This is a genomic window from Mesobacillus sp. (assembly GCF_057785455.1).
Window position 1 is genome coordinate 115,343 of record NZ_JBYNSB010000055.1, and the last position, 40,593, is coordinate 155,935.

The 40,593-nt window shown below is 44.8% G+C and carries 43 protein-coding genes and 1 riboswitch; of the genes, 18 read left to right on the forward strand and 25 right to left on the reverse strand.

The features are described from left to right. Positions 1-479: 479 nt before the first annotated feature. The 6 genes from AC3EBE_RS20470 to AC3EBE_RS20495 all read right to left on the reverse strand — a co-directional run bounded on the left by AC3EBE_RS20470 (position 480) and on the right by AC3EBE_RS20495 (position 4,849). Positions 480-1,094 (reverse strand): exonuclease domain-containing protein, encoded by a 615-nt coding sequence (locus tag AC3EBE_RS20470; protein WP_488596869.1) that lies wholly within the window; start codon positions 1,092-1,094, stop codon positions 480-482. A gap of 136 nt (positions 1,095-1,230) precedes the next feature. Continuing rightward, the gene (thiW, locus tag AC3EBE_RS20475) at positions 1,231-1,734 is read right to left on the reverse strand and encodes an energy coupling factor transporter S component ThiW (protein WP_488596870.1); all 504 of its coding nucleotides are present in this window, start codon (positions 1,732-1,734) and stop codon (positions 1,231-1,233) included. 10 nt (positions 1,735-1,744) lie between these two features. Beyond that, positions 1,745-2,401 carry a thiamine phosphate synthase gene (thiE, locus tag AC3EBE_RS20480; protein WP_488596871.1) on the reverse strand — a complete coding sequence of 219 codons (657 nt, stop codon included), beginning with the start codon at positions 2,399-2,401 and terminating at the stop codon, positions 1,745-1,747. Beyond that, positions 2,398-3,222, reverse strand: a complete 825-nt coding sequence (gene thiD / locus AC3EBE_RS20485) for a bifunctional hydroxymethylpyrimidine kinase/phosphomethylpyrimidine kinase (RefSeq protein ID WP_488596872.1) — start codon at positions 3,220-3,222, stop codon at positions 2,398-2,400. The genes thiE and thiD overlap by 4 nt, the downstream gene beginning before the upstream one ends. Then, positions 3,209-4,033 (reverse strand): hydroxyethylthiazole kinase, encoded by an 825-nt coding sequence (gene thiM / locus AC3EBE_RS20490; RefSeq protein ID WP_488596873.1) that lies wholly within the window; start codon positions 4,031-4,033, stop codon positions 3,209-3,211. The genes thiD and thiM overlap by 14 nt, the downstream gene beginning before the upstream one ends. 54 nt (positions 4,034-4,087) lie before the next feature. After that, positions 4,088-4,849 (reverse strand): 3-oxoacyl-ACP reductase, encoded by a 762-nt coding sequence (locus tag AC3EBE_RS20495; RefSeq protein ID WP_488596874.1) that lies wholly within the window; start codon positions 4,847-4,849, stop codon positions 4,088-4,090. Positions 4,850-5,121: 272 nt separating this feature from the next. Then, positions 5,122-5,230, reverse strand: a riboswitch (TPP riboswitch). Positions 5,231-5,388: 158 nt separating this feature from the next. On the opposite strand from AC3EBE_RS20495, the gene pepT reads away from it, so the two are divergent. Both pepT and liaG read left to right on the forward strand, forming a co-directional pair. Beyond that, entirely contained in the window at positions 5,389-6,621 is a 1,233-nt protein-coding gene (gene pepT / locus AC3EBE_RS20500; protein ID WP_488596875.1) for a peptidase T, read from the forward strand. 208 nt (positions 6,622-6,829) lie between these two features. Beyond that, complete coding sequence (gene liaG, locus AC3EBE_RS20505; RefSeq protein WP_488596876.1) at positions 6,830-7,696, forward strand: LiaG family protein; 867 nt, start codon at positions 6,830-6,832, stop codon at positions 7,694-7,696. A 126-nt stretch (positions 7,697-7,822) separates the two neighbouring features. On the opposite strand, the gene AC3EBE_RS20510 is transcribed toward liaG, so the two are convergent. Next, on the reverse strand, positions 7,823-8,530 hold the full coding sequence (locus tag AC3EBE_RS20510) for a DNA alkylation repair protein (RefSeq protein ID WP_488596877.1): 708 nt from the start codon (positions 8,528-8,530) through the stop codon (positions 7,823-7,825). A 113-nt stretch (positions 8,531-8,643) separates the two neighbouring features. Here AC3EBE_RS20510 and AC3EBE_RS20515 point away from each other — a divergent pair, with 113 nt between their 5' ends. From AC3EBE_RS20515 to AC3EBE_RS20540, 6 genes are all read left to right on the forward strand, one after another. Then, a complete protein-coding gene (locus tag AC3EBE_RS20515; RefSeq protein ID WP_488596878.1) occupies positions 8,644-9,330 on the forward strand; it encodes a YetF domain-containing protein in 687 nt (228 codons plus the stop codon). A 136-nt stretch (positions 9,331-9,466) separates the two neighbouring features. Further along, positions 9,467-11,200 carry a LytS/YhcK type 5TM receptor domain-containing protein gene (locus AC3EBE_RS20520; protein ID WP_488596879.1) on the forward strand — a complete coding sequence of 578 codons (1,734 nt, stop codon included), beginning with the start codon at positions 9,467-9,469 and terminating at the stop codon, positions 11,198-11,200. Further along, positions 11,201-11,932 carry a LytR/AlgR family response regulator transcription factor gene (locus AC3EBE_RS20525; protein ID WP_488596880.1) on the forward strand — a complete coding sequence of 244 codons (732 nt, stop codon included), beginning with the start codon at positions 11,201-11,203 and terminating at the stop codon, positions 11,930-11,932. A gap of 468 nt (positions 11,933-12,400) precedes the next feature. Beyond that, complete coding sequence (locus AC3EBE_RS20530; protein WP_488596881.1) at positions 12,401-13,849, forward strand: carbon starvation CstA family protein; 1,449 nt, start codon at positions 12,401-12,403, stop codon at positions 13,847-13,849. A 2-nt stretch (positions 13,850-13,851) separates the two neighbouring features. Continuing rightward, the gene (locus tag AC3EBE_RS20535) at positions 13,852-14,007 is read left to right on the forward strand and encodes a hypothetical protein (RefSeq protein WP_488596882.1); all 156 of its coding nucleotides are present in this window, start codon (positions 13,852-13,854) and stop codon (positions 14,005-14,007) included. A 63-nt stretch (positions 14,008-14,070) separates the two neighbouring features. Next, positions 14,071-14,991, forward strand: coding sequence for a ketopantoate reductase family protein (locus AC3EBE_RS20540; RefSeq protein ID WP_488596883.1), 921 nt, complete (start codon positions 14,071-14,073; stop codon positions 14,989-14,991). 75 nt (positions 14,992-15,066) lie between these two features. On the opposite strand, the gene AC3EBE_RS20545 is transcribed toward AC3EBE_RS20540, so the two are convergent. The 6 genes from AC3EBE_RS20545 to AC3EBE_RS20570 form a co-directional block, all read right to left on the reverse strand. Then, positions 15,067-16,191 carry an NADH-dependent flavin oxidoreductase gene (locus AC3EBE_RS20545; protein ID WP_488596884.1) on the reverse strand — a complete coding sequence of 375 codons (1,125 nt, stop codon included), beginning with the start codon at positions 16,189-16,191 and terminating at the stop codon, positions 15,067-15,069. Between the two features lie 307 nt (positions 16,192-16,498). After that, a complete protein-coding gene (locus tag AC3EBE_RS20550) occupies positions 16,499-16,954 on the reverse strand; it encodes a DUF1259 domain-containing protein (RefSeq protein ID WP_488596885.1) in 456 nt (151 codons plus the stop codon). A gap of 72 nt (positions 16,955-17,026) precedes the next feature. Further along, positions 17,027-19,267 (reverse strand): EAL domain-containing protein, encoded by a 2,241-nt coding sequence (locus AC3EBE_RS20555; protein WP_488596886.1) that lies wholly within the window; start codon positions 19,265-19,267, stop codon positions 17,027-17,029. Between the two features lie 134 nt (positions 19,268-19,401). Continuing rightward, on the reverse strand, positions 19,402-20,706 hold the full coding sequence (locus tag AC3EBE_RS20560; protein WP_488596887.1) for a DUF2254 domain-containing protein: 1,305 nt from the start codon (positions 20,704-20,706) through the stop codon (positions 19,402-19,404). Between the two features lie 184 nt (positions 20,707-20,890). Then, the gene (locus AC3EBE_RS20565) at positions 20,891-21,967 is read right to left on the reverse strand and encodes a lipocalin-like domain-containing protein (RefSeq protein WP_488596888.1); all 1,077 of its coding nucleotides are present in this window, start codon (positions 21,965-21,967) and stop codon (positions 20,891-20,893) included. Between the two features lie 123 nt (positions 21,968-22,090). Further along, positions 22,091-22,525, reverse strand: a complete 435-nt coding sequence (locus tag AC3EBE_RS20570; protein ID WP_488596889.1) for an SRPBCC family protein — start codon at positions 22,523-22,525, stop codon at positions 22,091-22,093. Positions 22,526-22,663: 138 nt separating this feature from the next. Between AC3EBE_RS20570 and rluF the strand changes: the two genes are divergently transcribed. Further along, on the forward strand, positions 22,664-23,371 hold the full coding sequence (gene rluF / locus AC3EBE_RS20575; protein WP_488596915.1) for a 23S rRNA pseudouridine(2604) synthase RluF: 708 nt from the start codon (positions 22,664-22,666) through the stop codon (positions 23,369-23,371). Between the two features lie 35 nt (positions 23,372-23,406). On the opposite strand, the gene AC3EBE_RS20580 is transcribed toward rluF, so the two are convergent. After that, a complete protein-coding gene (locus tag AC3EBE_RS20580) occupies positions 23,407-24,684 on the reverse strand; it encodes an MFS transporter (protein WP_488596890.1) in 1,278 nt (425 codons plus the stop codon). After that, complete coding sequence (locus AC3EBE_RS20585) at positions 24,685-25,161, reverse strand: ArsR/SmtB family transcription factor (protein WP_488596891.1); 477 nt, start codon at positions 25,159-25,161, stop codon at positions 24,685-24,687. A 178-nt stretch (positions 25,162-25,339) separates the two neighbouring features. Between AC3EBE_RS20585 and AC3EBE_RS20590 the strand changes: the two genes are divergently transcribed. The 4 genes from AC3EBE_RS20590 (at position 25,340) to AC3EBE_RS20605 (ending at position 28,954) form a co-directional block, all read left to right on the forward strand. Continuing rightward, positions 25,340-26,248 (forward strand): ABC transporter permease subunit, encoded by a 909-nt coding sequence (locus AC3EBE_RS20590; RefSeq protein WP_488596892.1) that lies wholly within the window; start codon positions 25,340-25,342, stop codon positions 26,246-26,248. 12 nt (positions 26,249-26,260) lie between these two features. Beyond that, positions 26,261-27,157: an ABC transporter permease subunit gene (locus AC3EBE_RS20595; RefSeq protein WP_488596893.1), complete on the forward strand. Its 897-nt coding sequence runs from the start codon at positions 26,261-26,263 to the stop codon at positions 27,155-27,157. 111 nt (positions 27,158-27,268) lie between these two features. Further along, positions 27,269-27,727: a MarR family winged helix-turn-helix transcriptional regulator gene (locus AC3EBE_RS20600; RefSeq protein WP_488596894.1), complete on the forward strand. Its 459-nt coding sequence runs from the start codon at positions 27,269-27,271 to the stop codon at positions 27,725-27,727. 3 nt (positions 27,728-27,730) lie between these two features. Further along, positions 27,731-28,954 (forward strand): MFS transporter, encoded by a 1,224-nt coding sequence (locus AC3EBE_RS20605; protein WP_488596895.1) that lies wholly within the window; start codon positions 27,731-27,733, stop codon positions 28,952-28,954. Between the two features lie 585 nt (positions 28,955-29,539). Here AC3EBE_RS20605 and AC3EBE_RS20610 read toward each other — a convergent pair. The 6 genes from AC3EBE_RS20610 to AC3EBE_RS20635 form a co-directional block, all read right to left on the reverse strand. After that, positions 29,540-30,718: an SEC-C metal-binding domain-containing protein gene (locus AC3EBE_RS20610; RefSeq protein WP_488596896.1), complete on the reverse strand. Its 1,179-nt coding sequence runs from the start codon at positions 30,716-30,718 to the stop codon at positions 29,540-29,542. 209 nt (positions 30,719-30,927) lie between these two features. Then, positions 30,928-31,443, reverse strand: a complete 516-nt coding sequence (locus tag AC3EBE_RS20615) for a CBO0543 family protein (protein WP_488596897.1) — start codon at positions 31,441-31,443, stop codon at positions 30,928-30,930. A gap of 288 nt (positions 31,444-31,731) precedes the next feature. Further along, positions 31,732-32,691: a 5-oxoprolinase subunit C family protein gene (locus AC3EBE_RS20620; RefSeq protein WP_488596898.1), complete on the reverse strand. Its 960-nt coding sequence runs from the start codon at positions 32,689-32,691 to the stop codon at positions 31,732-31,734. Continuing rightward, on the reverse strand, positions 32,688-33,455 hold the full coding sequence (locus AC3EBE_RS20625; protein WP_488596899.1) for a LamB/YcsF family protein: 768 nt from the start codon (positions 33,453-33,455) through the stop codon (positions 32,688-32,690). Before AC3EBE_RS20625 ends, AC3EBE_RS20620 begins: the two co-directional genes overlap by 4 nt. Before the next feature lie 5 nt (positions 33,456-33,460). Continuing rightward, the gene (gene pxpB, locus AC3EBE_RS20630; protein ID WP_488596900.1) at positions 33,461-34,177 is read right to left on the reverse strand and encodes a 5-oxoprolinase subunit PxpB; all 717 of its coding nucleotides are present in this window, start codon (positions 34,175-34,177) and stop codon (positions 33,461-33,463) included. Beyond that, positions 34,174-34,806 (reverse strand): pyroglutamyl-peptidase I, encoded by a 633-nt coding sequence (locus tag AC3EBE_RS20635; protein WP_488596901.1) that lies wholly within the window; start codon positions 34,804-34,806, stop codon positions 34,174-34,176. The genes pxpB and AC3EBE_RS20635 overlap by 4 nt, the downstream gene beginning before the upstream one ends. Before the next feature lie 110 nt (positions 34,807-34,916). Here AC3EBE_RS20635 and AC3EBE_RS20640 point away from each other — a divergent pair, with 110 nt between their 5' ends. The 5 genes from AC3EBE_RS20640 (at position 34,917) to AC3EBE_RS20660 (ending at position 37,622) form a co-directional block, all read left to right on the forward strand. Next, complete coding sequence (locus tag AC3EBE_RS20640; RefSeq protein ID WP_488596902.1) at positions 34,917-35,363, forward strand: GNAT family N-acetyltransferase; 447 nt, start codon at positions 34,917-34,919, stop codon at positions 35,361-35,363. 162 nt (positions 35,364-35,525) lie between these two features. Next, a complete protein-coding gene (locus AC3EBE_RS20645) occupies positions 35,526-36,353 on the forward strand; it encodes a glycerophosphodiester phosphodiesterase (RefSeq protein ID WP_488596903.1) in 828 nt (275 codons plus the stop codon). A 203-nt stretch (positions 36,354-36,556) separates the two neighbouring features. Beyond that, positions 36,557-36,922 carry a DUF2089 family protein gene (locus AC3EBE_RS20650; RefSeq protein ID WP_488596904.1) on the forward strand — a complete coding sequence of 122 codons (366 nt, stop codon included), beginning with the start codon at positions 36,557-36,559 and terminating at the stop codon, positions 36,920-36,922. A gap of 14 nt (positions 36,923-36,936) precedes the next feature. Further along, on the forward strand, positions 36,937-37,323 hold the full coding sequence (locus AC3EBE_RS20655; protein WP_488596916.1) for an SHOCT-like domain-containing protein: 387 nt from the start codon (positions 36,937-36,939) through the stop codon (positions 37,321-37,323). Between the two features lie 5 nt (positions 37,324-37,328). Next, a complete protein-coding gene (locus tag AC3EBE_RS20660) occupies positions 37,329-37,622 on the forward strand; it encodes a hypothetical protein (RefSeq protein ID WP_488596905.1) in 294 nt (97 codons plus the stop codon). 171 nt (positions 37,623-37,793) lie between these two features. Here the strand turns inward: AC3EBE_RS20660 and AC3EBE_RS20665 are convergent, their stop codons facing one another. From AC3EBE_RS20665 to AC3EBE_RS20680, 4 genes are all read right to left on the reverse strand, one after another. Then, entirely contained in the window at positions 37,794-38,315 is a 522-nt protein-coding gene (locus AC3EBE_RS20665; RefSeq protein ID WP_488596906.1) for a GNAT family N-acetyltransferase, read from the reverse strand. 292 nt (positions 38,316-38,607) lie between these two features. Next, a complete protein-coding gene (locus AC3EBE_RS20670) occupies positions 38,608-39,126 on the reverse strand; it encodes a GNAT family N-acetyltransferase (RefSeq protein WP_488596907.1) in 519 nt (172 codons plus the stop codon). Between the two features lie 20 nt (positions 39,127-39,146). Beyond that, positions 39,147-39,275 carry a hypothetical protein gene (locus tag AC3EBE_RS20675; protein WP_488596908.1) on the reverse strand — a complete coding sequence of 43 codons (129 nt, stop codon included), beginning with the start codon at positions 39,273-39,275 and terminating at the stop codon, positions 39,147-39,149. A 117-nt stretch (positions 39,276-39,392) separates the two neighbouring features. After that, a complete protein-coding gene (locus AC3EBE_RS20680) occupies positions 39,393-40,016 on the reverse strand; it encodes a cell wall hydrolase (protein ID WP_488596909.1) in 624 nt (207 codons plus the stop codon). Between the last annotated feature and the right edge of the window lie 577 nt (positions 40,017-40,593).

Here is a 40,593-nt window from a genome sequence, read left to right on the forward strand (position 1 = left end):
TATTTCGGATTACAAAATTATTATGATTGCAATAACAATTATAAAGTTGGTCCTCCGCTCTCCGACATCTTGAAAATGCCAGTTACCGAGAATTGCAACCCCTTCTTGATACACCTAAACATATACAACAAAACCATATTATTTAGAAAATTATTATTCTTATAAAATTTCCTTTTGCCATTTTATCATGAAAATGCCTTAATAAAAATATGAAAATTTTCCTTTTATTTTTAGCTCTGTTAAACTAGGCTGTTGATTTTCGTTCCAGGCGCTTCGCTTTCCTCGGGGCGTGCGATGAGCCTCCTCGTCGCTTTGCTCCTGCGGGGTCTCATCTGCCCGCTTCATCCCGAAGGAGTCTGCGCGCCTTCCACTACAATCAACAGCGTTTAAAAATCAACATTCGGCATTAACAGAGCCTTAATTTAAAAAACCTTCCCAAGCCTTGATGAAGGCCGGGAAGGCGAGCTGTTATTAAGCCCTTAATAAAACATGCGTCTTCGCTGCTTGACCGCGGGCTGGTATTTTCTCATAGGACCGTAGTTCAGTACTTCTTTTAAATAATAATCGCCATTTGGATTTTGCTTCTTAAGGAGTTCGGTCAAATATGTAATGTCATCCATGGCCCGGTGTGTCTGGTACCTGGAAATATCATGTGCCTGAAGCAATGTGAGCAGCTTGCTGTTCGGGAAGCCATGGTTCTTCCATTGGACATTCTTCATCGTGCAATACCACTTCATTTCATTGACCTCAGGGTACATCCTGAATAAAAAACTGCGGTCGAATGAAGCATTATGGGCAAAAATCGCATCTGTCTGGTTGAAATAATCCATGATTTTTTCATCATGGAAGGTCTTGCCTCGGACCATGTCATAGTGAATCCCGTGGATCCGATAAGCCCTGTCATAATTGCTTTGTGCCGATTTGGAAAGCGGCTCGCGCAGATAGGAATCCTCTTCAATGATGTCTAGGATCTCGCCAGTTTCTTCGTTAAACGAAAACAGCTTCAATGCCAATTCAATGATTTCATCCGAATCCGGCCCTAATCCCGTTGTCTCGACGTCCACTACCAATCCTAGCTTGTTTTCTATACTCAAAAAAGTCACCCTTTTCAGCTGGAATATATAAATCTATCTTGAAAAATACCGGCTTTATTGCCTTCTTTTTCTATCATATAGCACGTATTCCTCAATTTCCAGCCAAAGACAATAGGATGAAATCATTTCCAAACTATTAGACCTGCCTGTTCAACTCGATTTTTCCAGCGGTATTTTTCAGGAAGATTTTTAATAGAATCAAGCCAATGGCTGCACCGGCAAATGAGCTGACCAGGAAAGCTGGAACCAATCCGAACAGGGCCGCTTCCTTGCCAAGGAATAAGGTTGCGATGGGATAGCAGGCAATCGCCCCAATGATTCCTGTGCCAATCACTTCCCCGGAAAAGGCAAAACCGATTCTATTTGTTTTCTTGAACAAATATGCAGCTAAAAAGGCACCGATTATGCTGCCCGGAAAAGCAAAAACTGAGCCGGTTCCCATCAAGTTCCGGAGCAGGGAAATACCAATCGCCTGGGCTACCGCATAATAAGGGCCCAGCAATACAGCCGATAATACATTTATGAAATGCTGGACAGGAAAAACCTTTACGATACCAAGCGGTATAAATAACAGATGGCTCGTCAGAGTGCCAATCGCAATCATCATCGCCGTTAAGGTAAGCTTTTGTGTATTCCTCATATCCACCCTCCTAAAATTGACGTTGAAAAATTTCCGTTTTCAGGGCAGCTGCTGCTTCCTTTATATTGTCAGCATGGCTGATTGCCGTGATGACAGACACTCCATCTGCCCCGGCCTGCATTACCTCGGCTGCGTTCCCGGCGTTTATCCCGCCGATACCCACTATTGGAATATTGAAATCTATCAATTTTTTTAATAAAACAGTTCCCTGGACTGCCCTCGCATCTTTTTTCGTCTCTGTCGGAAAAATCGGGCCGACGCCAAAATAGTCCGCACCAGCAAGCTTGGCGATTTCTGCCTCCCCGCGATTATGGACGGATACTCCAAGAATTTTGTTACCGATTATCTTGCGAACTGCCACGGCATCCTCATCCTCCTGACCGATATGGACCCCGTCAGCATCCAGCTCCAATGCCAGTTCGATATCATCATTCACGATGAACGGGATGCCATTCTCCTTGCATAGCCACTGCAATTTCCTGGCCATTCCAAGCTTCCCATTGCCACGCATGGCGCCGTCTCCCTTTTCCCGATATTGAAAAAGGGTAATGCCGCCCTCGATTGCCTCCTGCAAAACTTCAACAGGATCCTTCAGGCAGTTTATACTTCCAGCTATAAAATAGATCTTAAGCAGGCGCTTCATATCTCCTGAGCTGATTCTGGTCATATTGTCTGCCTGCTTTCCTGTTTCTTTTTCTGGTTAAAGGCCCAGTGATTAGTGGGACCATGCCCGCTTCCAATCGCCAACGGGTATTCAATGGCTGCCTGAATGAACTCCTTGGCAACGGATACTGCGTCGTATACCGAGGCTCCCTTTGCAAGCTCAGCGGTAATCGCTGCGGAAAAGGTACAGCCTGTTCCGTGAGTGTTTTTCGTCTTGACCCTTGGGCTGGAGAAAGAAGTAAACTCTGTCCCGTCAAAAAGAACATCAACAGACTCATTTCTGTCTTCATCATGACCGCCCTTGATCAGGACATAGCTGGCTCCCATTGCTTGAAGGATTTTTGCTGCTTCCTTTTTTTCTTCCAGGCTATTAATCTTGATGCCCGTAAGGACTTCAGCCTCTGGAATATTCGGGGTAATGACCAGTGAAACGGGGATCAGATGCTTTTTCAGCGCCGATACTGCCTCCTGCTGCAGCAAGGATGCTCCACCCTTGGCAATCATGACCGGATCGACAACAACTTTTTCCCAGCCAAAATGGTTTATTTTTTCAGTAACAGCTTCAATGATTTCTGCATTGAAAAGCATCCCTGTTTTCAATGCATCTGAGCCGATATCCTCGCCTACGGATTGAATCTGTTTTGCCACTGCCCCGGCGTCCATCGGAAAAACCCCCTGGACGCCAAGCGTGTTTTGAGCCGTGACAGCCGTCAATGCAGACATGCCATAGACACTGAGTTCCTGAAATGTCTTAAGATCAGCCTGGATTCCTGCTCCTCCGCCGCTGTCCGATCCGGCAATTGTCAGTGCTTTAAACATATTCATTCATCTCCCTTTTCGTAAAAGAACTAAGTCTCATGATATCGTCCTCATTCACTTTGCTTAACTGGTTCAGGAATTCTATCTGGAAGCTTCCCGGCCCTTGGTGCGCACTTTGATTTGCTGCTTTTTCAGCTGAGATTCCATAGGTAATGATCGCAGAAGCTGCTGACTGAAGCTGATTTTTTTCCACAGCCGAAAAGGCTCCAACGACCGAGGAAAGAAGACAGCCGGTTCCTGTTACATTTGTCAGGATTGAGTGGCCATTGTGGCCAATGATTGTTGTTACGCCATCGGTTATGATGTCATCCTTACCTGTTAAAGCAACGGTTGTTTTTAATTTTTTGGCAGCTGAAACAGCGAGCTCGGCTACATCACCAGCTGACTCACCGGCATCTACTCCGCGAATCTCCCAATTCTCACCGGCAACATTGGCGATTTCCGCCGCATTCCCTCTGATTATCGAAATCTCTAACTCTGCCATCAGTTTCCTTGCCGTTTCTGTCCTGAAAGCTGTCGCCCCTGCCCCGACTGGATCAAGAATGACCGGCACTCCATGCTTATTGGCTGATTTGCCGGCTATTAGCATCGATTCAACTACCTGCGTATTCAATGTTCCGATATTCAATACAAGGCATCCTGCGATTGCGGCCATTTCGGCAGCTTCTTCAGGTGCATACGCCATAACCGGCGAGGCACCGAGCGCAAGCAATCCATTGGCGGTAAAATTGGTGACCACGACATTCGTGATGTTATGTATCAATGGATTCTCAGTACGGACCTTTTTTAGCAAGCTGGCAATCTCTTGTTTTTGCATAGCAATTCCTCCTTCATCTTTCGTGAGTTCGTTCCAGGTGCTGGCTTTCGCCTTCTAATCCATGACCAGGCCGCCGTCCACCACAAGGTTTTGCCCTGTAACTGCCCTCGCCCATGGAGATGCAAAGAAAACAATCCCATCTGCGACTTCTGCCGGATCGGTCACTTTTCTGAGAGGGGTCGAGGATTCAATCAGCTGGAATACCTCAGCAGATGTCGCCGCGCTGGCGTCTGTTGTTTTTAGCAAACCGCCTGAAACCATATTGACGGTTATGCCGTGTTTCCCTAGATCATTTGCCATATTCCTAGTGAACCCTAACAAGGCTGCCTTGCTTGTCGTATAGTCGTGATAGGCAACGACTGGATTCTGGAACAGGTTTGTGCCTATATTGATAACCCTGCCAAACCGGGATTCTTTCATATCAGGTAGTCCAGCCTGGATTGTATTCAATGCTCCTCGGATGGCGCCCTCAAGCTGAGCCTTGTAATCCTCCCAGCCTACGGAAAACGCATCCTTGTTCGTTACAGGGTCGAACTTGAAGCTGACTAAAGCGTTATTTACCACCGTGGTAATCGGAGTCCCGAAATGTTCCTTAGCCTGTTTGAACATGCTTTGCACTTGTTCCGGATTTCTCACATCAGCCTGGATGGCGAGTGCGTTTTTGCCAATTTGCTCTTCAAGCTGCTTTGCCTTCATTTCATTTTGGAAATAATTTATGACAACCCTTGCGCCTTCCCTCGCAAAAGCCTTCACTGTTTCTGCTCCTAATCCCCGGCTGCCGCCAGTCACCAGTACAACTTGATCTTTTAGTTCCATTTTTGAAAACCTCCTTGGAATATTGCTCTGATATAACCAAAATAGATTTGATTTTTAAGATACTGTTGATTGTAGTGGAAGGCGCGTAGACTCCTGCGGGCGCAGCTGGACAGGTGAGACCCCGCAGGAGCAAAGCGACGAGGAGGCTCAGCGCCAGCCCCGCGGAAAGCGAAGCGCCTGGAACGGAAATCAACAGCCTTATTTCAGAGCAAAAAAATAAAAAAGCCAGATCCGTGAAAGGACCTGGCTTTAAAAGCAATGTAAGGGAAAAAAATCATCTCTTACTACTTTCCTACGCTGGTATTACCCAGATCAGGTCCAAAGGGTCAAAAAACTGCCGTTTTTCTCTCAGCCCGACACAGGGCACCCCTAGTAGTACAACGATATTTAATTAGTTTCATAGTAGCCTTAACATTTTTATATGTAAAGCATTTTCCGATTATTATTAAAAAATTCCCATTATTCACCTCCCCAGAAATTGTCTTCATAAAGATGTGTGATAATATGAAAATATACTCATGAATGGGAGATGAAGGGAATTGAAGAATGAAATTATTGAACGATTTACAACCTATGTAAAAGTGGATACCCAGTCGAATGAAAATAGTGAAACCTGCCCTTCAACCGAGGGACAGCTTACACTTGCGAATATGCTTGTCGAAGAATTGAATAGCATCGGGATGCAGGAAGTCACGATCGATGGAAACGGCTATGTAATGGCGACGCTTCCAGCCAATACCAATAAGGATGTACCGACAATCGGCTTCCTTGCCCACGTGGATACGGCTACTGATTTTACAGGAAAAAATGTTAAACCTCAGGTAGTTGAAAACTATGATGGTCAGCAAATTATGCTGAACAAGGAACAGAACATCATCCTCTCTCCTGCGGATTTCCCTGAGCTGCCGCAATACGAGGGACACACCTTGATCACGACAGACGGCACAACCCTTCTTGGAGCTGATAACAAGGCTGGAATCGCTGAAATCATGACGGCGATGGATTATCTGGTCAAGCATCCGGAAATCAAGCACGGGAAAATCAGGGTTGCCTTCACACCTGATGAAGAAATAGGCCGCGGGCCGCATAGGTTCGATGTCGAAGCATTCAATGCGAAATTCGCCTATACGATTGACGGCGGCCCACTAGGCGAGCTGGAATATGAAAGCTTCAATGCCGCTGGTGCCAAGGTGACCTTCAAGGGAAAAAATGTCCACCCTGGAACGGCAAAGGGGAAAATGGTCAACTCCGCGAAGATCGCGATGGAATTCAACAGCAGGCTGCCTGAAGAAGAGGCTCCGGAACATACAGCGGGATATGAAGGCTTCTTCCACCTCAGCTCCATCAATGGCGATGTGGAGGAAACAACGCTGAGTTATATCATTCGTGATTTTGACCGGGACAGCTTCCAGGCACGGAAGGATCTCATGCAGCAAATCACCAACGAACTAAGGCTGAAATATGGTGAATATCGAGTTGAGCTTGAAATCAAAGACCAATATTACAACATGAAGGATAAGATCGAGCCCGTGAAGGAAATCGTCGACATCGCATACGAAGCAATGGAAAACCTCGGCATCAAGCCGATCGTCAAGCCAATCCGCGGCGGCACCGACGGATCCCAGCTAAGCTATATGGGACTGCCGACACCGAACATCTTCACAGGAGGCGAAAACTTCCACGGCCGCTTCGAATACATCTCAGTCAACAACATGATCAAAGCAGTAGAAACCATCGTAGAAGTAGTTAAATTATACGAAGCCAAAGCATAACACTTTACCACATCACCGCGCCGGGGGTCAGACCCCCGGCGCTTTAACGCATTCCCGCACTGGGGGTCTGACCCCCAGTGCTTTAAAGTGTTGAAGCGGGGATTGAATCGGGCTCTGGTCTTAGGCGGATTTGGTTCTGAGGGGCATTGGTGTGCGCTGGTGAATGGTTTATTCTGGATATAGAGATTGATTGAGAGGGGAAATTGGGATGTTGAAGCGGGTTTTGGTTATTTTTCTGATTATTACCGGTGCTTATATTGGGATGAATTATTTGATTGGCGGGGATGGGCTCAATTTCGCAAAGGCGAAGGATTCTGCTAAGGTTACGAAAAACATCGAGAATATCTCGATCGATGTTTCAAGCATCAGCACGACCGTCGTTCCTGAAGACAGAGATGATGTCAGCGCTGAGCTCGAGGGAAAGGGAACTGTTTCTGTGCATAAGCGCGGGGATACAATCGAAGTTTCTGCAAAGCGGAAAGGATTCTTCTGGTTCAATTGGTTTGAGCTTGATGAGACCTCTTTGACGATTTACATTCCTGAGGACTATGACCAAAACATGAAGCTCGAACTTGGTTCAGGTGAAATCACCTTTAAAGGGTATTCTATACAGGAACCAATGAATCTGGATAAGCTGGCCATTGATGTTGGATCCGGCAGCCTGGTTCTTAAAAACATGAATGTAAAAACACTGGAGCATCACAGCTCATCTGGAGAGGTTGAAATTAATTCGCTAACTGCCGAATCTGGAACATTCGATGTGAGTTCAGGAAGTGTCAGTGTCCAGAACTACTCGGGTAAACTTGATGCAGATGTTTCCTCAGGCGAACTGGAAATTCAGATGGCGAAAGTAACTCATGATATCAATTTAAATGTCAGCTCCGGCGGCCTTGAGCTGGACCTCCCGGATGATGCAGACTTCACCTTGAATGGAAAAACAAGCAGCGGAGATATTTCGTGTGAGTTCAAGTTGAAAAACAAGATAGAAAACGATAACGGATTATCAGGCAAACACGGAAGCGGCAAGCATGCAATCGATGCTGATGTATCAAGCGGCAATATTGAAATCTTTTAATAGGCTCTGTTCGTTAATTTTGTTGCTTTCACACAAAAACTAAAAGTGTATGAACTCGAATGCGAAACAAGCTCTTTAATCCTAAACCTGGGCAGCTGCACTCCCGCAGATGCCCAGGTTTTTTTGTTAGCAAATGCATGTCTTCCGCTTGGTCCCAATCTTATTCCGCTCTTCCATCTTTTTAATATAGTCTGCAGCCAAAGGAACCTTGCAAGCAGTCTGGCCTACATCCACATGCACCTTGCCAATAGTACCTGCGACCTCCGATGCCTCCTTATGCAGTGCTTGCACATATCCCCCTGCACAGATGACAAAGTTGTTCATCACGTACCTTACGCGATTTCTTTCCTGATGGATCGTTGATTCCACCAGACTTAAAAGGCTCCGGACTTCCTCTAAATCTATGTCCTCGTCCGGAGTGATGGATAAATAATTGGCATAAGTGCTCCAGCCGCAGACTGCGATCATCTCATGATCAGACTCGATCCATTCCAAAGCAAGCTCATGTCCATATGGACTTTCTGCTGCAACTCCAGCGACCGTGTATTCTGCAATCATGTACCAATACGCTTTTTTCGCCCAATCCTGCAGAGTGTCTTTTGGAACCAGCTTCGGATTCACTGATAAACCAGCCAAATACATGGCATCACTATTTCCCGTATCATAGAGTGCGAGAGCAAGTTCCTGATCCTTTTTCACATGCTTGACCAGCATCTTCAAATCTCCGACTCTCACACCGAAGAAAGGCTCTCTTGCCCCATGTCGCTTTAGTGTATTCCTTGTTTGCTCGGAGCCCATTTCTTCAAGCTTGCCCATTACTTCATCCAATCTCATTCCGCCGCCCCCTAATTACAAACTTTTTTATCAGTATAAACCAAAAATGGAATAATTAGCGCACGGAAGTCAAATGTTATATTGATAGAATCCATTAAAATCAGGAGAGTCTCATGGAAACAATCTTAACTACTACGATAAGAACTTTAATTGGTTTCTCCGTTTTATTATTCCTAACGAGAATACTCGGCAAAAAACAATTAAGCCAGATGACATTCTTTACTTATATTACAGGGATTGCGCTTGGTAATATCGCTGGTGATATGGTCGTGCACAGAGATATTAAATTAATCGATGGTGTCACAGGTCTGGCACTTTGGGCAACTTTCACACTGGCAATTGAATACATCAGCCTTAAATCCGCAAAGGCCCGTATTTTGCTTGATGGTGAACCAACGATTATCATCAAGCAAGGGAAAATTAACGAAAAGGCGATGAAATCCGCTAAATTGAATATGGATGATCTTACGATGCTGCTCAGGATTCAAAATATATTTTCAATATCAGAAGTAGACTATGCGATTCTAGAGCCAAATGGACAGCTAAGCGTCCTGAAAAAGGTTGAATATGAAAATATAACCCAAAAAGCTGCAGGCCTGACTCCTTCCCCTCGGCTATATTTGCCAACCGAGCTTGTGGTTGACGGCAGGGTTGTCTTGAAAAACCTGAAAGAGCTCAATATCAGCGAGGACTGGCTGATGAATGAACTGAAAAGAACAGGCATCAGCAGAATAGCTGAGACGTTCTATGCTGAGCTGCAGAGTGATGGAACTTTATTTGCTGAAAAAAAATCCCGATGAACTGCCTGTATCTCAAACAGGCAGTTTTTTTCAATAATAACTTATTAGACCAATCTGATTTCCTCGCTTTTACTTTCCCTTCCCTTCCGATAAAATTAAAACAAGTATATAAACCCACCTCCGAAGGAGAACGGATATGTTCGAACTCTTAATTACGATGCTGGAACGGCTTGGCATTATCGTCACGATTGCTTTCATATTGACCAGATTCCGTTTTTTCACCAGCCTCATTTACCACGACAGACTGAATCGGCGGCAGCAGTATTTTGCCATCGTCTTTTTCGGTTTTTTCGGGATCATTGGTACATATTCAGGTATGAGCTTCAACACGGACACTCTGCAGTTCAACCGCTGGGCGGCTGACCTTGCATCAGATGAAGCAATTGCCAATTCCCGCGTGATTGGGATCGTCATCGCCGGCTTGCTTGGCGGCTATAAGGTAGGGATTGGCGCTGGACTGATCGCCGGCCTCCATCGTTTCACACTCGGCGGTTTTACTGCCTTTGCCTGCGGTCTCGCTGCGATTGTAGCAGGAATCATCTCAGGCCGTCTGCAGAAGAAGAAAAATATTAACCTGACCACTGCTTTCATGGTCGGGGCTATTGCAGAAACGGTCCAGATGCTGATTATCCTGCTGCTGGCAAAGCCATTTGATAAAGCGCAGACACTGGTTGAAATCATCGGTATACCAATGATCCTCGCCAACGGGCTGGGCTCAGCGCTTTTCCTGATGGTCATCAAGAACGTAGTTTCCGAAGAGGAAAAGGCAGGTGCCCTTCTCGCGCAAAAAACGCTAAGGATCGCGGACAAAACACTTGCCCACCTCCGCAAAGGGATTAATCAGGATTCAGCACAGGCGGTTTGCCGGATTTTACACAAAGAAGTGCAGACAAGTGCCGTCGCAATGACGAATACGACGGACATTCTCGCCCATATTGGGCTCGGGGATGACCATCATCGCTCCAACAGCTTAATCCAGACCCAGATTACAAGAGAGGTGCTGAAAAGCGGGGAGCTGGTCGTTGCCAATGACGAAACGATCCACTGTGATGAGCGGAAATGCCCGCTTGGTGCTGCCGTCATTGCTCCGCTTAAGCAGCGTGGAGAAACAATCGGCACATTAAAGTTTTATTTTAAGTCGGAAAAAGAAATAACGAATGTGGTCATCGAGCTAATTTCCGGGTTGAGCAATCTCCTGAGCAATCAGCTGGAAATCGCCGAAGCGGACAAGGCCTACCAGCTCGCCAAGGAAGCAGAAGTAAAGGCACTTCAGGCGCAGATCAGCCCGCATTTCCTTTTCAACACATTGAATGTCATAACTTCCCTGACCAGGATCGATCCTGCCAAAGCGCGGATGCTGCTCGTTTCTCTTTCACACTTTTTGCGGCAAAACCTGACAGCAACAACAGTCACAATGACCAGCCTAGAACAGGAGCTGCGGCATGTGAAGGCCTACCTTGCCATTGAAGAGGCCCGATTCGTGGAAAAATTAAGGATCACATATGAGATTGATGATGCTGCACTTCTTGTGAAAATTCCTCCGCTTACACTGCAGCCGATTGTAGAGAATGCTGTGAAGCACGGAATAAAGAATATGGAACAGGATTCCCACATCCAAATCGTCATCCAAAAGACTGGCGGCGGTACAATCGTCCTTGTTGCGGATAATGGGCAGGGCATGACCGAAGAGCGGATTGACCAGCTGGGCAAACAGATCATCAGTTCCGAAAAAGGCAGCGGCATCGCTCTCTACAATGTGAATAGGAGGCTTGTGATGATGTTCGGAGAAAAGGCCTCTCTCCAGATTGAAAGTGAACCAGAAAACGGTACAAGAATCTCTTTTTTGATTCCTAATGCGGAGGAAATTTAGATGGAGCAGAAAATAAGGATATTGATTGCAGATGATGAATTATACAGCAGGGATGAATTGAAGCATTTATTGAGCTCCTTTCCTGCCATTGAGGTCGTCGGAGAGGCCGAAACTGGAGAAGCTGCCGTCATGAAGGCCCTTCAGCTGCAGCCTGATGTTGTTTTCCTGGACGTTGAAATGCCGAAAATGAACGGGATGGAAGCAGCAAAAGCCCTTCTCGAGTTAAAAAAAGTCCCGCTCATCGTGTTTGCCACGGCATACCCGCAATTTGCAGCAGAGGCCTTCAGATATGAAGCAGTGGATTATTTACTGAAGCCCTATGACGAGGACCAGCTAGGCGAAACAGTACAGAGAATTGAGAAGCACTTCCTCTCCGCAAATGAACCAGAATCCGCAAGGCATAACGGCAAGCTTGCAGTTGAAGGAGATGGTGAAATCCTCTATCTCGACCCTAAGGATATCCTTTATATTTCAAGGGAAGAGAAATTTTCGAAAATCATCACGCGGACAAATGAATACGAAAGCAAGACGCCATTGAAGGACCTCGAAAGCCGTTTGCTGCCATATTCCTTTTTCCGCATCCATAAAAGCTATCTCGTCAACCTGGATTATGTTACCCGCCTGACACCGTGGTTCAACGGAGCGTACCAGCTTCAGATCGAGGGCCGGGAAGAAATGCTTTCCGTCAGCCGTAATTATGTAAAAGCATTAAGGAACAAACTGGAATTATAAACAAACATGATCTAAAAAGGTCCTTCGCTCTTTGGGTGAAGGACCTTTTCCGGTTCTTTACAGCATCGGAGGTTGGGTCCCTTCCTTTATAGTGGATACTTTGCCTAAATATATTTGCATCTTAATAGCTTTTTCATGCGTTTCAAACACTGTTTCCTGCATTTCAATCTTGCTTTCCTGCATCTTGTTCACAAAATGTCCATAAATTCTATTAATCTTCTATAATGAATGTAAACGATTACAAAACGAAAAGCGTAAGCGCCTCGTTCAGCCCCGACAAGCGTTGGCCGACTAAAATCGCCACGTCCTGTGGCAACGTCGGCACTAGAACATCGTATCCGTCGAAGGGCCGACCAGTGAAGTCGTTCTTTGACTTCATTGGGCGGACCGAAGCAACTCGAGGGGCTAGGTGCTGAAGCTGGACATTACTCAAGCAGAAACTATATTTTAATCCAGAGGAGGTTTCACATGTATACTTTTCTTGGCGGTATCGCACTTTTAATTATTGGTTATTTTACGTACGGCAAATTTGTTGAGAAGGTCTTTGGCGTAAACGAAGGCCGTTCAACTCCAGCTTACACACATAAAGATGACGTTGACTATGTGCCAATGTCAACAGCAAAAAACTCATTGATCCAGCTGCTTAATATTGCTGGGGTCGGACCTATTTTCGGCCCGATCATGGGTGCACTTTATGGTCCGGTTGCATTCATTTGGATTGTTCTGGGAGCGATTTTTGCTGGAGCAGTCCACGATTATCTTACTGGAATGATTTCGATCCGAAATCGCGGCGCCCATCTTCCTGAGCTTGCCGGCAAATTCCTCGGCAAATTCATGAAACATGTTGTAAACGCATTCGCGATTCTTCTTTTACTATTGGTTGGAACCGTTTTCGTCACAGCACCTGCTGGCTTGCTTCACACATTGATGGACGGAAAGGTCGCAATGAGCATTATTGTCGCTGCAATCTTTGTTTACTATATTTTAGCAACACTTCTTCCTGTTGATAAAATCATCGGCCGCTTCTACCCTATCTTCGGTGCACTCCTTTTAATCAGTGCTGTTGGGGTTGGCGGAATGCTCGTATTCACTGGTGCACCTATTCCGGAAATTTCATTATCTAATTTCCATCCTGATAACGCACCTATTTTCCCATTATTGTTCCTGACAATTTCCTGTGGTGCACTTTCAGGTTTCCATGCTACACAAACACCGATCATTTCTCGTACAACGCAAAGTGAAAAACAAGGACGCAAGATTTTTTACGGCATGATGATTGCTGAGGGTGTCATTGCAATGATCTGGGCAGCTGCAGCAATGAGCTTGTTCGACGGTTATAATGGCCTGAATGACCTGCTTGCCAGCGGCGGACCTGCTGCAATCGTAAGTGAAGCTTCAACCTTGATGCTTGGTGCTGTTGGCGGTACACTCGCTGTCCTGGGTGTTATCATTTTGCCAATCACATCCGGCGACACTGCTTTCCGCAGCGCACGTATGATTATTGCTGACTACTTCAATTTTGCACAAAAGAAATTCACAAGCCGTCTTTGGATCGCGCTTCCACTATTCGCTATCTCATTTGCGCTTACTAAGGTCGATTTCACAATCCTGTGGAGATACTTCTCCTGGGCTAACCAATCAACCGCAGTCATCGCGCTATGGGTAGGAGCGATGTACCTATTCATCGCCAAAAAGAACTACTGGATTGCGATGATTCCTGGCATATTCATGACAATGGCAACATCATCTTATATCATTAACGCACCAATCGGTTTCGGACAGTCTCTGACTGTTGCCAATATCGGGGCAGTCATTGTAACGGCTGTAATTACAGTAATCTTCTTCTCGGCTGCGAAAAAGGCCCGCGCAAACAATCTGCCGCTTGAGGAAGATGTATCTGGCTACAAGGTGGCGTAATTATGAGCGGATGCTGCAGCCCTAATTACCGAAAGTCGGTCAATGAGAAGGAAGAGCAGGTCAATAGCAAAGGGAAGGAACAGCTTCCCCTGATTGCAAAAATCATGATCATCCTGATTTCCGCTGGAGGGCTGCTCGCAGCATTCCTCGCAAATTAGCTGGTCAATAAAGTGCACGCTTGCATTCAGGCGTGCACTTTTACATAGCAGGGAGGTTTTAATATGAGAATCTTAATCGTAGGCGCAGGTGCGATTGGCGGTTATTTTGGCGGCCGTCTTATTGAAAAAGGTGAAGACGTAACCTTTTTGGTCCGCGAAAAACGCAGGCAGCAGCTTCAGCAAAATGGCCTTAACGTCGAGAGCATCCACGGAGATATGCACTTTGCAGAGCCAAAGACAATTGTTTCAGGTGAGGGCTCTGACCCTTACGATGTCATCTTAGTTTCAACCAAGTCGTATCATTTAGCAGGCGCGGTGGAAAGTATCCGTCCGTATATTGGAGAAGGGACAATGATTTTGCCATTGCTGAATGGAATTGCCCATCTCGATGTACTGACAGCCGCATTCGGAGCCGAGAAAGTGCTGGGCGGTTTGTGCTTTATTGAAACAACACTTGATGCAGCTGGGAAAGTTGTTCAGACCAGCCCCATCCATGACCTCGTTTTTGGGGAGCGAAGCGGGGAAATGACAGAGAGAATCAAACAGCTTCAATCTGTTTTCGAAGGAACGAAGGCTAATTTCCGCCTGTCTGAAAAAATTGAACAGGAAATGTGGCATAAATACTTATTTATCACTTCTCTAAGCGGCATTACCTCCCTTTTCCGATCTCCAATCGGCCCAATCAGGGAACAGCCTCAGGGAATCGGCACGATTAAAAGCCTGATCAGTGAAAGCATCGATATCATGAAAAAGCTTGATGCCCCGCTTGCGGACAACATGTTGGATGCGACCTTCGCGAGGCTGAATGAAATTGGCTTCATGATGAAATCCTCGCTGCAGCGCGATATGGAAAAATCAATGCCGACAGAAGGTGATCATTTATTTGGCTTCCTTTTGGAAAAAGCCACAGAATTCGGTCTGCCGGCTCCTACTCTTTCAGCGATTTATGCAAATGTGGAGATTTATGAGAGGAATCTAAACTAAATTAAAGGTGCCTGATGAATTGTTTCAGGCACCTTTTTTTGCAGTTATTACAATACTTTTGATCCTCTTTTCCGATTACTCGACTCCCGGGAACCATCCTGGTGTGTTAACGATTGCCTGCCAGAGCGGATCCGGGACAACCAGCCGGGTTTGGGCACCAAGATCAATCTTCGTTTCAATTTCATCCTCGCGTCCGTTTTCGACTTTTTCCACCCAGTCCGGATCAATGATCAGTTCGCGTCCCAATGCAATGAGCGGCACACCAGTTTCAAAGGCCTTCAGTACATCATCAGCGCTATACAATGAGCCAACACCAATTACCGGCACCTTCTGGCCTACGCGCTCCTGGATGATTTCCATTCTCGGACGGTCATCCTCTATACCACGCTTAGGTTTTGACCAGAAATCATTCAATGACACATGCAGATAATCTAATTGTTTATCAGCAAGTGCGTCAATTAGCTTTAGTGTATCTGCCATGGTGATGCCCGGCGTTTCTGGCTCCTCAGGCGAGAATCGGTATCCTACGATGAATGGCCCCTTCGCATGCTGGGCAGTAACCCTTTTTACCTCATCAACAATTGCCAGCGGGAATGACATTCTTTTTTCCAGGGAACCTCCCCACTTATCTTCGCGGCGGTTGGAATGCGGTGAAAAGAACTGCTGAATCAGATAGCCGTTTGCTCCATGGATTTCCACACCATCATAGCCCGCTTCAATCGCCCGGCGCGTCGTTTCGCCAAACGCCTTTATGATTGTATCGATCTCTTCCTCGTTTAAAGCACGGGGAGTCTTTGAATTCCCTCTCTCTGAAGCAACTGCACTGGCACTGACAATATCCCCATCCGGAACAAGCTCTGGAGGACATTCACGTCCGCCATGGAAAATTTGCAGAATCGCCTTTGCTCCCTTCTCCTTGATGGCAGAAGCCAATTTTTGCAGGCTTGGAATCATTTCATCTGAGTCGGCTCCAAACTCGCCTTTGAATCCTTTCCCATTTGCCGTGACATATGTACATGCCGTAACAACCATGCTGACCCCGCCCGAACGGCGTGCATAATACTCAACCTCCGCATCCGTGACGGTTCCATCGTCATTGGATGAAAAGTTCGTCATCGGCGCCATGACGATCCTATTTTTCAGGCTGACCCCATTAGGTAGTGAAAATGAATTAAAAAACTGATTGTACTTTGAATTCATGATATAAACCCTCCTCCTTTACCATACTAAAGTGTAATATCCTTCTAGCTTGGATGTTAAACATTTGACGCAACTCACTTATTATTTGCAAGGGGAGGCCAAAAAACAACGCGGGAACGAAAAACTTTCATTGTGCCATGGCACAGAGCAGCATCAATAGATGAACAGGCCTTTGATGACCTTAACATGCAGGATGCGGGATAAATGGGCACCAATCCCCCCCATGGTGACCAGAAACAGCTGGGGCGGAATAAATGGTCACCAATAAGTCCTCTTGGTGACCTAAAGACCACCCGAGCATCCAAGTCTATTTGCTCGTCCTATCAATCGCTTTCTTGATTGTTTCTGCCTGCTTTGCGATATCGCCGATTCCCTGGAAATGCAGGTACATGATCCGAGGTTCTTCATAAAGCATGTGGTTATGGAGAGCCGATACGTCTAATTTGCCTTTGCGTAATTCATCGATCACCGGGTTCACTTCTTCCTGCAGTAAGGCAAGCTCTCCCATTACAGCTGTCCGGCCATCGACATTTTCAAATGAAAAGTGGAAGGCCACCCCCATCGCTTCAGGTGACTGCTTTTTACCCATATGTGTCAGCTGGATGTTTTTACGGACGAAATCTGCTGTGCAGGTGCCATTCTTGGATTCCACCTCGATATTCAGCGTTTTCTTGACGATCTCGCAGTCAGCCGCGCCCGCTGCTTCTGTTCCTGCCGGCATCACCAACATGCATAACACTGCAGCCGCTAATAATCTTTTCATCACAGACACCCCTTTTTAGTTTTAGAATGCCTGAAAAATTGCCGGATATTCTAAACAAAAAAAGACATCCTGCTAATGCAGAATGCCTTCCGTATCCTTGTGATTTTTCAACAGTTCTTCAATTGCTTCCGCTCCGAGCGGCCTGCTGAAGTAGTAGCCCTGGCCGACTCTGCAGCCATTCCTCATCAGGAATTCAACTTGCTCCAGTTCCTCCACACCTTCTGCGATGACATTGAATTGGAGATTATGCCCCATATCGATGATCGTTTTTACCATTGCACCCTGGTTGGAGTGATGGATGATATCATCCACGAACGATTTATCGATTTTTATTTTATCAATTGGGAGGTGCTTGAGCAGGCTTAGAGAAGAATAGCCTGTTCCGAAATCGTCGATTGCCAGTGTGACGCCCAGTTCCTTAAGCTCATTGAGGATTGGGGCTGTTGTTTCACTGTTTTGCATGACGCTTTCAGTAATCTCCAGATCCAGGTATCTTGGATTCAATTCTGTGTCTTCCAGAGCCCCTTTTACGGTATCAATGAATCGGTCTTCCTGAAGCTGTCTTACGGAAATATTCACGGAGATGGGGAACTGGCTTAAGCCTTTGCGCTGCCATGACTTATTCTGGGCTGCTGCATTCTCGAGCACCCACTTGCCAAGCGGGACGATCAGGCCCGTTTCTTCTGCCAGCGGAATGAATTCGGCCGGTGAGATGATGCCTTTTTCCGGATGCTGCCAGCGAACGAGCGCCTCGACTCCTATGATTTCTCCTGTTTCCAGATTCACCTGGGGCTGGTAATGCAGCATGAGCTGGTTCTGCTCCAGTGCCTTTCTCAAACCGTTCTCAAGCTCCATTTTCCGCGAAGAAAGCCCGTGAAGCTGGTTGGTGTAAAATTGATAATTGTTCTTGCCTCGCTCTTTTGCGAGGTACATTGCGGTGTCCGCATGCTTGATGAGCGTTTCCTCATCTTTTCCGTCACATGGTGCCATGCTGATTCCAATACTAGGTGTGACGTAGAATTCCTGGTTTTCAACGAAAATCCCCTCGGAAAACTCATTTAGGATCCGTTCGGCAACCTGTACCACTTTCTCTTTATTGAGGCCCTTCAGAAGGATGATGAATTCATCGCCGCCCTGGCGCGATACAAGGCCGGCATCGCCAACGGCATTTTTCAGCCTGGCTGCCACGACCTTCAGCAATAGATCCCCGACCCGGTGGCCCTTGGTATCATTGATGATCTTGAAACGGTCCAGGTCAAGAAACAGAACAGCGAGCTCCTGTCCGCCCTTCTGCACCGCATTATTAAGATGCCTCCTGACCATATTCCTGTTTGGGAGGCCTGTCAGCACATCGTAATAGGCCATATATTTAATCGTCTTTTCGGCTTTCTTGCGCTGGGTTAAATCGCGGCCGACAATCTGTTCCGCCATCCTGCCCTCGTACATGATTGGCATTGCTGACATTTCAACATCAATTTCAGTGCCGTCAAGCTGGACAGCCTTGAATTCAAACCAATGCTTCTCCTCAAAGTTCTCATCTATGGTCAGCTCCCGATTTTTGATCTGGGCAAGGATATCTGATGGAATCAGCTTGGAGATTGGCTGCCCAATCAAAGCTTCCTGGGATTCCGCTTTAAATAGCTTGCAGCCGGCCTCATTGATGTAATCCAGTTTTCCTCTGCTGTATACAGCAATCAAATCGGGTGACATTTCCACAAGGCTGCGGTAGCGGCCTTCACTTTCCTGCCTGTCAGTGATATCGAACAGAACACTGGTAAAATCAACAAATTCTCCTTGTTCATTCAGAACTGGTATGCCCCTGTCCTGAATCCAGCGCACCTCTCCGTCTGGCCGGATGATCCGGTATACGCTCGTCACGGCTTCACCGCGGCCAAGTTCTTTTTCCCTTATTTCTAATACATGCATATCCTCTGGATGAATGACTTTTCTCCAGAGGGTGCTGTCTTTATAAAATTCCTGGGAAGAGTAGCCATATAATTTCTCAATCCCTGATGTGATGAGGAGTGTATCTGTTTTTAAATCGTGCGACCAAATCGCCACATCCAATGTGTCAAAGATACTCTGCAGCCGTTTCTTATGTCCCTGAAGATCCATTGCCGTATTTTCTACTGCTTTATAAAAAAACAGCACAATGATAAGCGAAAGCAAGGTGAAGCCTATATCAATCAAATAACCAGTTTCCTTGTTTACTGCAAAATAGAAAGATGTCGTCCAATCAATCAGTTCTGTAAGAAATAGAAAGATAATGATATATAACCCATTATGTTTATGAATATTTCTATCATTACCCATAAAAAAGTTCCCCCAAATACCCAATTGCTGTTTATTTTTCCAGTTTTATATATTGTAAACATATCAAAAAATACAGCCGAAGCACAATGAGTTTATTACAAATGAACTAGAATTTTGAATGAAAATGGATAATATTATAAGGATTTGCCAATTAAAGTCGAAAGCTCGCTCTTTTTTTCATTCAAGTAGATCCTATCCAGCTCTTTCAGTTCTTCAGAATTGAATTTCTCGAGGCTGTAGGTGAAAATCTCCCATATCATCTTTTTTCCGGTATCATCTGCATTCTTGCCTATCAGGAGGAAGGATTCGATCAGTGCGATTAGAATTGAAAAGTCTTCCTTTCCATAATGAATGATTTGATAGAACGATAAGTACAGGATGTCCTTGGTCCTCTTCTGCTTTCTGATGACTCTTGGCTGCTTATCTTTATCATAATAAGCAACATAACGGCCATTCGCACGGACCCTTGTTAAGTCGGCAAGGGCCATTCCTAAATGCAATACACAATTCTTGGCGGTATTCGGGTCATTGATTGCAGGGGAAATCGCCCTTAATGCCACCTCGACAATTTTCTGCAGCGCAAACTCAGGATCCTGATAGGATGACCGCTCCATTCCGAGCCTTAGCATCTCATTAAGAATGCCATCGATATGTTCGTCGAGCACATCTGTATGGTGGACCCGGAAGACCACGCTTTCCTCAGTTAAAAAATCACCGACCATGAAGTTCGCTTCGATCCCGATATTTTTTTCAGCGGCATAGCTAGTCATGCTTTCATAGTCAAACAGCTGGACATAACCATATCCCTTACTTTTGACATCCCTGATATGCCCATAGGAAAAACCTGCATCCTTCCTGTCATCTATGACCTCGATATACTCACTTTCAAGTGCATGTTCCTGGCGTTTGATTGATTTCATAGCTCCTTCCGTAATTTCACGGATCAGCTTGCTCACCTGGATGGAGGTTGCCACGTTATGAATAAAATAAGCAAAGAATGCCAGACAGATAAAAGCAATCAGAACGCCCACCGTTGCCGAGACCACCAAGCCGCCATACCAGGACTCGCTCATGAACAGCAGCGACAGCATTGAATAGACAAAGCCGCCCATGAAGATTCCCAGTACCCTCATGGTCACAGGATCCTCAACAAAGTTATTGAGAGTGCGTGGTGAAAATTGCGAAGAATAAGTGGTCAATACAACCATGATGGTGGAAAATGTGATGGTCGTCATCGTCAATAACGCGGCAGAAATGGCGCCAAGTATTGTTTGTGCCAATGGAATATTCGTCAGCAAAAAAGAGGGAACAATTCCTTGTGCCAGCTCGTTATGATCAATATAGATGACAGCCACTGCGAGAATAAAAGCTAAAATGCTATAAATGCCCGGAAGAAGCCAGATGCTTTCCCTGATCCTTAATACCATTTTCCTTACCATAAATACACCTCCCCTGCATACAGTTACCCTATCTTTAGACCATTTATCGCTTTTTTATCCTTAGAGATAGTCAATTTTTTCTGCGGCAAAAGAAAAACCTTGCCCTAAAAGCGGCAAGGCAGATTGACTTTGAGATTTATTGCACAGTGATTTCAGAGGATCACAATATTTTTCCAGGCTTTCCTCAAGGCGACTTCGCATAGCCGACAAGCTCCATGAACCCTTTTCCGGCGAGGGCATGTTTTTTTCCATCGGGAAGCACCTCAACACCCTGAACTGTACAGATTCCCTCCCAAATTGCCTGGACGGGGCCAATGATCAGCATTTCCTGGTTTGGAAAATCCGCTGCTACATGAAGCTGGATATTAAACTCAGGTATGGTGATCTCCCATTCTACCGGATACCTGGCATTCGTCCTTAAACTCTTCCATGATCTCACTTTCTTAAAGCTGACCTCTCTTGTGAACCGGATTTTGCCATTTATTTCAATCATGTTCGCCATAGGTCTTCCTGGTGTCATTTCATTTATCAGGAGCTCCCGTCCATCACTCAGCATCAGGCCAAACCAATTCCAGCCTGCCCCCTTGACGAGGGAATAGTCGCGGCCCCATTGGTGGTCGAACCAGCCGGCACCACTGACATTTTCAGTCCCTGTATCTGTCTTGATTATGCCGTTCACCACATTTCTGGTAAAAGAATAATAGTATAAGTCATCCGGTTTCCCATCCCCGCCAATCAACGCCAGCGGTTTTACCGGGGCAAACTCCAGCTGAACCTCTGTATCTCTTTCCTTCAGGTGCACATCAAAAGCTGCTTCATCCTCATCCTTGAAGGTGAGCGAATGCGGGCCATAATACAGCGCCGTAGGATTTTCGCTAACCTTTGCATCCTTCAACATTGTATGGGGCGAAGGAAGATCCCCTTTCAATAGATTCTTATAAAGCCGCCACATCCTGGCATCCATCGGGTTGAGAAGCAGATAGAATGGCAGATAGACAGCGAGCATGCCCAGCTTCACTTTGTGGTCGATACTAGAATAATTGATGCGTTTATTCCTGTTGAGATCGATCACTGTATGGATCACATAATGCCCCTTCCCAATCTCCAGTTCCCCAACGCGGAAAAAAGATGCCATCACAGCATATCGCCCGCCCCTGTCTCCGTTCAGGTACGTGAAAAAATACCACCATTCTATATTGGAATCACTATGGGGCCCAGCATCATTTGGCAGCGAAATCGGCTTACTCCGTTCATCATTCATCCCAGCATGCACACCTTTTGTTTTTAACAAGGTATGCAGGCGATTAAGAATGAGGGACTATATACAATAGATAAAAAAAGAATCCTCTGTGCAGACAAACTCTTAGCACGGGGATCCTTTTACTTAGCCTTTGAGGATTTGTTTTATCTTTTTCAAATCATTTGTATTTGCTTTTTTCATCATTACTGACATGAATGGAGAGATGAATCTTGAAAACCCTTTAGGTTCTCCCTCATTCCTTAATGTCATCAATGTGGCACCGTTGTTGACGGCTTTCCAAGTATAAGTTGTCTTCATTGGAAATGGTCCTTCAGCCGTAAGCATCACCATTTTTTCTCCTGGTATCCATTCAGTCACTTCATAAATATAGGAAAGCTCTTTTCCCAAAAATTTAGCTTTAAAAGCAATTTTTGAGCCTTCTTTTACAGGAGGATTCGTTAACCATTCAGCACTATCGATATTCACATACCATTCAGGAGCATTATCGGGATTAGCCGCAAACTCTGATACTATGTCTATATCACGATTAATCGTAATCTCTGTATTTACATCAACCATCTTATCACTCCGTGTATTGAGTTTATTTCCTTCTCAGTTTAGTTGAGTGTACTCTATAAAATCAATCCTGGCTTGAATTTACCCCGAGACTGGAATATTCTTAAGGATAGATAATCTAGATTTAAGGATGGGATTAACCTGCGTATCAATAAATTCATCAGCGAATCAGGTAAAACGTCAAGACGCGGTGCGGACCGCCTGGTTGAAGAGGGCCGCGTGACGATCAATGGAAAGCTTGCGAAAATCGGCAGCCAGGTGGAGCCAGGTGACGATGTGAGAGTAAATGGCGAACAAATCAGGATGGCTCAGAATTATGTCTATATCGCCTTGAATAAGCCAGTTGGCATCACAAGTACAACCGAAAGACATGTAAAGGGGAATATCATTGACCTCGTCAATCACCCGCTGCGGATTTTTAACATCGGCCGCCTTGATAAGGACTCGGAAGGCTTGATCCTTCTCACCAATGACGGAGACATCGTAAACGAGATTCTTCGTGCTGAAAACAAACATGAGAAGGAATATATTGTTTCTGTGGACAAGCCAATCACACCAGAGTTCATTAAAGCAATGTCTGAAGGCGTGAGAATCCTTGGGACAAAAACACTGCCTGCAAAAGTGACCCAGCTGTCCAGGTACGAATTCAATATCATTTTGACACAGGGCTTGAACAGGCAGATCCGCCGTATGTGCGAGGCCCTCGGCTATGAGGTTTACAGACTGCAGCGCATCCGGATTATGAATATCCACCTAGGCAATCTGCAAATCGGACAGTGGCGCGATTTGAGCAAAAAAGAAAAGAAGCAATTGTTCAGTGATTTGAACTATGAACCGAAGGAATGGTAATGAAAAAGGATGAGCGCTTGAGTTCATCCTTTTTTTCACGCTTCCATTGCTACAGTCTCCCCACTCTTGCCATCATTCCGAAGAACCTCCAGCACCATCCTTTCCCTATAGAGGAATGGGACGAGGGTAAGCAGGCTTAAGCCACAGACACCAAGCAAAATCCAAACAGGCATTTTTTCAAGCAGGAAGCCGAACAGGATATATCCTAGTGGAGTCATAGCGCTTGAGCCGGTTTCCAGCAATGACATCACTCTTCCCCGGTATTCGTCAGGAGTGTTTTTTTGCAGCAGAACGGTGACTGGCATGTTGATGAACATGATGGCACCTGCCAATATCAGGACAAGGGCAATTAGATAACCGAAGATCAGCTGATTATCCATTCCCCGGAGAGCTGAAAAAGCCGGAACTCCAATCAGGATTATGATGAAAGACATTCCCACGATTCCTCCGATAATGGATTGTTCTTTTTTCCTGATTTCTTTTCGTGCTGAAAGAATCAGGGCAAGGACCATCATGCCAATGGAAAAAGCTCCTTCGATCATCCCTAGCTGTGCTGGCGACATTCCTCTGACCTTAAGCACTAAATAGGGCAGCGCGACCGGGAACACAGCGAACCAGAAGTTCAGCCAGATGCTGATGATGACCAGGTAAAACAGAAATGGCTGTGATTTTATATAGGAAACTCCATTCTTAAGATCTTCAGATAATTTTGCAGTTGTTTTCTGATTGTGTTTATTTCTGTATAAATCATATTGAATCATGATGCTGGCGATCGCTGAGATAAGGTAGGTAAGGATATTTAAACCCATGAAGAGATTGATTTGAAAGATGCCAAAGAAGATTCCGCCGAGAACTGGACCCAATATTGCCGATAGCGAGATCGCTGCCTGGTTTAGCGACATCGCTTTTTGCAGGTGGTCCGGCCCTACCATATTGTGAATGGATGATGTGACGGCGATTGTATAGAAGGTATTAATGATGCTTAATCCTGTTGTTGAGATGTAAAGAACCCATATTCCCTGGGATACCGTTGTAAAGAATAGCAGCACTGCTCCGAGCCACGCGGCACTCGCCATATTTGAATAAATAATCAGCTTTTTCCGGTCAAGCCGGTCGGACAGCGTGCCAGCAATCGGGGCGAGCAGGATCCTTGGCAGCATGCTCAGCACCAAGGTGATGGCAAAATTCAGGCTGGAGCCTGTTTTATCCAGAATATACAGGCCGATGGCAAACGCATATATGGAAGAACCAAGCACCGCCGTCACCTTGCCGGCCAGGAACAAAATTAGATTTTTCTTAACCGCTCTCTCCAATTAACTCTCCTCCTGTTTTTCCTTTTTCAGTGTGAAATTCATTTCATATGAAGTCTTTTCGGCATCACTCTTCATCGCCGATTTCTTAACATACTTCAAAAATAAGGCATCTAGATCCTTGCTAAGTTCTTTGCGGTCTTCTTCCGTCAACGACACATATGTGCCCTGACTGACGACTTGTTCTGTTTCAGGGGTCACCGCATCATTCTTCAGGTTGAAGTGAGTGGCTTTTGAACGATAGTACTTTTCGATGATCCCCCTGTTTTCCTTTGTCTCTTGAATTTCGAGAATGCCTCCATTATAGAGCTGCTGAATATGGTAATGGATGCTGCCTGCAGACTTCTCTAGTTCATCCGCCACCTGTTTTGCTGTCATTGCCTTCATGGCCAGCAGATAAATAATTTTAACGCGCAGAGGGCTGGAAATCAGCTTTTGCTGCTCCAAATTGACCTCCATCGTCTTTTTTATATAATCCAATTTAGTTCACCTTCCAAAATTTCCTTATATTTTAATTTAATTATACATTCTAAAAAAATAGAATGAAAGAGTAAGTTAGATTAACTTTTCAACAAAGGATGGAATCTTTTCCGCATCCCTAAAATAAATTGGGAAAATAATCAAATTTTAAATAGTGATATTTGCCGGGGGGATGTGCTTGAAAAAGATAATCAGCAAGGTTCTCTTCTTCTTCCTTATCTGTATTGGGTTAATATGCATTGCTTTATTTCCGAGAGAGGCGTCGGTTACTGCTGAGGGCAGGGCTGCAACTGTAGTGTACACGTACGAGTTTTCATGGCCGGAATATAAAGAAAATCTTTCGGGCTTTATCCGCGGAATCGTCCATGATCAAACACTTGGCGAAACGAGGTATCATAAACCGGTTGAAACTGAGATGCTGGTTTATTTTCCGAGGAGCTTAAAAATTATCTTCACTGCATTCTTCATCAGTCTGGCAATCGGGATATTAAAAGGCATCTATGATTTCAAAAGTACAAATAAACGAACGAACCTCATTGGAAACGGGACAACCTGGTTGTTTCTATCCATACCAGATTTTTTCCTGATCCTCTCCGTCCAATGGATCATCATCTTTTATTTCAATTGGATTGATATTTTTGGCCATGAATATTGGTACAACTTCATGATCCCGTCATTGCTAGTGTCCATTTATCCAGCTATGTATATCAGCAGGATCACCTCGGCAGCAATAGCTGGCGAAGCGGCCCAGCAATATGTGCAAGTGGCAAAATCAAAAGGCCTTCAACAGGGTACCATTATTTCAAAGCATATATTGAAAAACTGTGCCGGACGGATCCTGGATAAAACTCCATCGATGCTCATCTATATTTTGTCCAATCTTTTATTTGTCGAGTATCTCCTGGATTACAAAGGCGCGGCCTATCGCCTCTGGCTTGCCCTTGATTTTGAACCGAGAATCTTTGTGGGCAGAGACAATATGTACGAGCCGAGCGTGATTATTGGCTTCGGCATTTGTTTTATGGCCTTGGTTCTGGCTGTCCAGATCATCAGCCAGCTGATAAGATCCAGAGTCGATCCGCGATAGGGGGTTATAATCTTGAGAAACTGGTATTTAATTATTGGAACAGCTCTAATAGGCTTCTTTTTGCTCGTTACCTTTATAGGTCCGCAATTCTCTTTTATTCAGGAAGGCCTTGAAGTCAAGCGAATGGTGAAGCTTGATGGGAATTTTGATAAGGCTCCTTTTCCCCCTTCTCCAAAGCACCCATTGGGGACCGACCATGATGGCCGTGACGTTTTAAGCCTTATCATTGCCGGGGCCAGGGATACGATTCTTATCATCACGGCTATCACCCTCATCCGCTATCTTATCTCACTGCTCTTGGTTGTATTGGCATCTTTATGGAAACAGCCGTTTTCCTGGCTGATCAATGGCTGGAACCACCTATCTGCCGGAATGCCAATCATCTTTGCAGCCATTTTGTTCATCATCCTTCCTGTTTTCACCTTCAGTTCCAATCGAATGGCTTGGGTCATTGTTATTTTGGTCCTTATTGAAGTGGGAAGAGTCAGCAATCTGATCCAGCACAGGATGGACACCATCTCCAGGACTCCTTTCGTGGAGGCCGGGATTACGATCGGAATTGGGCCGCTGCGGTTCTTTAAAAATTATTATTTTCCCAGCCTCCTTCCCGATATTATCGTCAATTTTTGCATCGACATGGGCAGGGTTGCTTTGCTGCTTGGCCAGCTGGGTATTTTCGGGATTTTTGTGACACAGGTTTTTGTGCAGACTAATTACGGATATGGAGAGCTTCAAAATACGAGCTTGAATTGGCCAACACTTTTAGGAGCGGCGAGGGGCGATTTGCTTAGGGCTTTCTGGATCCCCTTCTTCACAGCAAGTGCAATCACCTTTCTCATCCTTACTTTCAATATCCTTGGTGAGGGGCTCAGGAGGTATTTCGATAAAAACGGGAGCAGCAATTTCTAGCCGCCAATCTCAATGGCGGATTTTTTCGCATAAATAGTTTGTATACAAATTATATTTACACATAATAATTTTATTGTTATACTGATTAAAGTCAATTAAGGAGGAACTTTTATGGAAATGTCTATGGATAAAGGTATTGGCTCTGCCTCAGTGCGCCTTAGCAAAAAGCTGACACGCATCGTCAATCTTCATTTAAAACCTTACAGCATCACTACTGAACAATGGAGTGTCCTCAGGACTTTGAATGAAATTGATGATATTTCGCAAAAGGAATTATCTGAGCGAGCTGACAAGGACCAGGCGACCCTGACCAAAATCCTTGATCTTCTTGAGAAAAATGATTTCATTGAAAGAGCGCCAAACCCATCAGACCGACGTTCCTTCCTTATCAGGATCACCAATAAGGGAAGAGAGCTAGTGAAGGACGTCGCCCCTTATCTTGAGGAAGTATTCACGAAAATCACAAGTTCTATCCCAAAAGAAAAATTAAAAATATACCAAGAAATTGTCATTACTTTGGAAAACACGATCGAAACGCTTTTGGAGGAAAACAGACAGAAAGAAGGCTAATACATGAATCAGACATCTAAGTTATGGACTGTACAATTCACGGCCATTGTTATAATGGCTTTTTTATTTTTCCTTTGCGTGCAGCTTTTGACTGCAGGCTTTCCCGCTTTTATCACCGATGTAAAAAATAACCCGGCACAGGGTGGGTTGATGACGACTGTTTTCATGGCTGCTGCCATTATCACCCGACCGTTCGTCAGCTCTTTGATGCAAAAAATGGATAACAAGAAATTAAGCCTGCTCTCCCTCGGTTTTCTCGTCATTACAGTCGGATTGAGCTTTAACCAGGATTCTGTGGGACTTCTGCTTCTCCTGAGAGCTTTCCATGGGATTGGCTTTGGCATCATCACCACGATTTTTTCAACGATGGCCACCAATATCATCCCAACTCATCGCCTCGGTGAAGGCATTGGGTATTACGGACTTGCGACAAGTGTCGGGACAAGCCTTGGACCGATGCTCGCGTTAGCACTGCTCCAGGTGTCCTCTTTTAATATTCTGATCATTCTCTCAATCGCTTTGACTGCCACAACGTTCATTCTTAATATTTTCGTAAAGAACCGTAAGAAACGAGCCCTTGAAACTGAAGCGGCACCGGCAAAAAAGATTAGCTTCAAGGAACATGCTTTTGATCGCAAAGCCTTTACGCCAGCAATTTTGACGGCGTTTTTTTCGATCACACTAGGAGGAGTGATCAGCTTTCTGCGTGAGTTGGGCAAGGAGGCAAATATTGCCGGATCCATTTCACTGTTCTTCCTTGTGCTGACCGTTGTCATGATCATTGTCCGCCCTGTCTCTGGCAGAATGTATGATAAATACGGCCACAAGGTGATTATCTTCCCTGCGACTTTGTCAGGAATCATCGGTTTAACACTCCTGGCTTTCACGCAAAATACATTAACGCTGCTGATTGCAGCTGCCTTTTATGGAATTGCATATGGAACGGTCACGCCAACACTGCAGGCTTTGGCAGTCAGTGCTGTAACCAAGGAAAAACAGGGAACGGCCAACGCGATGTACTTCTCTTCGATGGACCTTGGAATGGCTCTTGGGTCAACCGGCCTTGGCATCCTTGCTTCCTATACAAGCTACCATTTTATCTACGGATTCTCGGTATTATTCCTTGCGGGTCTCCTGATCGCATATACATTGATTTTTATCAGGGGAAAACAAGTTGCGCAGTATAAAAAAACTGCCAATGAAGTCAGTGGAAATATCGGTGCATAATTAAAAAGCGCAAGCGTCTCGAGGGGCTAGGCGCTGGAGCTGGATTTAGACAACTCATATAGTATCCACACCAAAAACATTTTATCTTTCCTCTTCATGACCAAAAAACACGATGAATAGAATCATCGTGTCAGACTGTATACAAAGGAAGCGAGAATTCTCTCGCTTCCTTTGTCTTATGAAAAATAGTTGCCATCCAGGAAGCTATGGTTGTTAATGTTTCAGTTACTGATTTTAGATGGTGCTCACTAAGCCAAATAAGCGGAGAATTTCCGACTATCGTTTAAAAAAAGACTCAAGAGGCTTAAATAAGCGGAGAATATCCGGTTAACTTCCCTAAAAGTGACTGAAATGAAAGATTTAAATCAAATAAGCGGAAAAAATCCTCTTATTTCGTTAAAAAAAATGATGTTTTCCAAAATAAACGGAATTTGTCCTTCTATTTTTCAAACAGGAAATACCTAAGCCTAAATATTAAAAAGAAAGGCTACAGGCAACTTGAAACAGTTAGTCTACAGACTGACACGATTAATTGAATCATAGTGTTTTTGTTTTCCTGGCTGACTTTTTTATCAATGCGAATTTCTATTGCCCGCAGCACTTTTTATATTTCTTGCCGCTGCCGCATGGACATGGGTCGTTTCGCCCTACTTTTGCTTCATTGATGACAGGCTGGTTTGACACAGCCGGTGCTCCCTGCATCTCCAGCTCCTGCTTTCGGTTTGCATAATCCTCATCCCGCTGGTTCGCAAGGCGCTCCCACTCTCCCAGCTTGGGGTGCGGCAGTCCCATGGCCTTATAAAAGCCATAAAAGATTCTTTCACTTTCATAAATATCAGAATAGAACTCTTCTTCAGCCGCTTCATCCACCACCTCGAGTCCTTCCTCAGAAAGCTGATGGCATAATGCTTCTACAATCAGAACCTTATTTTCTTCATCCTTGATCCGCGGGTAGTGGCCCTTTAATACTTCAATAGATCGTTCTGTTTTCGTATTCCCCAGTACGGAAATCGGAAAGATCGACATCGGCGAATCATTGATGAACGGTGCAACATGATCTACAACCTCATCGGATTGGAACGCAGACAGCGCATCTGCGACTTCCTCCTGAAGCAGGTCGTCTTCCTGGTCCAGCAGGCCTGCAAGATCAGGAATCATTTGCTCCAGCTTCATGATGCCCGCCATGTACACGGCCAGGATCCCCTCGAATTGAAAATATGTATGCTGTTTCTGTTCAGCAAATATAGATTTAATCTTTTCCTGGTCAACCAGTCCGCGCCCAACCAGTATGTGGGCGATTTCTTTCGCCCTGCTGTAGGTTTCATGGTCAAAGGACTGCTGCTGGGATAGTTTTGAAAGAGCTTCACGATACTCCTTCCATACCTCCTCCCCCTCAGCAGTCATCAGGAACTGATAGTATTCAAACTCTTTTTTCGGCAGAAACGACTCAAGCTTCCCCTGATGCTTAAGCTTTAGCGCCGGGTCAAGATTCCTGATCAATCTGGAGTATAGAAATTGGTTTTCGGTATCCGCTGCCAGTGCCCCCTCCAGCAGGATTTCGAGAGACTCGCTATTAAATGGAAAAGAATCCATATTGGCCAGGATGATGATTTCCTTCTCTTTTTTGGCGATTGCTTCCTTTAAAAGCAGAGAGGTCCATTCCTCCGGGACATCTGGAAACTCCTGCAGGGCATGCATGACAAACTCCTGGACGAGCAGGTCGTCTGATACTAAATGAGGTTCTATTTTCTTCAGAAAATCCATCTGAATCCTCCTTAAATTTACTTTCCATATAGTATTTTATCAGAAAATGCAAAAGGCAGGCCGATGCTGGCCTGCCTTCCTTATTTCCGGTCGCGCCTTACTTCATGTCTGCTGATATAGATCCACATCACAATATAAGTTAAAAAGAGCAGGATCAGGAATACTGGCGCAGATAGAACGTTTTGGATTAACATGAATACGACACCTCTTTACTTTAGGCTTTCCAGCGGGACGGGAAAAAATAAATAAAAGATCACAGCCAGCGGGATGGAAATCAGCCATGCTGTAACCGGATTCCTGTAATGAATCCGCAGGACAACGAAAAGAATCGCATTCAGCCATATATTATGCCAGCTGTTCCAGCCATGGCCGTATACAAACATTCCGCGATGCGCAAACAACGCCTCTATGATTGTGTAAAAAGTTACCCATGTTGCAATGTAGATGAGCTGATTCCTGCTTGATGACGGAAAGCGCTGAAGATAGATAATCAAGCCAACCGGACATATGAAAAAGGTAAAAGCCAGGTTAATGATTGAATGATTCAGCCAGTCAGCAGTAATGCCCCGAAATGCCCACAAGGTGTGCTCGTAATATAGTGTATTGTAAAGCAGGTTCACCATCATAAAAAACAAGATGGTTGAATACTGCTTTTTCCATTGTGACCAATCGACGAATTTATAAGCGAATAAGATCCATACAGCCATAACAAGTAATAAATACATACAATCTCCCCCAGAAACACTGATTTTATCAGTTATTTCCAGCGAATTTGTTTTTATTCAATAAGCTTCCTGGCTAAATGTGATTAGCAGTGTCCAGGGGGGCATTCTCTTTTCGCTGTGAAAAGGAATATATCGATGAAAAAATGATTATATCGACGATATTCTGATTTTATCGACGAAAATGCATGCGATATCGACGAATTTTCGATTTTATCGACGAAAACGCAAATGATATCGACGAATTGGAAATTTTCGCTCATTTTTTCCAGTTACATGCCTCGTCATCAGTTAAGATTCCACTCTAGAAACTCCCGCTGTTATAGCCAGCAGCCTGATTTTCCGCTTCTGTTCTATATACAGCTTTTGCGCTTCATCAATCTGGATCTCTTCAAATCTCAGAGCTGCCCCTGGCATGGCCTGAGCCAGTAAAGGCAGGTCCACGGAAATGACAGTGCCAATCCGCGGGTAGCCTCCGGTTGTCTGGCGTTCTGCCATCAGGATGATGGGTTCGCCGCTTGCCGGCACCTGAATGCCGCCAAACGGAATGGCATCGGAAATGATATCCGCATCACCTACATGCTTGAGCCGTGGGCCATCAAGGCGGCAGCCCATCCTGTTTGACTGGACAGAGACATTATAGGTACTGGACAAAAATTGGTATATCGTCTCCCGGCTGAATTTTTCAAGATGAGGTCCCAGGATGACCCTCACTGTTAATTCCTGTGGATATTCCGGAATAAAGCCAGGATGCAGGCTCCGCATTTTCCTGACACCCGGCTTCCCGTACAGGACATCCCCAGCTTTAAGCGCCCTCCCTTCGAACCCGCCGATGGAGCCATTGATGAAGGTCGACCTGCTGCCTAAAACCTCTGGAACTTCGATTCCGCCGGCAAAGCTTATATAGGCTCTCCCTCCGTTTTTCAATCCTCCAAAAGTAAGACGTTCCCCTTTTTTAAGCACAAGGCTTTTCCACATGGGCACAATGCTTCCATTCACTCTAGGCTCTAGATCTCCACCACATATCGAAATGGAAACGTCACTCAACGCCTCCAATGCAGGTCCCTGCATCACTGCTTCTAGTACGGCATCGCCAAGCAAATTGCCATTCAACAGATTCGCCAGCTGAAGCGAATAATGATCCATTGCACCTGCCGGACTCATCCCGTATTGCTGATAGCCTGTTCTGCCTAAATCCTGTACTGAAGTCTGCAGCCCAGGTTTGATGACTTTAAAAAGCGGTTCAATCATGATTCGGCCCAGCCTGCTTTGACTGCAATGCCCTCGTCCAGCAGCGCTTTCCGCAAATCCATCACGAACTGCAGTGCCTTCGGCTCATCCCCATGTACGCAAATGGTGTCTGCTTTTATGTTAATTACCGTGCCATCAGCAGCCTCTATTGTCCCATCCTTGACCATGCGCAGCACCCTTTGGACCGCCACCGCAGGATCCTCAATCATTGCACCAGCCTGGGACCGTGGCGTCAATGTCCCATCAGGCTGATAGCTTCTGTCTGCAAATACCTCATTGGCCACCTTTAGCCCTTTTGCTTCTCCAGACCTGATCAGCTCGCTGCCGGCAAGGCCAAAGAGAACCAGGCGGGCATCGGTATCCTTTACAGCCTGGGCTATCGCATCTGCAACAGACTTATCTCTGGCGGCAATATTGTATAAAGCTCCGTGCGGCTTGAGGTGCCTGACTTTTGTTCCGCATACCTTCGCGATCGCTTCCAGGGCGCCGATTTGATAGATGGTTAGATTATAGATTTCCTCTGTACCCAGATTTATTTCTCTTCTGCCAAAGCCATGCAGGTCAAGAAATCCGGGATGGGCGCCAATATTTACTCCCAGTGCTTTTGCTTTTTTCACAGAATCCATCATGACATTGTGGTCGCCTGCGTGGTAGCCGCAAGCTATGTTGGCAGAGGAGATATACTTCAGCACTTCTGCGTCATTGCCGATTTTAAACGAGCCATAGCTCTCGCCCATGTCACAATTCAAATCCACTGACAGCATCGGCCTCACTCCTTTATGTATGTTTTTATCGGAAAGGTATTCCCTTGATCTTTTATCCGGTAAAATTCATCCTGGTCCACGGGAATAAATTTAATATAATTGCCTGAATGGAGCAGAAATGGATTTTCCTTTTCCGGTTCAAAAAGCTGAATTGGCGTAGCACCGATAATCCTCCAGCCTGATGGGACATCTGCCGGGTAGATTCCTGTCTGCTGTCCGCCAATGCCAACCGATCCAGGCAGGACACTATACCGCGGGCTTTCAAGCCTGGGCACAGCCAGGTTTTCAGGCAGTCCGCCCAGATAGGGAAAACCAGGCATAAAGCCCATCATGTAGATGAGATACTCGCGGTTGGCATGAAGATGGATGACTTCCTTTTCACTTAAACCATGATATTCAGCGACAAAACCGAGATCCGGACCGAGACCCCCGCCATAGCAGACAGGGATTTCATATACAAGGGGAATCTCTTTGCTCAAACCATCCGGGTCAAGCTGAATTCTTTCCAGCTCTTCCTTTAGGCTGCCCCAGCCAATTTGCTCCGGTTGATAGTACACGGTTAAGGAGGTATAAGCAGGGACCCATTCAGTCACTCCAGGAATCTTCATTCTTTCAAGTTCTAAACAATACCGGCGAATTAGGTTATTCGTCTTTTCGTTTATTGTATTTCCAAAAGAAATGCGGACCGCCGCATCCCCCATTGGCACAATTTCTAATGTCATTTTTCATCAGCATTCTTCACACAGGTTTCAACGATCACCTTCAAGGCTTCTGTCAAAGTCTCCTGAGGCAATGATGGCAGCGAAGGATTTTGCGCGGACATTGCTGTTGAGGCCGGGAAATGGATAAAACCTGCTTTGATCGGCAGTTTATTTTTTTGAATATGGTTCAATACTGCATATAGAGTATTATTGCAAATAAACGTGCCGGCACTGTTTGAGATCGCTGCGGGAATCTTCAGGGCTTTTAGATTTTTTTCAATCAGCCTGTTAGGAAGCGTCGAAAATAATCCGTCAGGTCCTTGGTCATCAATCATTACATCAACAGGGATGTTTCTTTTATTGTCAGGGTATGGGTCACCTGAGCCAGTATCCTTAATATTAATGCCGATCCGTTCTGGAGTGATCGCCGTCCTTCCCGCAGCCAGGCCGCAGGAAATCACCACATCAGGAATAGTTTCCTCCATCTTTTGGATAAGGATGTCTCCACACTCGTCATAATTAACCGGCAGCAGGATAGTAGTAATTTCCACTCCATCCATGTCGAATTTTTCTGCTTCCTTCAGCAGCTCCTCAGTAGGGTTGATGCTCATTTTTCCAAACGGCTCAAAGCCGGAAATCAGGATTTTCATTGTCTCAGCCTCGTTTCTGTATAGAACTTCTTTTTAAAAATTGTACTATAGTCATGGGTAGATAAGTAGTTTATTAACTTCAAAAATTCCAAAAATAGCGGGTGTTACTTATGGACTTAGAATATGGCAAAGCAACAGAACCAGAAATTGAAGAAATATTCAGCCTTGCAGGGTTAAACCGGGAAGAGGCAACAGGAATACAAGCTGACAACCACCAGGAGGAGATGATCGCTGCCTATGAAAATTCCTTGAAGCACGGAGCTTACTTCCTAGCCGCACGTACAGATGAATACTTGATTGGCTGGGTCCTCGTCGATCGGGGTGAGGACTGGTTCACCCATAAGGAAATTGGCTGGATCAGTGATGTATATGTGAAAAAAGCATTCAGGAAGCAAGGTGTGGCGAGAGCCCTAATTGAACAATGCCTTATTGAATTCAAGCACCTGGGCTACGACGATGTGCGCCTGAATGTCTTTGCTTTCAATGACAAAGCGATCAGGTTATATGAGGGTCTTGGCTTCACGGATGTATGCAGATTTATGAGTATAAAAATCTAACTCCAGGATAATTTTCCTCAGTAAATGTAAAGAAAACTAAGTAAATATGACTGCCAATTCTTAAAAATATATAACTCTAACTAAACAATACTGAAATAGCAGCTAAACATTTTCCCATTAATCTAGCATTGTTACATACCAACAAGCAGAGGAGATGGAGAAATGAAAAAGACTTTAATAGGAACAGGTTTGGCTTTGACCCTTTTGCTGAGTCCTTTCCAGCAGGCATTTGCAGACGAACCAACTACCGGGGAACTGAGGAAGTTTGATACGGTGGCGCATCGGGGTGCTGCGGGCTATGCTCCGGAAAATACCATTGCGGCGTTCGATATGGGACTTGAAATGAAAGCGGACTATATTGAAATCGATGTACAGCGCAGCAAAGATGGCGAGCTAGTGGTGATTCATGATACAACCGTTGACCGGACAACGGATGGAACAGGGCGTGTCGGCGAACTTACGTTTGATGAGCTGCGGAGCCTGGATGCAGGAAGCTTTAAGGGCGAGGAGTTTGCCGGTGAGAAAATTCCTTCTTTCGATGAAGTGCTGGACCGCTACCATGGGAAAATCGGAATATTAATAGAATTGAAGTCCCCTGAGCTTTATCCAGGAATCGAAGAAGCTGTCGCAGCGGAATTGAAGGAACGGAATCTGGATAAACCGCAAAATAATAAAATCATCCTTCAATCTTTCAATTTTGACTCAATGAAAAAAATGGACACCCTGCTTCCTAAGGTTCCAATCGGGGTACTGACTTCATCAAAGCTTCATGTCACCGATGCAGCGCTTCAGGAATTTGCACAGTATGCTGATTACTTCAATCCTAGCTACGGCCTTGTCACAAAGGACCTTGTCGATAAAGTCCACCAGCTTGACATGGAAATTCAATCATGGACCGTTCGCAGCACTGAGGCAGCGCAGTTCCTGATCGATATGAAAGTAGATGGCATCATTACTGATTATCCGGATTATGTGGATCCAAGGAATTAATAAAAATAAAGACCTGTCCCGGCACTCTCATTTGCCGGACAGGTTTTTTATTGCAATCATCACCATAGATTTAATTAATTTTTAATCCAAAAATAAAAATAATTAACTTTAACATTAAATTTTATGAAATTATTTAATTTTACTATTTACTTTTTAAATAAACGAATTTAAAATGGATTTAAATACCAGGAAAGGAGGCTATTATGGGCTATCCTGTTTTAACGAACTGTCCTGTTTGCAGCAAGAACTTGAAAATCACTAGATTGCATTGTGATTATTGTGAAACGACAATTGAGAACCAATTCGAGCTATCGAAGCTTGCCTCCCTCTCCAAGGAACAGCTTGATTTCATCGAAGTTTTCCTTGTATCACGCGGCAACATCAAAGAGGTGGAAAAGGAGCTTGGGATTTCCTATCCAACGGTCCGCGGAAAGCTGAACGATATTATCACCTCGCTCGGCTATGAGCCGCAGAAGAAATCAGAGAATGATGAGAAAAAGATTGTCTCAATGCTGGAGAAGGGTGAAATCACCGCTGAAGAAGCATTAAAGCTATTAAAAGGTGAATAGGAGGATGTAGGATGATGAAAGAAGAAATTTCACGTGTATTAACGATGGTACAGGAAGGAAAGATAGATTCCGAAAAGGGTGCCGAACTGATTTCAGTTCTTAAAGAAAAGGAAACACCTGCTGCAGTCCTTCAGAAAAAAGATAAATACCTTGATAAAACTTTGAAGATTCGCGTGGCTTCTAAAGAAAATGATAATGTGAATGTAAACGTGCCGATCAAATTGGTCAAAGCCCTTCTCAAGACAGGCCACAGCATCGCAGCAAGCATCCCTCAATCAGAAAAGTACGTAAAGGATATCGATATTAACCTCTTGATTGATGCGATTGAAAATGAACTTGATGGCAATATTGTCGATATCCAATCAGCTGCAGGGGATACCGTCAAGGTTGTTATTGAATAAAAGCGATGATGAAGGTAAAAATAAAGACTTCCAATAATGTTAACCTAAGCATCCCAGTCCCCTACACACTCCTGAAAGCTGGCAGTTCGATTCTTGGATCAAAAAGATTCCACCAGCAGCTGCACAAATGGGTGAGCCATGACCATGACAATGAACACAGCATCAAGATGATACCCTTCCAGACAATCCTGAACAAGCAACTGATGAAAGCAATCATTAAAGACTTAAGTCACTATAAGGGGCTTGTCCTAGTCGATATTAAAACGCACGACGGTACAGAGGTTACCGTTAGGCTGTAGAAAAAACGGGCCCCGCTGTATGATAACGGGTTCGGTTCTGAAGTAGAAAATTCAAAAATTAGAACCCCAATTAGCATTAATTTTAGTATCGGTATTATCATTAATTTAACAATAAAAAAAAGCAATGGAATTAGTTTACCATTGCTTTTTACTTTATATGTCACTCAATTATCAACTTGGGATTAGTACCGAATTTACATCTTTCCATTCATAAATCACCAAACTCAATTCTTTTCCTTGGACTTCCGTTGTTGTTAATTCGTAAAATTCCGCACCCAATTTTTCATAGAAGAATTTTGATTTATTCTCATCTAATACTTCTACAAATATCCTTTGGTACCCTAATTCTTTTAACTTTGAGAATAATCTCTCGACTAATTTTTTTCCTATTCCTTGTCCATGATATTCCTCGCTGATATATATAGAGGTTAAATCTCCCGAATCCTCGAATTGATTTGATTCCCTTTTTCCCCCATCGGCAACTCCAACTATTTCACCATCGTTAGTTTCTGCAACATAAACATAATTGTCATCTCTTGATATGTTATTAATCCATTGCGGTATTCTTTTTTCGTAAGTTATTCTTTCTAAGAAAGAGTCTGGAATTATGTTTTTATATGTGCTCTTCCAACTATCAACATACACTCTCGCTATTGCTTCGGCATCTGACAATTTTGCTTCCCTAATATTCATACTTTCAACCCTCCGTTTTAATGATTATTGTTTAAGATCGCTTTTTACAGAATGTTAAATTAATTTCAACAGTTTAACACAGTAATTGGAGACTGTCTGCTGGTCAGCAGACTTCTACCAATTGATATGTTAATTTTTATACGAATTTAGATAATAAACTAAGTAAAATGCCTATATGTAAACAAATAAAAGAACTCCAATTCATATACGAATTAGAGTCCTAACTATTTTACATATTTAATTTTTCTACCTTAATACCGAACCCATTAGCTGCATGAGGCCCGTTTTGCACTTAAAATAATTTTTCAAAGCAAACGTATTTTTCGTGTCCTTCTGGCTTTCCTGACATGATGACTTCACCTGTCCTGCGGAAATCCCTTTTATCGTAAAATCTGACGGCACCCTCATTGCCAGAGTATGTATCAAGCCTAAGTGCAGCATATCCTTGCTCCTTCGCGAAATCCTCCGCAAACTGGAGCATTTTGCTGCCATAGCCGCCTCCCTGTGCGGATGGATCGACGCAGAAAGAATGAAGGATTAACGGTTTACCGGTGCCCTCGGTCCAGTCCGCCCCTTCCCATTCCGGTGCCTGCCATTCATCGAGCACCATGACACCGATTGTATCACTCCCTTTTTTCAGAACAAACAGCTCCTCCCCCTTCATCGCATTCACGAAATACTCATGGTTTGGATATTTTTCGTCCCATTGCAGGATTCCCCTCGATTCAAGGTATTCCTTGCACTCCCCAAACATCTCGCCAATGACAGGCAAGTCATCCTCCGTTGCCCGCACAATTTGTTCTTCTGCCATGCGACTGCTCCTTTTTACCGTCATTCACTTTCCGGTGTAGTATTGAAGAAATTGGCGCTCTCTTCCTTCTTCTTATCGGCACCCTTTTTGTTATCCATTTTCCCGTCAGATTCATAGCTTAGCTTGAAGTCCTTTTTCTTGTTCTTCATTTGAGTCTCCTTTCGGAATAGGATGGTATTAATTTATCCCTTACTGGAGGTAAAAATGTAAAAAAGCACCGATTCCTTGGGAGGAACCGGTGCTTTAGTTTTTTGAAATAATACCCATTAATACGCAAATCGATGATTGCCAATCTGTATAGTTACCGTTCTGCTAAAAATCCACTGGTCTGATGCCAGCTCAGGATTATAATAATACTCAGAGCCATACGATGGGTCCCAGCCTAAAAGAGCATCCTTTACTGCCTGGTAAGCTTCAGAATCTGGCTGCAAATTATACTGCCCATCATTTACTGCGGTGAAGGCATTCTGCTGGAAAATGACATCGTAAACGGTATCCGGGAATTCATTAGACTCAACGCGGTTTAAAATGACTGCAGCGACAGCTACCTGGCCCTGATAGCTCTCTCCACGCGATTCCCCGTACACAACATGGGCCATCATATCGACTTCATTGATCAGTCTTGATGTCTTCGGTCCAATTTCACCGGTCATTTCCAGCCCAAAATCAGCTTGGAGCTGTTTAACCGCATTCGCCGTAATCGGTCCATAATAACCTGTAGTATCAGTATGGAAATAACCTAATTTTTTTAATACCGATTGAACATATGTAACCTCTGAACCTGAAGATCCAGCCCCAATCATTGAGGAAGTCTCAGCTTCTGGCTGTGCTATTCCCAATGATACCACCATCGTTGCGACGGCCATTGCATTTCTTATGTGCTTTTTCAACAAACTCCACTCCCAATCCAATATGTATGTATACCTGCCTTCGAGAACCAGAACCTCCCTCCATCGCAAAACTGTCATACCCAATTAGGTTTCCCTTTAAAAGAACACGGAAACTCGGCCTAAAGGATGGAAATTTATTTTTGTGATGGGAGAAATTTCTTAGGTTCGTATCTTTTTTAATTTAAAAACCGTTATATATAATGAAAAATGATGATATTATTTAGCTAAACGAAATGTTACAATTATCTGATATTAGATGTATGTTATAAGAAAAGCGCAAGCGCCTTGGGCAGCCCGGCCAGCGCTGGCCGACTAAAATCGCCACGTCCTGTGGCAACGTCGGCACTAGGACATCGTGTCCGTCGGAGGGCCGACCGGTGAAGTCGTTCTTTGACTTCATTGGGCGGACTGAAACCGAAAAGTGTAGCCGACTGCCCAGAAACGCAGAAACTGGAGACTCCGACAAAGAAGCGCTTTTTGCTTCTGCGGGCAGAGTTGAAGTTTCGGAGTTTCTAGGAGGCGAAACTAGACAAGCGTCTCGAGGAGTTAGGATCCGCAGCTAGCCAAGCGACTCGAG

What these genes read in the sequence shown, in the direction of transcription:
- AC3EBE_RS20520 (WP_488596879.1), top strand. Translation starts at nt 9,467, where the DNA reads ATGTTCGAACTCTTAATTACGATGCTGGAACGGCTTGGCATTATCGTC.
- pxpB (WP_488596900.1), bottom strand. Translation starts at nt 34,177, where the DNA reads ATGACATTAGAAATTGTGCCAATGGGGGATGCGGCGGTCCGCATTTCT.
- AC3EBE_RS20535 (WP_488596882.1), top strand. Translation starts at nt 13,852, where the DNA reads ATGAGCGGATGCTGCAGCCCTAATTACCGAAAGTCGGTCAATGAGAAG.
- liaG (WP_488596876.1), top strand. Translation starts at nt 6,830, where the DNA reads ATGTTGAAGCGGGTTTTGGTTATTTTTCTGATTATTACCGGTGCTTAT.
- AC3EBE_RS20665 (WP_488596906.1), bottom strand. Translation starts at nt 38,315, where the DNA reads ATGAATATTAGGGAAGCAAAATTGTCAGATGCCGAAGCAATAGCGAGA.
- AC3EBE_RS20635 (WP_488596901.1), bottom strand. Translation starts at nt 34,806, where the DNA reads ATGAAAATCCTGATTTCCGGCTTTGAGCCGTTTGGAAAAATGAGCATC.
- thiM (WP_488596873.1), bottom strand. Translation starts at nt 4,033, where the DNA reads ATGCAAAAACAAGAGATTGCCAGCTTGCTAAAAAAGGTCCGTACTGAG.
- AC3EBE_RS20530 (WP_488596881.1), top strand. Translation starts at nt 12,401, where the DNA reads ATGTATACTTTTCTTGGCGGTATCGCACTTTTAATTATTGGTTATTTT.
- AC3EBE_RS20675 (WP_488596908.1), bottom strand. Translation starts at nt 39,275, where the DNA reads ATGAAGAACAAGAAAAAGGACTTCAAGCTAAGCTATGAATCTGACGGG.
- AC3EBE_RS20670 (WP_488596907.1), bottom strand. Translation starts at nt 39,126, where the DNA reads ATGGCAGAAGAACAAATTGTGCGGGCAACGGAGGATGACTTGCCTGTC.
- AC3EBE_RS20545 (WP_488596884.1), bottom strand. Translation starts at nt 16,191, where the DNA reads ATGAATTCAAAGTACAATCAGTTTTTTAATTCATTTTCACTACCTAAT.
- AC3EBE_RS20570 (WP_488596889.1), bottom strand. Translation starts at nt 22,525, where the DNA reads ATGGTTGATGTAAATACAGAGATTACGATTAATCGTGATATAGACATA.
- thiD (WP_488596872.1), bottom strand. Translation starts at nt 3,222, where the DNA reads ATGAATATGTTTAAAGCACTGACAATTGCCGGATCGGACAGCGGCGGA.
- AC3EBE_RS20625 (WP_488596899.1), bottom strand. Translation starts at nt 33,455, where the DNA reads ATGCTGTCAGTGGATTTGAATTGTGACATGGGCGAGAGCTATGGCTCG.
- AC3EBE_RS20550 (WP_488596885.1), bottom strand. Translation starts at nt 16,954, where the DNA reads ATGAAAAGATTATTAGCGGCTGCAGTGTTATGCATGTTGGTGATGCCG.
- AC3EBE_RS20565 (WP_488596888.1), bottom strand. Translation starts at nt 21,967, where the DNA reads ATGAATGATGAACGGAGTAAGCCGATTTCGCTGCCAAATGATGCTGGG.
- AC3EBE_RS20515 (WP_488596878.1), top strand. Translation starts at nt 8,644, where the DNA reads ATGGAAACAATCTTAACTACTACGATAAGAACTTTAATTGGTTTCTCC.
- AC3EBE_RS20510 (WP_488596877.1), bottom strand. Translation starts at nt 8,530, where the DNA reads ATGAGATTGGATGAAGTAATGGGCAAGCTTGAAGAAATGGGCTCCGAG.
- thiE (WP_488596871.1), bottom strand. Translation starts at nt 2,401, where the DNA reads ATGACCAGAATCAGCTCAGGAGATATGAAGCGCCTGCTTAAGATCTAT.
- AC3EBE_RS20645 (WP_488596903.1), top strand. Translation starts at nt 35,526, where the DNA reads ATGAAAAAGACTTTAATAGGAACAGGTTTGGCTTTGACCCTTTTGCTG.
- AC3EBE_RS20600 (WP_488596894.1), top strand. Translation starts at nt 27,269, where the DNA reads ATGGAAATGTCTATGGATAAAGGTATTGGCTCTGCCTCAGTGCGCCTT.
- thiW (WP_488596870.1), bottom strand. Translation starts at nt 1,734, where the DNA reads ATGAGGAATACACAAAAGCTTACCTTAACGGCGATGATGATTGCGATT.
- AC3EBE_RS20605 (WP_488596895.1), top strand. Translation starts at nt 27,731, where the DNA reads ATGAATCAGACATCTAAGTTATGGACTGTACAATTCACGGCCATTGTT.
- AC3EBE_RS20555 (WP_488596886.1), bottom strand. Translation starts at nt 19,267, where the DNA reads ATGGGTAATGATAGAAATATTCATAAACATAATGGGTTATATATCATT.
- AC3EBE_RS20650 (WP_488596904.1), top strand. Translation starts at nt 36,557, where the DNA reads ATGGGCTATCCTGTTTTAACGAACTGTCCTGTTTGCAGCAAGAACTTG.
- AC3EBE_RS20495 (WP_488596874.1), bottom strand. Translation starts at nt 4,849, where the DNA reads ATGGAACTAAAAGATCAAGTTGTACTGGTGACTGGCGGCAGCCGGGGA.
- AC3EBE_RS20525 (WP_488596880.1), top strand. Translation starts at nt 11,201, where the DNA reads ATGGAGCAGAAAATAAGGATATTGATTGCAGATGATGAATTATACAGC.
- AC3EBE_RS20620 (WP_488596898.1), bottom strand. Translation starts at nt 32,691, where the DNA reads ATGATTGAACCGCTTTTTAAAGTCATCAAACCTGGGCTGCAGACTTCA.
- AC3EBE_RS20655 (WP_488596916.1), top strand. Translation starts at nt 36,937, where the DNA reads ATGAAAGAAGAAATTTCACGTGTATTAACGATGGTACAGGAAGGAAAG.
- AC3EBE_RS20640 (WP_488596902.1), top strand. Translation starts at nt 34,917, where the DNA reads ATGGACTTAGAATATGGCAAAGCAACAGAACCAGAAATTGAAGAAATA.
- AC3EBE_RS20615 (WP_488596897.1), bottom strand. Translation starts at nt 31,443, where the DNA reads ATGTATTTATTACTTGTTATGGCTGTATGGATCTTATTCGCTTATAAA.
- AC3EBE_RS20610 (WP_488596896.1), bottom strand. Translation starts at nt 30,718, where the DNA reads ATGGATTTTCTGAAGAAAATAGAACCTCATTTAGTATCAGACGACCTG.
- AC3EBE_RS20560 (WP_488596887.1), bottom strand. Translation starts at nt 20,706, where the DNA reads ATGGTAAGGAAAATGGTATTAAGGATCAGGGAAAGCATCTGGCTTCTT.
- AC3EBE_RS20660 (WP_488596905.1), top strand. Translation starts at nt 37,329, where the DNA reads ATGATGAAGGTAAAAATAAAGACTTCCAATAATGTTAACCTAAGCATC.
- AC3EBE_RS20540 (WP_488596883.1), top strand. Translation starts at nt 14,071, where the DNA reads ATGAGAATCTTAATCGTAGGCGCAGGTGCGATTGGCGGTTATTTTGGC.